Annotated in this window: 47 protein-coding genes (1 of these 47 running past the window's edge); 21 read left to right on the top strand and 26 right to left on the bottom strand. The window is 71.8% G+C overall.

All coding sequences use genetic code 11. The features are described 5' to 3' along the window. From NLX94_RS09845 to NLX94_RS09810, 8 genes are all read left to right on the top strand, one after another. Window positions 1–891, top strand: the 3' portion of a protein-coding gene (locus NLX94_RS09845; RefSeq protein WP_254382233.1) for a class I adenylate-forming enzyme family protein. The gene continues 702 nt to the left of window position 1, outside the view; the window shows 891 of its 1593 coding nt (coding positions 703–1593); the start codon falls outside the window, past its left edge; its stop codon occupies window positions 889–891. After that, window positions 891–2105, top strand: a complete 1215-nt coding sequence (locus tag NLX94_RS09840; RefSeq protein WP_254382232.1) for an FAD-dependent monooxygenase — start codon at window positions 891–893, stop codon at window positions 2103–2105. Before NLX94_RS09845 ends, NLX94_RS09840 begins: the two co-directional genes overlap by 1 nt. Beyond that, the gene (locus tag NLX94_RS09835) at window positions 2102–4099 is read left to right on the top strand and encodes an FAD/NAD(P)-binding domain-containing protein (protein ID WP_254382231.1); all 1998 of its coding nucleotides are present in this window, start codon (window positions 2102–2104) and stop codon (window positions 4097–4099) included. Before NLX94_RS09840 ends, NLX94_RS09835 begins: the two co-directional genes overlap by 4 nt. After that, on the top strand, window positions 4096–5520 hold the full coding sequence (gene pcaB / locus NLX94_RS09830) for a 3-carboxy-cis,cis-muconate cycloisomerase (RefSeq protein WP_254382230.1): 1425 nt from the start codon (window positions 4096–4098) through the stop codon (window positions 5518–5520). The genes NLX94_RS09835 and pcaB overlap by 4 nt, the downstream gene beginning before the upstream one ends. A 162-nt stretch (window positions 5521–5682) precedes the next feature. Continuing rightward, entirely contained in the window at window positions 5683–7077 is a 1395-nt protein-coding gene (locus NLX94_RS09825) for an MFS transporter (RefSeq protein ID WP_254382229.1), read from the top strand. Next, a complete protein-coding gene (locus NLX94_RS09820; protein ID WP_254382228.1) occupies window positions 7070–9184 on the top strand; it encodes a molybdopterin oxidoreductase family protein in 2115 nt (704 codons plus the stop codon). The genes NLX94_RS09825 and NLX94_RS09820 overlap by 8 nt, the downstream gene beginning before the upstream one ends. Next, entirely contained in the window at window positions 9181–10590 is a 1410-nt protein-coding gene (locus tag NLX94_RS09815; RefSeq protein ID WP_254382227.1) for an FAD-dependent oxidoreductase, read from the top strand. Before NLX94_RS09820 ends, NLX94_RS09815 begins: the two co-directional genes overlap by 4 nt. Next, window positions 10587–11798 carry an NAD(P)/FAD-dependent oxidoreductase gene (locus NLX94_RS09810; RefSeq protein WP_254382226.1) on the top strand — a complete coding sequence of 404 codons (1212 nt, stop codon included), beginning with the start codon at window positions 10587–10589 and terminating at the stop codon, window positions 11796–11798. The genes NLX94_RS09815 and NLX94_RS09810 overlap by 4 nt, the downstream gene beginning before the upstream one ends. A 58-nt stretch (window positions 11799–11856) precedes the next feature. Here NLX94_RS09810 and NLX94_RS09805 read toward each other — a convergent pair whose 3' ends face one another. Continuing rightward, window positions 11857–13230, bottom strand: a complete 1374-nt coding sequence (locus tag NLX94_RS09805; protein ID WP_254382225.1) for an aldehyde dehydrogenase family protein — start codon at window positions 13228–13230, stop codon at window positions 11857–11859. A gap of 1 nt (window position 13231) precedes the next feature. After that, window positions 13232–14317: a phenazine antibiotic biosynthesis protein gene (locus NLX94_RS09800; RefSeq protein WP_254382224.1), complete on the bottom strand. Its 1086-nt coding sequence runs from the start codon at window positions 14315–14317 to the stop codon at window positions 13232–13234. Between the two features lie 265 nt (window positions 14318–14582). Between NLX94_RS09800 and NLX94_RS09795 the strand changes: the two genes are divergently transcribed. The 6 genes from NLX94_RS09795 to NLX94_RS09770 all read left to right on the top strand — a co-directional run bounded on the left by NLX94_RS09795 (window position 14583) and on the right by NLX94_RS09770 (window position 19694). After that, complete coding sequence (locus NLX94_RS09795) at window positions 14583–15206, top strand: flavodoxin family protein (protein WP_254382223.1); 624 nt, start codon at window positions 14583–14585, stop codon at window positions 15204–15206. Window positions 15207–15362: 156 nt separating this feature from the next. Continuing rightward, window positions 15363–16379, top strand: coding sequence for a 3-oxoacyl-ACP synthase III family protein (locus tag NLX94_RS09790; RefSeq protein WP_254382222.1), 1017 nt, complete (start codon window positions 15363–15365; stop codon window positions 16377–16379). 117 nt (window positions 16380–16496) lie between these two features. After that, the gene (locus NLX94_RS09785) at window positions 16497–17309 is read left to right on the top strand and encodes an arylamine N-acetyltransferase (RefSeq protein WP_254382221.1); all 813 of its coding nucleotides are present in this window, start codon (window positions 16497–16499) and stop codon (window positions 17307–17309) included. A gap of 7 nt (window positions 17310–17316) precedes the next feature. Continuing rightward, window positions 17317–17718 carry a DUF4440 domain-containing protein gene (locus tag NLX94_RS09780; protein ID WP_254382220.1) on the top strand — a complete coding sequence of 134 codons (402 nt, stop codon included), beginning with the start codon at window positions 17317–17319 and terminating at the stop codon, window positions 17716–17718. A 192-nt stretch (window positions 17719–17910) separates the two neighbouring features. Then, the gene (locus tag NLX94_RS09775) at window positions 17911–18324 is read left to right on the top strand and encodes a VOC family protein (RefSeq protein ID WP_254382219.1); all 414 of its coding nucleotides are present in this window, start codon (window positions 17911–17913) and stop codon (window positions 18322–18324) included. Between the two features lie 8 nt (window positions 18325–18332). Beyond that, window positions 18333–19694, top strand: coding sequence for an FAD-binding oxidoreductase (locus NLX94_RS09770; protein ID WP_254382218.1), 1362 nt, complete (start codon window positions 18333–18335; stop codon window positions 19692–19694). Between the two features lie 71 nt (window positions 19695–19765). Here the strand turns inward: NLX94_RS09770 and NLX94_RS09765 are convergent, their stop codons facing one another. Continuing rightward, window positions 19766–20620 carry an NAD(P)H-binding protein gene (locus tag NLX94_RS09765; protein ID WP_254382217.1) on the bottom strand — a complete coding sequence of 285 codons (855 nt, stop codon included), beginning with the start codon at window positions 20618–20620 and terminating at the stop codon, window positions 19766–19768. A 25-nt stretch (window positions 20621–20645) separates the two neighbouring features. Beyond that, on the bottom strand, window positions 20646–21881 hold the full coding sequence (locus NLX94_RS09760) for an acyltransferase (RefSeq protein ID WP_254382216.1): 1236 nt from the start codon (window positions 21879–21881) through the stop codon (window positions 20646–20648). A 262-nt stretch (window positions 21882–22143) separates the two neighbouring features. On the opposite strand from NLX94_RS09760, the gene NLX94_RS09755 reads away from it, so the two are divergent. Both NLX94_RS09755 and NLX94_RS09750 read left to right on the top strand, forming a co-directional pair. After that, the gene (locus NLX94_RS09755; RefSeq protein ID WP_254382215.1) at window positions 22144–22923 is read left to right on the top strand and encodes an alpha/beta fold hydrolase; all 780 of its coding nucleotides are present in this window, start codon (window positions 22144–22146) and stop codon (window positions 22921–22923) included. Window positions 22924–23065: 142 nt separating this feature from the next. After that, window positions 23066–24517, top strand: coding sequence for an MFS transporter (locus NLX94_RS09750; RefSeq protein WP_254382214.1), 1452 nt, complete (start codon window positions 23066–23068; stop codon window positions 24515–24517). A gap of 154 nt (window positions 24518–24671) precedes the next feature. On the opposite strand, the gene aroC is transcribed toward NLX94_RS09750, so the two are convergent. Genes aroC through NLX94_RS09725 form a run of 5 tightly spaced genes read right to left on the bottom strand, consistent with a single transcriptional unit; the run spans window position 24672 to window position 31250 of the window. Continuing rightward, complete coding sequence (gene aroC / locus NLX94_RS09745) at window positions 24672–25856, bottom strand: chorismate synthase (protein WP_254382213.1); 1185 nt, start codon at window positions 25854–25856, stop codon at window positions 24672–24674. Next, window positions 25853–27043 (bottom strand): 3-hydroxybenzoate 6-monooxygenase, encoded by a 1191-nt coding sequence (locus tag NLX94_RS09740; RefSeq protein WP_254382212.1) that lies wholly within the window; start codon window positions 27041–27043, stop codon window positions 25853–25855. Before NLX94_RS09740 ends, aroC begins: the two co-directional genes overlap by 4 nt. Before the next feature lie 42 nt (window positions 27044–27085). Beyond that, the gene (aroA, locus tag NLX94_RS09735) at window positions 27086–28369 is read right to left on the bottom strand and encodes a 3-phosphoshikimate 1-carboxyvinyltransferase (protein WP_254382211.1); all 1284 of its coding nucleotides are present in this window, start codon (window positions 28367–28369) and stop codon (window positions 27086–27088) included. Continuing rightward, window positions 28366–30495: a transketolase gene (gene tkt, locus NLX94_RS09730; protein WP_254382210.1), complete on the bottom strand. Its 2130-nt coding sequence runs from the start codon at window positions 30493–30495 to the stop codon at window positions 28366–28368. Before tkt ends, aroA begins: the two co-directional genes overlap by 4 nt. 53 nt (window positions 30496–30548) lie before the next feature. Then, entirely contained in the window at window positions 30549–31250 is a 702-nt protein-coding gene (locus NLX94_RS09725; protein WP_254382209.1) for an SDR family NAD(P)-dependent oxidoreductase, read from the bottom strand. A 222-nt stretch (window positions 31251–31472) separates the two neighbouring features. Between NLX94_RS09725 and NLX94_RS09720 the strand changes: the two genes are divergently transcribed. After that, window positions 31473–31970 carry an AtaL-like protein gene (locus tag NLX94_RS09720; RefSeq protein ID WP_254382208.1) on the top strand — a complete coding sequence of 166 codons (498 nt, stop codon included), beginning with the start codon at window positions 31473–31475 and terminating at the stop codon, window positions 31968–31970. A gap of 62 nt (window positions 31971–32032) precedes the next feature. Here NLX94_RS09720 and NLX94_RS09715 read toward each other — a convergent pair whose 3' ends face one another. The 5 genes from NLX94_RS09715 to NLX94_RS09695 are packed head-to-tail and all read right to left on the bottom strand — an operon-like array spanning window position 32033 to window position 36925. Continuing rightward, complete coding sequence (locus NLX94_RS09715; RefSeq protein ID WP_254382207.1) at window positions 32033–32356, bottom strand: hypothetical protein; 324 nt, start codon at window positions 32354–32356, stop codon at window positions 32033–32035. Beyond that, on the bottom strand, window positions 32353–34236 hold the full coding sequence (locus tag NLX94_RS09710; protein ID WP_254382206.1) for an anthranilate synthase family protein: 1884 nt from the start codon (window positions 34234–34236) through the stop codon (window positions 32353–32355). Before NLX94_RS09710 ends, NLX94_RS09715 begins: the two co-directional genes overlap by 4 nt. Further along, window positions 34233–34907, bottom strand: coding sequence for an isochorismatase family protein (locus NLX94_RS09705; protein WP_254382205.1), 675 nt, complete (start codon window positions 34905–34907; stop codon window positions 34233–34235). Before NLX94_RS09705 ends, NLX94_RS09710 begins: the two co-directional genes overlap by 4 nt. A gap of 52 nt (window positions 34908–34959) precedes the next feature. Continuing rightward, window positions 34960–35730: a 2,3-dihydro-2,3-dihydroxybenzoate dehydrogenase gene (locus tag NLX94_RS09700; RefSeq protein ID WP_254382204.1), complete on the bottom strand. Its 771-nt coding sequence runs from the start codon at window positions 35728–35730 to the stop codon at window positions 34960–34962. 28 nt (window positions 35731–35758) lie between these two features. Beyond that, window positions 35759–36925, bottom strand: coding sequence for a 3-deoxy-7-phosphoheptulonate synthase (locus NLX94_RS09695; protein WP_254382203.1), 1167 nt, complete (start codon window positions 36923–36925; stop codon window positions 35759–35761). 204 nt (window positions 36926–37129) lie between these two features. Between NLX94_RS09695 and NLX94_RS09690 the strand changes: the two genes are divergently transcribed. Then, entirely contained in the window at window positions 37130–38155 is a 1026-nt protein-coding gene (locus tag NLX94_RS09690) for a transaldolase family protein (protein WP_254382202.1), read from the top strand. On the opposite strand, the gene pabB is transcribed toward NLX94_RS09690, so the two are convergent. Further along, entirely contained in the window at window positions 38082–40229 is a 2148-nt protein-coding gene (pabB, locus tag NLX94_RS09685; protein ID WP_254382201.1) for an aminodeoxychorismate synthase component I, read from the bottom strand. The two genes, NLX94_RS09690 and pabB, sit on opposite strands and share 74 nt — an antisense overlap. A 23-nt stretch (window positions 40230–40252) precedes the next feature. Then, window positions 40253–40993, bottom strand: a complete 741-nt coding sequence (locus tag NLX94_RS09680; protein ID WP_254382200.1) for a class I SAM-dependent methyltransferase — start codon at window positions 40991–40993, stop codon at window positions 40253–40255. Window positions 40994–41286: 293 nt separating this feature from the next. Between NLX94_RS09680 and NLX94_RS09675 the strand changes: the two genes are divergently transcribed. Further along, a complete protein-coding gene (locus NLX94_RS09675) occupies window positions 41287–43212 on the top strand; it encodes a helix-turn-helix domain-containing protein (protein ID WP_254382199.1) in 1926 nt (641 codons plus the stop codon). A 9-nt stretch (window positions 43213–43221) separates the two neighbouring features. On the opposite strand, the gene NLX94_RS09670 is transcribed toward NLX94_RS09675, so the two are convergent. The 10 genes from NLX94_RS09670 to pdhA all read right to left on the bottom strand — a co-directional run bounded on the left by NLX94_RS09670 (window position 43222) and on the right by pdhA (window position 55993). Then, a complete protein-coding gene (locus NLX94_RS09670; protein WP_254382198.1) occupies window positions 43222–44376 on the bottom strand; it encodes a transposase in 1155 nt (384 codons plus the stop codon). Window positions 44377–44664: 288 nt separating this feature from the next. Continuing rightward, window positions 44665–45051: a hypothetical protein gene (locus tag NLX94_RS09665; RefSeq protein ID WP_254382197.1), complete on the bottom strand. Its 387-nt coding sequence runs from the start codon at window positions 45049–45051 to the stop codon at window positions 44665–44667. Window positions 45052–45074: 23 nt separating this feature from the next. Then, on the bottom strand, window positions 45075–45485 hold the full coding sequence (locus NLX94_RS09660; protein ID WP_254382196.1) for a hypothetical protein: 411 nt from the start codon (window positions 45483–45485) through the stop codon (window positions 45075–45077). Continuing rightward, a complete protein-coding gene (locus tag NLX94_RS09655; RefSeq protein ID WP_302169059.1) occupies window positions 45482–50236 on the bottom strand; it encodes a putative T7SS-secreted protein in 4755 nt (1584 codons plus the stop codon). The genes NLX94_RS09660 and NLX94_RS09655 overlap by 4 nt, the downstream gene beginning before the upstream one ends. Further along, on the bottom strand, window positions 50236–50802 hold the full coding sequence (locus NLX94_RS09650; protein WP_254382195.1) for a hypothetical protein: 567 nt from the start codon (window positions 50800–50802) through the stop codon (window positions 50236–50238). The genes NLX94_RS09655 and NLX94_RS09650 overlap by 1 nt, the downstream gene beginning before the upstream one ends. Then, window positions 50802–51209, bottom strand: a complete 408-nt coding sequence (locus tag NLX94_RS09645; RefSeq protein ID WP_254382194.1) for a hypothetical protein — start codon at window positions 51207–51209, stop codon at window positions 50802–50804. Before NLX94_RS09645 ends, NLX94_RS09650 begins: the two co-directional genes overlap by 1 nt. A gap of 70 nt (window positions 51210–51279) precedes the next feature. Then, complete coding sequence (locus NLX94_RS09640; protein WP_254382193.1) at window positions 51280–52221, bottom strand: GNAT family N-acetyltransferase; 942 nt, start codon at window positions 52219–52221, stop codon at window positions 51280–51282. 115 nt (window positions 52222–52336) lie between these two features. After that, on the bottom strand, window positions 52337–53788 hold the full coding sequence (locus NLX94_RS09635) for a dihydrolipoamide acetyltransferase family protein (RefSeq protein ID WP_254382192.1): 1452 nt from the start codon (window positions 53786–53788) through the stop codon (window positions 52337–52339). Window positions 53789–53801: 13 nt separating this feature from the next. After that, window positions 53802–54782, bottom strand: coding sequence for an alpha-ketoacid dehydrogenase subunit beta (locus tag NLX94_RS09630; protein WP_254382191.1), 981 nt, complete (start codon window positions 54780–54782; stop codon window positions 53802–53804). Between the two features lie 5 nt (window positions 54783–54787). Beyond that, window positions 54788–55993: a pyruvate dehydrogenase (acetyl-transferring) E1 component subunit alpha gene (gene pdhA / locus NLX94_RS09625; RefSeq protein WP_254382190.1), complete on the bottom strand. Its 1206-nt coding sequence runs from the start codon at window positions 55991–55993 to the stop codon at window positions 54788–54790. 325 nt (window positions 55994–56318) lie between these two features. Here pdhA and NLX94_RS09620 point away from each other — a divergent pair, with 325 nt between their 5' ends. After that, a complete protein-coding gene (locus NLX94_RS09620; protein ID WP_254382189.1) occupies window positions 56319–56981 on the top strand; it encodes a response regulator transcription factor in 663 nt (220 codons plus the stop codon). A 180-nt stretch (window positions 56982–57161) separates the two neighbouring features. Beyond that, window positions 57162–57578 (top strand): pyridoxamine 5'-phosphate oxidase family protein, encoded by a 417-nt coding sequence (locus NLX94_RS09615; protein ID WP_254382188.1) that lies wholly within the window; start codon window positions 57162–57164, stop codon window positions 57576–57578. Window positions 57579–57671: the final 93 nt, after the last annotated feature.

Below are 57671 nucleotides of genomic sequence, written 5' to 3'. Positions count from 1 at the left end.
ATCTCCCTCTTCCGCGGCTTCCCCATCGTGGTGCTCGCCGACGGCGACCCCAAGCGGGCCGCCGACCTCTTCTCCCAGCTCCGCCCCGGCATCCTGGAAGCCCACCCCAACTCCTTCATGGAGTGGGAAGAGCTCGCCGACGACCCGCGCGGCCCGCTGGCGAACGTGAAGCTCTTCAGCAGCACCTTCGACGCCATCCACCCGCGGACCGTGCAGCGGCTCCTGGCCGCCACCCGCCGCAAGGCCCCGGTCTTCGGCCAGCTGTACGGACAGAGCGAGATCGGCCCCGCCGTGGCCCGCTCCTTCTCCAAGCGCCGCGGCCTCGACGCGGACGGCCGCTGCGTGGGCATGCCCTTCCCCGGCATGACCGACGTCCGCGTCGTCAGCCGCAACGGCCTGCCGCCGTCCGAGACGAACCCGGGCTTCATCGAGGTCAAGAGCGACGGCCGGATCGTCACCTACCTCGGCGAGCAGGAGCGCTACGACAAGCAGGTCAACGACGGCTGGTGGCGCATGGGCGACGTCGGCTACCGCACCAAGTGGGGCTGCGTGCACCTGCTCGACCGCGAGGTCGACCTGATCGAGGGCTTCGGCTCCACCCTCGCCGCCGAGGACACCCTCTTCACCCGGCTCGACGAGCTCGCCGAAGTCATCATCATCCCCGACGAGAACGGCCGCGCCATCCCCGTCGTATGCACCAAGGACGACAAGCCGCTGGACATGGACGCCTGGCAGTCCGCCGTCTCGGGCCTCCCGCAGATGGGCGAGCCCGTGCAGTGGCGCCAGTCCGACCTTCCGCAGACGGCCACCACCAAGATCAAGCGCCTGGAACTCGCCCGGCTGCTCACCTCCGGCGCCCCCGCCGCCCGATCCCTTCAGGAGCAGGTCTGATGTCGAAGCTCATCATCGTCGGTGGCGGAATCGGCGGACTGGCCACGGCCCTCGCCGTCACCCGGCAGGGACACACCGCACTCGTCCTGGAACGCGCCCCCGAGTTCGCCGAGATCGGAGCGGGCATCCAGCTCGCCCCCAACGGAATCCACGCCCTCGACCGCCTCGGCCTCGGAGAGACCGTCCGCTCCACCGCCGTCCTCATGGACGAGCTGCGCTTCATGGACGGGGTCACCGGCGAACACGTCGTGAGCATGGACCTGACCGACACCTACCGGGAGCGCTTCGGGAACCCGTACGCGGTCGTCCACCGCGCCGAACTCCACACCAAGCTGCTGGAGGCCTGCCTGGCCTCGGAGAACATCGAACTGCGCGGCTCCGCACCCGCCGCCGGCTACGAGCAGGACGCCTACGGCGCCTCGGTCCTCCTGGAGAGCGGCGAGCGCATCACCGGCGACGCCGTCATCGGCGCCGACGGCATCCACTCCGCCATCCGCGGCCAGCTCGTCGGGGACGGCGCGCCCCGCAACTCCGGGATCACCGTCTACCGGGCGATCATCCCGATGGAGCAGATCCCCGAGGACCTGCGCCACCTCACCTCCGTGACCTGGTGGACCGGCCCCGGCTGCCACTTCGTGCACTACCCGATCGCCGGCGGCAAGTACCTCAACCTCGCGGCGAGCAGCCACAACAACGCCACCGAGACGGTCGCCGGAGTGCCCGCCTCGGCCGGCGACATCCGCCGCGAGTTCGGCTCGCTCGGCGCCGACGCACAGCGGCTGCTCGCCCTCGGCGAAGGGTGGAAGTCCTGGGTCCTCGTCGACCGGGACCCGGTCGAGGACTGGACCGACGGACGGGTCGTCCTGCTCGGCGACGCGGCCCACCCGATGCTCCACTACGTGGCACAGGGCGCCTGCCAGGGCCTGGAGGACGCCGTGATCCTCGGCGACCTGCTCGACTGCGACACCTCCGAACTCCCCCTGCGCTTCGAGAAGTTCAACGCCGAGCGGCGCGAGCGCACCGGGAAGATCCAGCTCCTCGCCCGGGAGAGCATCAAGCTCTGGCACACCGAGGGCCCCGCCGCCTCGGCCCGCAACGCCCAGCTCTCCGCCTTCACCGCCGACCAGCTCCACGACTACGTGGCCTGGATGCACGGCGCCCGCACCGACGACACCGACACCACCACGACCTCCCGGAACGGAAACCAGCGATGAGCACCAACGGACACAGCCAGATCGCGATCATCGGCGCCGGCCCGCGCGGGCTCTCCGTACTGGAACGGCTGGCCGCCAACGAGCGCCGCAGCCCCTCGCACAGCGCGGTCACCGTCCACGTCGTCGACCCCTCGGCGCCCGGCGCCGGCCAGGTGTGGCGCCCGGACCAGTCGCAGCACCTGCTGATGAACACGGTGGCCTCGCAGATCACCATCTACACCGACGACAGCGTGCAGACCGAGGGCCCGATCGAGCCGGGTCCCACCCTCTTCGAGTGGGCGCGGAGCATCGCCGAGGGCGGCGCGGCCGCCGCCGGACTCCCCGAGTCCACCGTCGACGAGGCCCGCCGGCTCGGCCCGAACACCTACCCCACCCGCGCCTTCTACGGCAGCTACCTGCGCGCCACCTTCGAGCGCGTCGTGGCGAACGCCCCCGCCCACGTCACCGTCGAGGTGCACGCCTCCCGCGCCGTGGCCATGGCCGACACGCACGGCGTGCCGGGCGGACCGCAGGGCGTACGGCTGGAGAACGGCGTCCGCCTCAACAACCTGGACGCCATCGTGATGGCACAGGGCCACGTACCGGCCCGGCTCACCCCCCGCGAGGCGAAGACGGCGAGCCTCGCCCGCATCCACCACCTCACCTACGTGACGCCCGCCAACCCCGCGGACCTCAACCTGCACGTCGTCAAGCCCGGCCAGAACGTCCTGCTGCGCGGCCTGGGCCTGAACTTCTTCGACCACATGGCGCTCTTCACCGCCGGCCGCGGCGGCAGCTACGTCCGCGGCGAGGACGGCCGCCTGACCTACCAGCCCTCCGGCGACGAGCCCAAGCTGTACGCCTTCTCCCGGCGCGGGATCCCGTACCACGCCCGCGGCGAGAACGAGAAGGGCGCCTACGGCCGCTACCTGCCGCGCCTGCTCACCCCCGAGGCGATCGCCGACATGCGCCGGCGCTCCGCGGACGGCGACGGCATCAGCTTCTCCGAGGACCTGTGGCCGCTCATCTCCCGCGAGACGGAGAGCGTCTACTACGGCGCCCTGCTGAAGAACAAGGGCCGCGGCAGCGAAAGCGAAGGGTTCACCGCGCGCTTCCTGTCGCTGGAGCAGGAGCAGGACCGCGAAGCGCTGCTGGACGCCTACGGCATCGAGGCGGCGGAGCGCTGGAGCTGGAACCGGCTCTCCCGCCCCTACGGCGACCGGGAGTTCACCAGCCGCTCGGACTTCAGCACCTGGCTCGTCGCGTACCTGGAGCAGGACGTGAAGGAGGCCAAGGCCGGCAACCTCAGCGGCCCGCTCAAGGCGGCCCTGGACACGATGCGGGACCTGCGCAACGAGATCCGCCTCGCCGTCGACCACGGCGGCCTGACCGCCGACTCGCACCGCGACGACCTGGAGGGCTGGTACACCCCGCTCAACGCCTTCCTCTCCATCGGCCCGCCGGCCTCCCGCATCGAGGAGATGATCGCCCTCATCGAGGCCGGAGTGCTCGAACTGACCGGTCCCGGTACGGAGATCCGCGTCGACACCGCCGCCGGAGACCAGGCGACCTTCATCCTCCAGAACCGGCAGGTGCCCGGACCCGCGGTCCGCGCCACCGTCCTCATCGAGGCCCGGCTGCCCGAGCCCGACCTGCGACGCACCGACGACCCGCTGCTGCGCCACCTGCTCGACACCGAGCAGTGCACCACGTACCGGATCTCCGGCGGCGAGGGCTCCGGCTACGAGTCCGGCGGCCTGGCGGTCACCGAGCGCCCCTACCGGCTGCTCGACGCGCGCGGCCGCGCCCACCCGCGCCGGTTCGCGTACGGGGTGCCCACCGAGTCCGTGCACTGGGTGACGGCCGCCGGCATCCGCCCGGGCGTCGACTCGGTCACCCTCGGCGACTCCGACGCGATCGCCCGGTCCGTGCTCGCCCTGACGGTCTCCGCCCCGGTCCCGGCGGACGTCGCACCGCTGCCGGCCGAGACCGACCTGACCGGAGTCCTGGTATGAGCGCCCCCGCTACTCCCGCCGGCCGGCAGGACGTGCTCACCGACGCGGGGCTGCTGTCCCCGGTGCGCGCCGGCACCCCGGTCGAGGAAGCCGTCTGCGATCTGGCCTGGCTGCAGGCCATGCTCGACGCGGAATCCGCCCTGGCCCGCGCCCAGGCGGAACTCGGCACCCTCCCGAAGTCCGCAGCCGACGTCATCACCGCGGCCGCCCGGGCCGGGAACCTCGACCTGCGGGCCCTCGCCCTCGCCGCCCGGGAGACCGCCAACCCCGTGGTCGGCATGGTGCGGGCGCTGACCGGGGTGGTCGCCGCCGAGGACGCCGAAGCCGCCGAGTACGTCCACCGCGGCTCGACCAGCCAGGACATCTTCGACACCGGCGCCATGCTGGTGGCCTCCCGGGCCCTGGAGCTGATCCGGGCCGACCTGGCCCGTACCGCCGCCGCCCTGGCCGTGCTCGCCGGGGAGCACCGGGACACCGGGATGGCCGGGCGCACCCTCGCCCTGCAGGCCGTACCCACCACCTTCGGGCTGAAGGCGGCCGGCTGGCGGTCGCTGGTCCTGGACGCCGACGAGCGGCTGGCCCGGGTCCAGGACGGCGGACTGCCGGTATCGCTCGGCGGAGCCGCCGGAACGCTCGCCGGATACCTGGAGTACGCCCGGATCGACGGCGCGGGCCGGTGGCCGGAGCCGGGCGAGTACCTGGACCGGCTCGTCGACGCCTACGCCGCACAGACCGGCCTCGCCCGGCCCGTACTGCCCTGGCACTCCCTGCGCACCCCGATCGCCGACCTCGCCGCCGCGCTCGCCTTCGCCTCGGGCGCCCTCGGCAAGATCGCCCTCGACGTGCAGACCCTGGCCAGGACCGAGATCGCCGAGGTCGCCGAGCCCGCCGTGGCCGGCCGCGGCAGCTCCTCGGCCATGCCCCACAAGCGCAACCCGGTCCTGAGCACGCTGCTGCGCAGTGCCTCCCTCCAGGTCCCCGCCCTCTCCGCCGCGCTGGTGCAGTGCCTGGTGTCGGAGGACGAGCGGTCGGGCGGCGTGTGGCACGCCGAGTGGCAGCTGCTGCGCGAATGCCTGCGACTGGTCGGCGGCGCGGCCGCGACGGCCGCCGAACTCGCCGAGGGCCTCGTCCCCAGGCCGGAGCGGATGCGGGCCAATCTCCAACTGACCGGCAGCCAGGTGGTGTCCGAGCGGATCGCGGCCGTACTGGCCCCGCTGCTGGGCAAGGTGGCGGCGAAGGAACTGCTGACCCGGGTCTCGGCCGCGGCCGAGGAGAGCGGCCGGCCCCTGCACGAACTGCTCGCCGAGGAGCCTGCCTTGCACGGCCGCTGGACGGCGGACGAACGCGCGCGGCTGTGCGATCCCGCGACCTACACCGGGGGCGCCGGTCCGCTGGTGGACCGGGCGCTGGCGCGGCCGTAGACCCGACCGCATCCTCAGCCTCACTGAACCTCTCCTCCCCTGCTCCTCCCCCTCCTCCGGATTCGCCATTGAATTCAACTGAACTGAACTGTATGGTTCAGTCAGTGGGGAGAAAGTCCCCCGCCAGGACGGACAACGCCCCGAGCAGGAAGCTGAGATGCCATGAAGCCCGCACGGCCCGAGACCGGACGCTGGATCGAGGACTGGGACCCCGAGAACGAGGAGTTCTGGCAGCGGTCCGGCCGGAAGACCGCCCGCCGCAACCTGATCCTCTCGGTCCTCTCCGAACACATCGGCTTCTCCGTGTGGAGCATGTGGTCGGTCCTGGTGCTCTTCATGTCGCCCGAGATAGGCCTCGGCTTCACCCCGGCCGAGAAGTTCCTGCTCGTCATCGTCCCGACCCTGGTCGGCGCCCTGCTGCGGCTCCCCTACAGCTACGCGGTCACCCGCTTCGGCGGCCGCAACTGGACCGTCTTCTCCACCGCCGTCCTGCTCGTCCCCACGCTCGCCGCGCTCTGGTTCGTCCAGCAACCGGGCACCCCGCTCTGGGTGTTCCTGCTGATCGGCGCCGCCGGAGGGGTGGGCGGCGGCAACTTCGCCTCCTCCATGACGAACATCGCCGTCCTCTTCCCGCGGCACCTCCAGGGCCGGGCCCTCGGCGCCAACGCGGGCGGCGGGAACCTCGGCGTCGCGGCGATCCAGCTGATCGGCCTGCTCGTCATCGCCACCGCCGGCAGCTCCCACCCCGCCTACGTCATCGCCGTCTACCTCCCCCTGATCGTGCTGGCCTCGCTCCTCGCCGCACTGAAGATGGACAACGTGGCAGCGGTGCGCGCCGCACCCGGCACCCAGCTCGAAGCCCTCCGCGACCCGCACACCTGGTGGATCTCCCTCCTCTACGTCGGCACCTTCGGCTCCTTCATCGGCTACGGGTTCGCCTTCGGGCTGGTGCTCCAGAGCCAGTTCGGCGCCACCCCGCTGGAGTCGGCCTCGTACACCTTCCTCGGACCGCTGCTCGGCTCCCTGGCCCGGCCGGTGGGCGGGCTGCTCTCCGACCGGTGGGGCGGCGCCCTGATCACCCTCTGCACCTTCTGCGCGATGGCCATGGGCACCGGGGTCCTGCTGCTGGCCTCCGCCCGGGGATCCTTCGCACTCTTCGTCCTCGGATTCACCACCCTGTTCGTACTGACCGGCATCGGCAACGGCTCGACGTACAAGCTGATCCCGGTGGCCTTCGCCAAGAGGGCCGAGGTGGCCGTCACCTCCGGCCACGACGCGACGGAGGCCTTCGCCCAGGCCCGCAGGCTCTCGGGCGCGGTGATCGGCATCGCCGGTGCGGTCGGCGCCCTCGGCGGAGTCGGGGTCAACCTGGTCCTGCGCGAGGCCTACGGCGGCCCCGCGAAGTCCGGCGAACCCGCCTTCCTCGCCTTCCTCGGCTTCTACCTGGTGTGCGTCCTGGTGACCTGGGCGGTCTACCTCCGCAAGCGCCCCGACGCCGAGCCCGCCGTCCAGCGCGTCCCCGCCGGAACCCGCCGTGCCGGAGCCCCCCGTGGCTGAGGTCAGCGCTGAGGTCACAGCTGAGGTCAAGACCCACTGCCCGTACTGCGCGCTCCAGTGCGGCACCGTCCTGGGCAGCGGCGAAGCCGGCCGCCCGGCCGTCAGGCCCGACGAGGAGTTCCCGGTGAACCAGGGCGGGCTGTGCCAGAAGGGCTGGACCGCTCCCGCCCTGCTGGGCACGCCCGACCGGCTGACCCGGCCGCTGGTGCGCGGGGCGGACGGCCGGCTCGCCCCCGCCACCTGGGAGGCCGCCCTCGACACGATCGCCGCCCGGCTGCGGGACATCCGCGAGGAGCACGGCCCCGACGCGGTGGGCGTGTTCGGCGGGGGCGGGCTCACCAACGAAAAGGCCTACCAGCTGGGCAAGTTCGCCCGGGTCGCGCTCGGCACCAGCCAGATCGACTACAACGGCCGGTTCTGCATGTCCTCGGCCGCCGCAGCGGGCACCACCGCCTTCGGGCTCGACCGCGGCCTGCCGTTCCCCGTCACCGACCTCGCCGGCGCCGAGGTGATCCTGCTCGCCGGCGCCAACCCGGCCGAGACGATGCCGCCGCTGATGCGCCACCTGAACAAGGCCCGGCTGATCGTCATCGACCCCCGGCGCACCCCCACCGCCGAGGCCGCCGCCCTGCACCTGCAGCCGGCCCCCGGCACGGACCTCGCCCTGGCCCTGGGACTGCTGCACCTCGCGGTCGTCGAGGGGCACGCGGACCAGCCCTACCTGAACAAGCGCACCACCGGTTTCGACGCCGCCTGGCGGCGGGCGGCCGCCTGGTGGCCCGAGCGCGTGGAGCGGGTCACCGGGGTTCCGGTCGCCGAACAGCGCGAGGCGGTCCGGATGCTGGCCGAAGCGGAGCGGGCGTACGTACTGACCGGACGCGGCGCGGAACAGCACAGCAAGGGCACCGACACGGTCTCGGCCTTCATCAACCTCGCCCTCACCCTCGGCCTGCCCGGCCGCGAAGGCAGCGGCTACGGCTGCCTGACCGGCCAGGGCAACGGCCAGGGCGGGCGCGAGCACGGCCAGAAGGCCGACCAGCTGCCCGGCTACCGCATGCTGACCGACCCCGCCGCCCGCGCCCACGTCGCCTCGGTGTGGGGGGTCGATCCCGACTCCCTGCCGGGCCCCGGCCGCAGCGCCTACGAACTCCTCGACGCGCTCGGCACGGAAGGCGGTCCGCGCGCCCTGCTCGTCTTCGGCTCGAACCCGGCGGTGTCCGCACCGCACGCGGCCCGGATCGGCGAACGGCTCGCCTCGCTCGACCTGCTGGTCGTGGCCGACTTCGTGCCCTCCGAGACGGCGCTCATGGCCGACGTCGTCCTCCCCGTGACCCAGTGGGCCGAGGAGGAGGGCACCATGACCAACCTGGAAGGGCGGGTACTGCGCCGCCGCCGGCTGCTGACCCCGCCCGGCGAGGCCCGCAGCGACCTGGACGTGCTGCACGGCCTCGCGGTCCGGCTCGGGCGGCCCGCCGCGCAGTTCCCCACCGAGCCGCGGGAGGTCTTCGACGAGCTGCGCCGCGCCTCGCGCGGGGGCCGCGCCGACTACTCCGGCATCAGCTACGAACGCCTCGACGCCGGCGAGGCCCTGCACTGGCCCTGCCCCGAGGCCCCGGCGAGTGAGGGTTCACAACACCCCGGTACGCCCCGCCTGTTCCTCGACGCGTTCGCCCACCCGGACGGGCTGGCCCGGTTCGCCGAGGTCGAGCACCGCGACAGCGCCGAGAGCCCCGACGCGGAGTTCCCGCTGTACGCCACGACGGGGCGGGTGCTCGCCCAGTACCAGTCCGGTGCGCAGACCCGCCGGATCCCCGAACTGGCCGCCGCAGCACCGGAGATGTTCGTCGAGGTGCACCCCGACACCGCCCGGCGCCACGGGCTGGCCGAGGGCGCCGAGGCCCGGGTGAGCTCGGCGCGCGGCAGCACCGTGGCACGGGTCCGGCTGGTCGGGAGCCTGCGTACGGACACGGTCTTCCTCCCCTTCCACTTCGCCGGGGCCGGCCGGGCCAACCTGATCACCAGCCCCGCGCTCGACCCGCGCAGCCGGATGCCCGAGTTCAAGGTGTGCGCCGTGCGCATCGGGCCCGTCGCCGGAGCCCGGCCGTGAGCGCGGGCGAGGTGCTGGTGGTGGGCAACGGGCCCGCCGCGAACCGGTTCGTGGAGCGGCTGCACCACCACGGCCACCGGGGCGGCGTCACCGTCCTCGGCGCCGAGCCGGGAGCCGCGTACAACCGGGTGCTCCTGACCTCCGTCCTGGACGGCACCCTGCCGCCCGACGCGCTCGCGCTGCCCGCGCCGCCCCCCGGCACCCGGCTGCACACCGGGGTCACCGTGACCCGGATCGACCGCGGACGCCGCCTCGTGCACACACGGGACGGGGCCGCGCACCCCTACGACACCCTGGTCCTGGCGACCGGAGCCCGGCCCGTCCTCCCGGAGATCCCCGGAGTTCCGGCGGGCGGCGCCTCCCCCGAGCGCGGTGTCCTGGCGCTCCGCACCCTCGCCGACGCCGAACGGCTCGGCCGGACACCCCCGCTGAACGCGGTCGTCCTGGGCGCCGGACCGCTCGGGGTGGAGGCGGCCGCGGCCCTGCGCCGTGCGGGCCACGAGGTGGCCCTCGTGCACCGCGGGCCGCATCCGCTGGACCGGCGGCTGGACTCCGTCGCGGGCACCCTGCTCACCCGGCGGCTCGAAGGCATGGGCGTGGAGGTCCACTGCGGCCGGCAGGCGGCCGAGCACCACCACGGGAAGCTGGTCCTCGACGACGGCCGGGTGCTGGCGGCCGACGTCGTGCTGCTGTGCACCGGAGCCGCGCCCGAGACCGGGCTCGCCCGCCGGGCCGGGCTCACGGTCCGCTCGGGCGTCGTGGTCGACGACCTGCTGCGCACCGACGACCCGCGCATCCACGCCATCGGCGACTGCGCGGAGCACCCGGGCGACGCCGCGGGGCACCTCGAACCCGCCTGGGAACAGGCGGAGACCCTCGCCCGGCACCTCACCGGAGCCGACGTACGGCACCGGGGCACCCGCCAGGTCACCCGGCTGCGGGTGCCCGGCCTCGACCTCGTGCAGCTGGGCCGGGGCGGACCGGGCACCACCGACGGTGCCGACGGCACCGAACTGTTCACCTTCACCGACCCGGCGCGCGGCCGGTACGCCCGGCTGCGGATGCAGGGCGAGCGGATCACCGACGCGGTCCTGATGGGGCTGCCGCGGGCCATCGCCGCGGTGAGCCGGCTCTACGAGCTCGGTCTGCCGGTGCCCTCGGGGCGCCTGGAACTCCTGCTCGGCGTGGCACCGGCGGAGGAGGGCGAACTGCCCGACGACGCGGTGATCTGCCGCTGCAACAACGTCACGAAGCACACCCTCGCCGAGGCCTGCCGGGCCGGAGCCCACGACCTGCCCGCCATCGCCGCGGCGACCCGGGCCACCACCGGCTGCGGCGGCTGCACGGACGCGGTACGCGCCCTGTGCGGCACGTTCCGTCCATCTGAAGGGACCGACACCCCATGAACCGCACGCTCATCGTGGCCGGACACGGCATGGCGGGGCACCGCCTCGTGGAGGAGCTGCGGTCCCTCGACCCGGCCGGCCGCTGGCGGATCGTGATCCTGGCCGAGGAACCGCACCCCGCCTACGACCGGGTCGCGCTCTCCTCGTACCTCGACGGCCGCAGCGCCTCGGACCTCGCGCTGGCCGCACCGGGCTTCCTCGACGACCCGCTGCTGGAACTCCGGCTGAGCACCGGCGTGGACCGCGTGGACCGCGCCGCCCGGACCGTGACCACCACCACCGGCGAGGTCATCGGCTACGACGCCCTGGTGCTGGCCACCGGATCCCGGCCGTTCATCCCGCCCGTACCGGGCCACGACCTGCCCGGCTGCTACGGCTACCGCTCGCTCGGGGACCTCGACGCGATCCGCGAGGCTGCGGTACCGGGCCGCCCCGGGGTGGTGATCGGCGGCGGCCTGCTCGGCCTGGAGGCGGCGAACGCGCTGCGGCTGCTCGGGATGGAGCCGCACGTGGTGGAGCTCGCCCCGCGCCTCATGCCCCTCCAGGTGGACCCGGACGGCGGCGAGATGCTCGCCCGGCACGTCCGGGACAAGGGGTTGCGGATCCACTGCGGTGTCGCGACGGCCTCGATCCAGGCGGGACCCGACGGCCGGGCCAACGGCGTCGCGCTGGCGGACGGCTCCACCCTCGAAGCGGACATCGTGGTGTTCTCGGCGGGTGTGCGTCCCCGGGACGAGCTCGCCGGACCGGCGGGTCTGGCCACCGGCGAACGCGGCGGGATCCTGGTCGACGAGTACTGCCGTACCCAGGACGAACACGTCTGGGCGATCGGCGAGTGCGCGGCGGTGGCCGGGCGCTGCTACGGGCTGGCCGCACCCGGCTACCGGATGGCCGCCTCCGTGGCCCGCCAGCTGATGGGCCAGGAAGGGGAGCCGTTCGGGGAGGCGGACATGTCCACGCGGCTGAAGCTGCTCGGAGTGGAGGTGGCGAGCTTCGGGGACGCCCACGGGAGCACCGCGGGATCGCTGGAACTCAGCCGGCGGGACGGGGCGGCCGGGACGTACGCGAAGCTCGTCCTGGACGGGGACGGCCGGACCCTGCTGGGCGGGGTCCTCGTCGGAGACGCCGCCGCCTACGGCGAACTGCGGCCCTTCCTCGGCCGGGGGGTGCCGGCGGCGGGCCACCGGCTGCTGGCCGGAGCGCACTGAACGCCGAAGACCCCTCCCGGCCACGGGGCCGGGAGGGGTGGAGGTCGAGCGGGACGACTCAGTCGCGGATGACGGTCTTGGTCCGCATCAGGAACTCGCCGAGGTAGCCGTCGTGGGGGACGCCCGGCCGGATCCAGTACGTCGGGTGGTCGCCGAGGTAGACGTTGCTGATCGTGGGCTCCGCGAGCAGCTCGTCGATCAGCGCCTCGTCGTCGGTGAACGCCGTCAGCACCAGGGAGTTGCGCAGCGGCCCGACACCGTCGGCGGGCGACCACGGAGCCACCCACACGCAGGGGAAGGGCAGCTCGATGCCGGCCTGCTCCGCGTCCGGACGGTCCAGCTGGTGCACGGCCGGGCGCAGGACCGCGCTCCCGTCGCCGAGCTCCTCCACGATGCCGTCACCGCCCAGGTGCGCCTTCGTACCGGCCGCCTTGGCGAGCAGGAAGGCCTCGATCGCCCGCGCCCCCTCCACCGGCTGCACCGCCAGGACGGCCTTGTCGTCCTCCGGGGGCAGGCTCGGGATCAGGGCGAGACGCTCGGCGATGGCCTCGGCGAGCGGCGCCGGGTCCCCGTCGATCAGCACGGTGGTGGCGTTGATGCAGGCCACACCGCCCTGGTGGCTGATGGAGTCCACGATGGTGTCAATGTGGTCGCGCCAGTCGACGCCGGCCGGAACCAGCATCTTCGAGCGGCCCGGCCCCTGCGGCAGCACGCGGGTGCCCGCGTACTTGCGGACGACGTCGTCGCCGCCGTACACGAGGCCGTAGTCGGCGCTGCGCAGGATCTCGTCCGCCGCCTCGTAGTCCGTGGGCAGCAGGACGACCTGGTCGTCGCCGAAGCCCGCGGCCCGCAGGGCCGAGATCAGCCGGTGCGGGGTGAAGGGCTCGCGGCGCGAGGGCCGCACGGCGACCCGGTAGCCGAGGGCCAGGGCCTCCACCCACAGCGAGTGCGGGCCCGGGTGGTTGCCCGCCGCGTGCACCGCAAACACGTCGCCGCGCCGCGTCCACACGGCGCTGCCGTTGCGGGTCGCATCGGCGCGCCAGTCGTCCACGGCGCCGACCGGCCGCGCCTGGAAGGCGGCGTACCGGGACTGCTCGGTGGCTTCGACGATGGCGGCCGTCGCGGCCCGGACGACCCCGATGGGCACGCCGGAGACGCGGCTGACGGTGTGCTCGTAGTCGAGGAAGGACAGGCCGTCGATGACCTCCTCGGCGAAGATCCGCCCTGCCCGCTCCAGGGCCGCCATCCGCTCGGCGGCGGGCAGCGAGGAGGCCTTCCGCAGCGCGGTCATGGCGCGCGTCACGAACAGCTTGGGAACCAGGCTGAGTTCGGCGACCGGCGCACCCGTCACGTCGGTGACCGTCGTCCGCTTGCGTGCGCGGAAGGGGCCGGAGGGCCCGAGTGCGTCCAGCGTGATCAGGGCGGAACTCATTTTAATAGACCCCTTCGATGACGGTCTCGTTGTCGAACTCCTGGACGGGCGCGATGTCCGCCACGGAGTCGCCGAGCTGCCAGACGCCCTCGGGGCCGGGCACGCGGGTCGCGTAGTCGCGTTCCAGGTTGTTGGGCATGAACAGGCTCTTGCTGACGTGGTGCATGACCACCTGGCCGCGCTCGCCGTAGCCGACGGTCTCGCGCGTCTTCGGGTCGACCACGTCGAAGACCATGTGCGGGGAGAACGGGTCGTAGATGCACGGGTCGTCGTCCGAGAGCCCGGGGCGCTCGGAGGCGTTGCCGAGGATCATCGTGGAGCCGTAGCCGCTGTAGAGGTGCGCCTTGGGGAAGACCTCGGTGCGGTACAGGTAGCGGGTGTCGGCGTCCATCTGGGTGCCGACCCAGTTGATCGCCTTGACCTTCTCGTCGATGAGCTTGGCGAGGTCGTCGCGGCGGGCGAGGCGCTCCAGGATCGGCGGGGTGCACATCAGGACGCCGATGTCCTGGGTCTGGAGCAGGAACGCCACCTGGTCGACGATGTGCTCGGCGTAGGCGCCGGCCTCCGCGCTCTTGCCCTCGGAGATGAGCTTCTTGACCCAGCGCGGGTCCAGGTCGACGGTGAAGGCGAGGCCGCCGCGGAAGGCGGTCTGGCGCTTGATGACGTCGCCCACCATGTGGGGACCGGTCGGGGCGACGACCAGCCAGTTCACGTTCTGCGGTACGCCGTGCCGGTCCAGCTGGGCGCTGCTCCAGGTGAGCAGGCGGTCCAGCCACTCCTGGAGCAGGACGATGCGCTTGGGGGCGCCGGTGGTGCCGCCGCTCTCGTAGACGCCGACGACCTCGGGCTGCGGGCCGTAGCCGCGGGGGATGAGGTCCTCGGCGCGTACGTCGCGCAGCTCGTTGGCGAGGTTCGGGAAGCGGGAGAGGTCCGCGAAGCTCTTGATGTCGGTCAGCGGGTCGAACCCGAGGGTTTCCGCGCGCTCCAGCCAGAACGGCGAGCCCGTTTCCGGGGAGAAATGCCACCGCAGAGCGGCGCGCAGGAATGCGTCGGGGTCCGGCTGGGTGTCGAGGGGAAATTCCAGCATGGGATCAACGGATGACACGATGCTCCTTCCGGTGGGCTGTTTGTCGCCGTAGCTTCCGCATCGTGAGCCGTTCTTCCGGGACGGGTCCACGCCGTCGCGGCGAGTCCGTCAACTGCCCCTCCGCACTTGACGGATTTCGGCTGCGGCCCTTGCCGGATTCTCCTGCGCTCACCAGCATCCGATGGTCCGGGGTCGAAGTACGCGCGGCATTGCCGGCAGGAATCACGCCCCACACCAGTCGATCCCGCCAGGAGTTGATTCAGACATGGTCAATATCGCCGTCGTCTACTACTCGTCCACCGGAAACGTGCACAAGCTCGCCGAAGCGGCCGCCGCGGCCGCCGGAAAGGCCGGGGCGGAGGTACGCCTCCTGCGCATTCCGCGGCTGCACACCGAGACCGTCGTTCCCGGCACCGAGGACGCGGTGACCGCGCACGCGCAGACCGACGGCGGGATCCCCGAGGTCGGGCTCGACGACCTGCTCTGGGCCGACGGCATCCTCATCGGCACCCCCGTCCGCTTCGGACTGCCCGCCGCCCCGGTCGGCGCCTTCATCGACTCCACCGCTCCCGTGTCGATCCCGGGCAAGCTCGCCAACAAGGTGGTGTCCGCCTTCACCTCGGGTTCCGCACCGCACGGCGGCCACGAGACCACCCTGCTCGCCGTCCACAACGCCGTCTGCCACTGGGGCTCGCTCATCGTCGCCAACGGCTCCACCGGCGAGGTCCTCTTCCGCCCGGAGAACGGCAACCCCTACGGCAGCTCCAGCGTCACCCGCAACCGTCCCGGAAACGTCCACGAGGACAATCTCGCCGCCGTGGAATTCCAGGCGCGCCGGGTCACCGAAGTCGCGGGAATCGTCGTCCGCGGTCTCGCCACCGCCCAGTAAGGCCGGAAGACGCGCCCGGCAGGCCCACCGGCCGGCAGAAAGGCCGGGCGCGCATCCGATGTTTTTCCCATCACCTGACAGAGAGCGGGACATGACATGGCGCCGCGCGTCACGCGGCGAAACCATGGGCGCCCGAGCACACCGAGGGGACGAGAATTGATCACCACCGGCCGCCGTTTCGAAGAGGGACCGTCCGCGCCCGCCGTCGGAATTCTGGGAACCGGATCCTGCCTGCCGTCCTACGTCGTCACCAATGACGAAGTCGGCGCCCCCGCGGGAGTCGACGACGCGTGGATCTTCGGCAAGACCGGCATACGCAACCGCCGCTGGGCCAAGCCGGACGAGGCCACTTCCGACCTGGCCATCGCCGCCGGCCGGGCCGCCCTGGAAGCGGCCGGCATCCGCGGCTCCGAGCTCTCCCTGATCATCACCGCCACCTCCACCCCCGACTCCCCGCAGCCGGCGACCGCCGCGCTCGTGGCCGAAGGGCTCGGCGCCGGCAGCGGCACCCCCGCCTTCGACCTCAACGCGGTGTGCAGCGGCTTCAACTTCGCCCTCACCACCGCGGAGCGGATCATCCGCGGAACGGGCGGCTACGCCCTGGTCGTCGGCGCCGACATCTACTCCCGCATCCTCGACCCGCGCGACCGCCGTACGACCATCCTCTTCGGCGACGGCGCCGGCGCGGTCGTCCTCGGCCCGTCCCGGGGCCGCACCGTGATCAGCGCCCGGCTGGCCGGCTTCAGCGACGACCACGAGCTGATCCGGGTCCCGGCCGGCGGCAGCCGCCTCCCGGCCACCGAGGACACCCTCCGCGACGGGCTGCACTACTTCACGATGAACGGCCGCGCGGTCCGCGACTTCGTCGCCGACAACGTGGCCCCGGCCATCTCCGCGTTCCTGGCCGACAACGGCGTGGCCCCGGCGGACATCGCGCACTTCGTCCCGCACCAGGCCAACGGCCGCATGATCGACGACCTCGCCGACCGGATCGGGATCCCGCGGGACCGGACCCGTTCGACCTACGAGGAGTACGGCAACACCGGCTCGGCCTCCGTGCCGGTCACCCTCGACCACGCCGTGCGCACGGCGGACATGAAGGACGGGGACCTCGTCCTGCTCGCCGCGTTCGGCGGCGGGATGGCCATGGGGCTCGTCCTGCTCCAGTGGTGACCGCCGTGACCGCAGCCGGTTGACGGCCCCCTTCTCCGGGCCTGCCCCCTCCAGGCCCCTTCCCCCAGGCTCCCGCCCTCAGGCTCCTGACCTCCCACCCTGCCCAAGGAGACAGACATGCTGAATGACGCCCAGGTTGACGCGTATCTGGACCGCATCGGCGCGACGCGGCCCGAGCGGGCCGACCTCGCCGCGCTGCGCCTGCTGCAGGAGCGGCACTGCCTGACCGTGCCGTTCGAGAACCTCGACTACCACTTCCCCGGCACCGCCGTCCACATGGACGAGCAGGTCCTCGAGAAGCTGGTCGACCGCCGCCGCGGCGGCGGCTGCTACGAGGTCAACCCCGCCTTCGGGTACCTGCTGAGCGCCCTCGGCTACCAGGTGGAGATCCTGCCCGGCCAGGTCTACCGCCCCGACGGCCCGGGCCCGTTCATGGGCCACCTGGCGCTCCGCGTCCTGCTGGACGGCGAGGCCTGGCTGGTCGACGTCGGCTTCGGCCGCAACAGCCGTACGCCCCTGCGCTTCGCCACCGACGAGCCGCAGCAGGACGTACACGGCAGCTACCGGGTCGTGGCCTCCGAGGGCGAGGGCGCCTGGGGCTTCGACGTCCTCCTGAACGACCGCCCGCTCTACCGGATCGACGACCGCCCGGTGCGGGTCGCCGACTTCGTCCCGACCCTGTGGTGGTGGCGGACCGCCCCCGAATCGCCGTTCCTGGCGGACGTGTTCTGCTCCCTGCCGACCGAGGACGGCGGCCGCATCACTCTCAAGGGCAACCGCCTCACCCAGATCACGGGCTCGGAGCGCATCGTCGAGGACCTGGAGGGCGACGAAGCCGTGCTCGCGGCCTACCGCAAGTACTTCGGCTTCGACCTGGACGCGCTCCCGGCCACCCCCGAGCCCGGTCGCGCCGGCATCCAGACGGGCTGAGGCCGGCATGACCGACCTCCTCTCCACCCTGCTGCCCCCGACCGACCCCGCCGAGCTTCCCGCGGTCTTCGAGCAGGCCTTCAACTCGGGTGAACTCAGCGCGGTCGACCGGCTCTTCGCCCCCGGCGCCGTCTTCGTCACCGGTCCCGGCAAGGCCGTCACGGAGGACGCCCGGCGCGCGGCCAACGCCGAGTTCCTGGCCCTGGGCGTCCCGATCTCGCTCACCCTGCGGCACACCTACGTCTGCGAGGACATCGCCCTGCTCATCGGGGACTTCGTGATCGCGGGCACCGCCCCCGACGGCACCCTCGTGCACCAGGAGGGCTCCGCCACCGACGTGGCCCGCCGCGGCCCCGACGGCCGCTGGCGCTACGTGATCGACAACCCGTCCGGCACCGACCGCGGCTAGACCTGTCCGCCCGGGCCCCCCTCAGGCCCCGGACGCGGACCAGGACGGTCATCCGGGGCCGACCCTCACGCTCCACGCGACCCCGAGCCCGTCCGTCCCTGACCCCGCGCCCCCGGCGCGGGGTCAGGGCGTTTCCCGCTCCCGACCCCCTCTGCGCCTTACCCCCTACCCCCGACCGAAGGCAGCTCCACCGTGGCCATCCGGCTCAACCACACCATCCTCACCGCCCACGACCGCGACGCCACCGCCGCGTTCCTGATCGACATCCTGGGACTCCAACCGAGCCGCCGCTACGGGCCGTTCCTGGTGCTCCAGCTCTCGAACGACATTTCCCTCGACGTCCTCGGCAGCGAGCACGCGATCGGGGGCGCCGGCCTCGGCGCCGACGGCACGGTCACCCCGCAGCACTACGCCTTCCTCGTGGACGACCCCGAGTTCGACGCGATCCTCGCCCGGATCAAGGACCGCGGGCTGCCCTTCTGGGGCGACCCCTTCCACCGCCACGCCGGGGTCACCAACACCTGGTACGGAGGCCGCGGCGTCTACATCGACGACCCGAACGGCCACAGCATCGAAGTCATGACCGCCCCTTACGAACTGGACTGACCATGCCCATGCAGACAGCACCCACCTCACTCGCAGCACCGGTCTTCCTCCCGGGGGACGAGGGCTACGACGAGGAGCGGCTCGGCTACAACCTGGCCCTCGACCACCGGCCCGCCCTCATCGTCCGCGCCCGGGACACCGCCGACGTCCAGGAAGCGGTCCGGTACGCGGCCGGGGCGGGGCTGGGCGTCGCCGTACAGGCCACCGGCCACGGCATCTCCCGTTCCGCCGAAGGCCAGTTGATGATCAGCACCCGGCGGATGACGGGAGTACGGGTCGACCCCGAGCGCCGCACCGCGACCGTCGCGGCCGGCACCGTGTGGCAGGACGTCCTCGCCGCGACGGCCCCGCACGGCCTGGCGCCCCTGAACGGCTCCAACCCCGGTGTCGGCGCGGTCGGTTACACCGTCGGCGGCGGCATGGGACTGCTCGGCCGCCGCTACGGATACGCGGCCGACCACGTCCGCAGCCTGGACGTGGTCACCGCCGACGGCCGGCTCCGTACGGCCACCCCCGAGCTGGAGCCGGACCTGTTCTGGGCCCTGCGGGGCGGCAAGGGCAACTTCGGCGTGGTCGTCTCCATGGAGATCGACCTCTTCCCCGTTTCCGAGCTCTACGGCGGCGGCCTCTACTTCGGGGCGGACCACGCCGCCGCGGCCCTGCGCACCTGGGCCGAGTGGACACGGACGGTCCCCGAGGAGATGTCCTCCTCCATGCAGCTGATCCGCTACCCCGACCTGCCGGTGCTCCCCGAGGCGATGCGCGGCCAGTACGTCGCCCACATCCGGATCGCCTGGTCCGGGGAGCTCGCCGAGGGCGAGCGCCTGGTGCAGCCGCTGCGCGAGGTCGGCCCGGTCCTCCAGGACACCGTCACCAAGATGCCCTACCTGGAAGTCGGCTCCATCCACCACGAGCCGCCGTTCCCGGTGGCGGCGTACGACCGCAACACGGCGCTGCGCGAGCTGCCGCCCGTGGCCGTCGAGACCCTGCTCGAGCTGGCGGGTCCGCAGGCGGACGCCCCGTACTTCGTCGAGATCCGCCACCACGGAGGCGCCTACGCCCGCCCGCCGCGCACCGAGAACGCGGTCGCGGGCCGGGACGCCGGCTTCATGCTCTTCTCCACCTCGATCATGGAGCCCGGCCGGCTGCCGGCCATCCGCACGGCCCACGACCTGCTGCACGGCACCATGGAGCCGTGGAGCACGGGCGGGGCGTTCGTGAACTTCTTCGGCATCGACGACACCGTCGCCGACCGGGTCCGCTCCGCCTACACCGCCTCCGGCCACACCCGGCTGGCCGCGCTCAAGGCCGCGTACGACCCGGCGAACCTGTTCCGGGTGAACTACAACATCGAGCCGACCGCGCACTGAGCACGGAAAAGGCGGAGGGGGGACGGACCATCCGGTCCGTCCCCCCTCCGCCGTTCCCCCGCCGCTCAGCCTCAGGCGGTGAACTCCTTGGCGTGGTCGGCCGCCCACTCGGCGAACGTCAGCGCCGGGCGGCCGGTGATCTTCTCCACGTTGTCCGACAGGTGCGTCGGGACGCCGTCGGAGGCGGACCAGTAGCCGAAGACCGCGTCGGCGACCCAGGCCGGGACGATCTCGCCGAGGTCCACGCGCGCCTGCTCCTCGGTGCGCTCCTCGAACTCCAGCTCCTTGCCGACGACCTCGGCGATGATCTCCAGCTGACGGCGCTGCGTCACCGACTCGGGGCCGCTGAGGAAGTAGGCCTGGCCCTCGTGGCCCGGCTCGGTCAGGGCCTTCACGGCGACCGCCGCGATGTCCTTCTCGTGGATCGCGTCACTGTGCGACTCGGGGTACGGGAAGCGCACCTTCTGCTCGCCCCGGATGCTCTCGGGCCAGCCCCACATCAGGATGTTGGAGGCGAAGTTGTGCGGGCGCAGGAAGGTGTACGCGATGCCGGACTCGACGATCGCCGCCTCCACCGCGCGGTGCATCTCGGTGATCGGCTCCTGGCCGGGGAAGGCCTCGGTGACCGTCTGGGACGACAGCAGCACGATGTGCTTGACCCCGGCCTGCTGGGCGGCCGCCAGGAACTCGCCGACACCCTGCGGAACGGCGTACAGGAAGACCTTCTCCACGCCTTCGAGGGCGGCGGGCAGCGTCTCGGGCCGGCCGAGGTCGGCCTCGACGACCTCTACGTGCTCCGGGGCGCCGATCTTCGCGGGGTTGCGGGCGCCGCCACGGACCGGGATGCCCGCCCCGATCAGCTGCGACAGGACCTCACGGCCCACCCGGCCGGTGGCCCCGGTGACCAGAATCTGCGTGCTGGACATGTTGCTCCTTGATGTCGGGGGGTGCTCAGGCACCGGTGGAAACTCGGTCGGAGGTCTGGCGGGCGCGCTTCGACTTGGCGAACTTGCGGGTCAGCGGCCGCTCCACCCCGGCGTAGAGGGCCCAGGAGAGGACGACGGTGATGCCCGCGGCGGCGGCGAGCAGCAGGCTCGTGGTCAGCGCCGAGTAGGTCTCGGTGCCGAGCAGCTTGCGCCCGTAGGCCAGCACCACGAAGTGCAGCAGGTAGAAGGCGAAGGAGATCTCGCCGAGCCAGAGCATGGTGCGGTTGCGGAAGATGCTGAACCGGTTCTCCACGTCCGCGGTGGCGGCGGCGGCGATCAGCAGGACCACGGGGATGATGCAGGTGGCGCGCTGCCCGTACAGGTACGGGACGTACGCGGTCAGGACGTAGCCGGCGACGAGCAGCAGCCCCGACCAGACCATGCCGATGTTCTTCCAGCGGCCGCGCTGCACGGCGTGTGCGACGAGCATGCCGAGCGCGAAGTCGACCATGCGGACCGGCGGCAGCACGTAGGTGACCCAGTACTGGATCACGGAGCTGGCCTCGCCGCCGGGGATGCCGGGGGCGTCGGACAGGAGCGCGTAGGCGAGCGCCGGGGTGGCGATGACCAGCGCGATGGCGCCGGCGATCCAGTACTTGAGGTGGCTGTCGCGGATCTTCTTGAAGAAGTTGTTCAGCATCGGGAAGGCGGCGTAGAAGACCGCCTCCGCACCGAGCGACCAGCTGGGCGGGTTGACGCTGAAGTAGGTGTTGAACTCCGGCGACCACACCTGGACCATCAGCAGGTTGGCGATCGAGGTGCCGACCGGGGTGTAGGCGGAGGCGAAGAGCACCATGCCCAGCACCCAGGCGACCACGTAGTTCGGGTAGATCTTCACGAACCGGCGGCGCCAGAACGCCCGCGCGGTGTCCTTCTGACGGGCGGACCAGCTCAGCACGAAACCGCTGAGCACGAAGAAGAAGGTGACGCCGAGGCCGCCCATCTGCCCGGCGGTCTTGTAGAAGTCCATGACGTCCGCGTCTTCGCCGAGGAACCGCAGGGCGGGGATCGGCAGGGCCGCGTGGTAGAGGAACACCAGCAGTGCGGCGGGGAATCGGAGTCCGGTCAGTGAGGGAAGCCTGCTCTGGCCGCGCTCCGGGTTCGTGTCCCGGTCGGGACGCGTGCCCCGGTCGTTCCGCGCGGTGGGAGCCTCGACGGTGCCGTCCGTCGGTCCTTCCGCGATCATCTGGCCGTGAGCCATGAAATAACCGTCCTTGGAAATGGATTAGTCGCGGTTTCCTTTATCGATCAGTCGCTGATTAGACTGCCTGCGACGGACTCCCGGCACGGCCGGTGCCATAATCTGTCAGCTGCGGGCACCGTCTGCGGCGACCTGACAGATTGACCGGACGAAACTCCCGTCCCCCCTTTCCCTCCCCTTAGATTCCCGAAGGCGTTGCCCATCTCTTGGCGATGGCGGAGCGCATCGTGAAACTGGCAATGACGCTGCAAAGGGGAGAAACATGCCCATCGTGTCCGCAGGTGACGCCCGCGTGGACTACCAGGTCCGCGGATCCGGCACCGGTCTGCTCTTCGTCCACGGCACCGGCTTCGGCGCCCAGGGAACCTGGGGCCACCTCGCCGACGAGTTCGCCGCGAGCCGCACCGTGCTCCTGCCGGACCTCTCCGGCTGCGGTGCCACCGAGGACGACGGCACCGAGCTGACCGTGGAGCAGCTCGCCGCCCAGGTGATCGGCGTGATCGAGGAGGCCGGTAACGGCCCGGTCGACCTGGTCGGCTTCTCCCTCGGCGCGGTCATCTCCGCGACCGTCGCCGCCACCCGCCCGGACCTGGTCCGCCGCCTGGTCCTCACGGCCGGCTGGGCCGCCCCCGAGGACGAGTACATGCGCAACCTGATGAGCGTGTGGCGTTCGCTGGAGGACAAGCCGGACACGTTCGGCCGCTTCGGCACCCTGACCGCCTTCAGCCGCTCCTTCCTCAACGGCATCGGCCGGGAGCAGCTCGAGGGCATCATCGCCGGCAACCAGCCGAGCGAGGGCGCGCTGCGCCACATCGACCTCAACCTGACCGTGGACATCCGGCCCCTGCTGCCGAAGATCGAGGCCGAGACCCTGGTCATCGGCTGCACCCTGGACGCCACGGTCCCCGTGGAGAACTCCCGGGAACTGCACGCCGCCATCAAGAACAGCTCGTACGCCGAGCTGGAGAGCGGCCACGTGGTGGTCTACGAGAAGCCCGCCGAATTCGTCAAGCTGGTTCAGGACTTCATCCACCAGTCCTGAAAAGCGCTCGAACCCCTTTTACCCCTGAATTCTTCACCCCCTGATTCCCACTCGACCAAATGGCGGGGCCGGTCACGACCGACCCCGCCCTTTGCATGGGCCCACCAGCCCATTCAGCCGATGGAAACGAAAGGATCCCCCCATGTCACCGGGCACTTCTTCGGGAACTTCCCGTCGCCCCGCTCTCGTCCTGGCGCTCCTCGCGCTGGCCCAGCTCATCACCTCGCTCGACTACAACATCGTCTACGTCGCCCTGCCCGAGATCGGCGAGAGCCTCGAGTTCTCCGCCCAGACGCTCCAGTGGGTCGTCAGCGCCTACGCCGTGATCTACGGCGGCTTCCTGCTGCTCGGCGGCCGCGCCTCCGACCTCCTCGGCCGCCGCCGCATGTTCGTCTTCGGCCTCTCCCTCTACGGCATCGGCTCGCTCCTCGGCGGCCTCGCCGGCACCTCGGAACTCCTGGTCGCCGCCCGTGCGGTGCAGGGTCTGGGCGGCGCCTTCCTCTTCCCCGCCACCCTCTCCCTGGTCATCACCTCGTTCAGCGAGGGCCGCGACCGCAACCGGGCCCTGGCGGTCTGGGCGGGCGCCGGGGCCAGCGGCATGGTCCTCGGCTCCCTGCTCGGCGGGGTCCTGACCCAGGCCTTCGGCTGGGAGTCGGTCTTCTACGTCAACGTCCCGCTGGCGCTCGTCGCCATCGCCGGGGCCTACGTGCTGATCGCCCCGGACGGCAAGCGCGCCGCCGGCCGCTCCTTCGACGTACCGGGCGCGCTGACCGGCACCGCCGGCGCCACCCTCGTGGTCTTCGCCCTGGTCCAGGGACCGGAGTCCGGCTGGGCCTCGGCCCCCGTGCTCGGTGCGGCCGCGGCCGCCCTGGTGCTGCTCACCGTCTTCGTGCGGGTCGAGTCGCGCAGCGCCGAACCGCTGCTGCCGCTGCGGCTGTTCCGCAACCGCAACCTCTCCGCGGGTGTGGCCACCACCTTCATGTTCATGGCGACCTTCGGCTCGCTGCTGTACTTCCAGACCATCTACTTCCAGGGCGTGCACGGCTACAGCGCGCTCCAGACCGGTCTGGCCTTCCTGGTCCCGATGGTCGCGGGTCTGGTCGGCTCCACCGTCGGCGGCAAGCTCGCCACCCGCTTCGGCACCCGCAACACCATCCTGGGCTCCCTGGCCGTGGGCGCCGTGGGCACCCTGCTGCTCGCGCTCGCGATGGACCCGTCGGCCTCGTACCTCGCCCTGGTGCCCGGCCTGATCGTGCTCAGCCTCGGCCAGGGCGCGCTCTACACCAGCATGTTCGCCGCGTCCTCGTCCGGCGTGGACCCGATGGAGCAGGGCATCGCCTCCGGCATCGTCTCCACCGGCCAGCAGGTCGGCGGCGCCGTGGGCCTGGCGCTCCTGGTCGCCGTCGCCAACGCGACCACCGGCGAGGAGGTCACCGCTGCGGCGACGACGGACGGTCTGCGCACCGCCGTGCTGATCGCGGCCGCCGCCATGGCCGTCTCGATCCTGATCGCGCTCAACTTCCGTCGCGCCGACCAGGATGCGACGGGTACGCCGGCCGGGGACGAGAAGCCCCTGCAGTCGGTCTCCGCCTGAGCCCCGGGGCGCTCAGCCCCTGTCCGTACGACCGTGGCCGGTCCTCCTTCGGGTGGACCGGCCACGGGCGTACGGCAGTCACAGCAGTCACAGCAACGGGCGGTGGGGGCACGGATTTCCGTGCCCCCACCGCCCGTTGCCGTTTCGGTCCGGCTCAGCCGATCTGCAGGTTCTCGAGGTAGGAGCGGACGTTGCGGCGGGTCTCCGTGACGGAGTCGCCGCCGAACTTCTCGACCACGGCGTCGGCCAGCACCAGGGCCACCATCGCCTCCGCGACGATGCCCGCGGCGGGCACCGCACAGACGTCGGAGCGCTGGTGGTGCGCGACAGCGGCCTCGCCGGTGGCGACGTCCACGGTGGCGAGGGCCTTCGGGACGGTCGCGATCGGCTTCATCGCGGCCCGTACGCGCAGGAGTTCGCCGGTGGTCAGGCCGCCCTCGGTGCCGCCGGAGCGGCCGGAGGTCCGCTTGAGGCCCTCGGGGGTGGAGACGATCTCGTCGTGGGCCTGCGAGCCCGGCACACGGGCCAGGTCGAAGCCGTCGCCGACCTCGACGCCCTTGATCGCCTGGATGCCCATCAGCGCCGCCGCGAGGCGCGCGTCCAGACGCCGGTCCCAGTGCACGTGCGAGCCGAGACCGACCGGCACCCCGTACGCCAGGACCTCCACGACACCACCGAGGGTGTCGCCGTCCTTGTGGGCCTGATCGATCTCCGCGACCATCTGCTTCGACGCGTCCGCATCCAGGCAGCGCACCGGATCGGCGTCCAGCTTCTCCACATCGGCCGGGGTCGGGTACACCCCGTACGGGGCCTTGGCCGCCGCCAGCTCCACCACGTGGGAAACGATCTCGATCCCGGCGACCTCCTTGATGAAGGACCGGGCCACAGCACCGAGCGCCACACGCGCAGCCGTCTCACGCGCGCTCGCGCGCTCCAGGATCGGCCGGGCCTCCGAGAAGCCGTACTTCTGCATCCCCGCCAGGTCCGCGTGACCCGGGCGGGGCCGGGTCAGGGCGGCATTGCGGCCCGTCTCCTTGAGGAGGGAGGGGTCCACCGGGTCGGCCGACATCACGGTCTCCCACTTGGGCCACTCACTGTTGCCGATCATCACGGCGACCGGGCCGCCCTGGGACAGGCCGTGGCGGACACCGCCGAGGAAGGTGATCTCGTCCTGCTCGAACTTCATCCGGGCACCGCGGCCGTAGCCGAGCCGGCGCCGGGCCAGGTGGTCGGCCACCAGCGCGGTGGTGACCGGGACGCCGGCGGGAAGGCCCTCCAGCGTCGCCACCAGAGCCGGGCCGTGCGATTCCCCGGCCGTCAGCCAACGCAACCTGCTCAATTTCCGTCTCCCCATGCGAAGTCGTAGGCGCCGTGCAACCAGGCCGCCTTGTCGTACATGTCCTCGTCGGACAGCGCGGCCAGCATCGCGTTGCGCTCCACCCGCGCCTCCCCGGCCGCGTGGTACAGCACGCGGCCCATCTCCCGCGCCACCAGCTGCACCCGGGCCGTACGCTCCCGGCGGGCCGCGCTGTACTTCTCCAGACGCTGGACGAAGTCCTCCTCGGGCCCGTCCAGCAGGACCGCCAGCAGGACCGCGTCCTCGAGGGCCTGGCAGGCACCCTGCGCCGCGTACTGCAGCATCGGGTGCGCGGCGTCGCCGAGGAGCGCGACCCGGCCCTCGGTCCAGCGGTCCACGGGGTCGCGGTCGCACAGCACCCAGGACTTCCAGTCCCGCCCCAGTTCCAGCACCCGGCGGGCCGGGCCGGGCAGTCCGGGGAAGCGGCTCAGCACGTCGTCGTGCTCGGCCGGTACCCCGGCGAGGGCCTCCGCGGCGCCGTCGTCCTGGGTCACGGCCAGATTGAAGTGGCTGCCCCCGGTGATCGGATAGTGCACGAGGTGCCACTTCGGGCCCGCCCACAGGACCACGGAGTTCCCCCGCAGCTCCTCGGGGACCTCCTCCATGGGGATCACCGAGCGGTAGATGGTGTGGCCGGACAGGCGCGGGGGCCCGTCCGCGACCAGCTGCCGGCGGACCGCGGAGTGCAGGCCGTCGGCGCCGATGAGCGCGGAGCCGGTGACCCGCCCGCCATCGGCGAGGACCGCCGTCACCCCGCCCGCCCACTGCTCGTACGCGACGACGTGGCGCCGGCCGAGCAGGCGGATGCCGGGGTGCCGGCGGGCGGCCTCCAGGAGCGGCAGGTAGAGGTCCACCCGGTGCACCACAGCGTACGGGTTGCCGAAGCGGGCCCGGTACTTCTCCGTCACCGGAAGGGCGGTCACCTGCTCGCCGGTGGTGCCGTCCATGAACCGCAGGGCGTCGATGACGACGGCCCGTTCGCGGACCTCGCGGCCCACTCCGAGCAGGTCGAGCGCGTGGAAGGCGTTCGGGCCGAGCTGGATGCCGGCGCCGACCTCCGTGAAGACGTCCCTGCGCTCCAGGACCGTGACCTGGTGGCCGCGTTTCGCGAGTCCGAGTGCCGCAGCGAGTCCACCGATGCCACCACCGGCGATGAGTATGTCGGCCATGGGTGTCTCACCTTCCCTTTCCTGAATCAGTGACCGGAGGAATCAGTGACGGGCGGCGCTCGTCGCAGGCGCACCGCGCGTGCCGGCCGGGAAGAGCCGCTCCAGCTCGGCGTGGAAGCCGGGGAAGGTCTTGCCGACGCAGGACGGGTCGTCCAGCGTGATGCCGGGGACGCGCAGTCCGAGCACCGAGAACGCCATCGCGATCCGGTGGTCGCGGCGGCAGGCGATCCGGGCGCCCGTGGGGCGGCCCGGATGGACGGTGAGCCGGTCCGGACCGGATTCGGTGCGGATCCCGCAGGCCCGCAGGTTCTCCTCGACCGCGGCGATCCGGTCGGACTCCTTGAGCCGCGCGTGCCCGATCCCGCGCACCGTGATGGGCGCGTCGGCGAGCGGGGCCACCGCGGCCAGGGTCATGAAGGTGTCGGAGATGTCGCCCATGTCGATGTCGAAGCCGCCGCGCAGCCGGCCGGTGCCGGTGACGGTCGTCGCCCGGTCGGTGATCTCCACGCGGGCGCCCGCCCGGGCCAGGACCCGGACGAAGTCCAGGTCGCCCTGGACGCTGCCCGTGCCGAGGCCCGGCACGGTGATGCTGCGCCCCGTGACGGCGGCCGCGGCGAAGACGTACGAAGCGGTGGAGGCGTCGGGCTCGATGTCCAGCTCCGCGGCCCGGTAGCCGCCGGGCAGCACCTGGATCGTCCCGTCGCCGAACTCGTCGGCGTACGCGCCGAAGTGCCGCATCAGTGCCTGGGTCATGGTGATGTAGGGCCGGCTGACCAGCCCCGCACCCCGTACGACCAGCGGCTGCCGCATCAGCGGACCGGCCATCAGCAGGCCGGTGAGGTACTGGCTGCTGAGCGAGGCGTCCACGGTCAGCTCGCCGCCGGCCAGACCCCGGGCGGCGACCGTCAGCGGCAGTCCGCCGACCGGTTCGGTCACCCGGGCGTCCGCGCCGAGCAGGGCCAGCGCGTCGGCCAGCGGCCGCAGCGGCCGGGCCCGCAGCTGCTCGGTCCCGTCGAAGCCGAACTCGCCCTCGCCGGCCGCCGCGAAGGGCGGCAGGAACCGGGCCGCCGTACCCGCGTCCTCGCACCACACGGCGGCGGTGCCGTGCGGGGCGCCGCCCGTTCCGGTCACCTTCCAGACGCCGTCCTCGGCGGTGTCGATGCGCACTCCGAGCCCGGTCAGGGCCTCCCGGAAGGCGACCGTGTCCTCGCTGACCAGCGGAGCGCGCAGCAGCGAGACCCCGTCGGCTGCGGCGGCCAGCAGCAGCGCCCGGTTGGTGATGCTCTTGGAGCCCGGGATCCGGGCGGTCCGTACCGGCTCGCTCACCGCGTGCCCCGCTGCGTCGCGACGCGGGCCAGGCTGGCCCGGGCGGTGGCGGCCACGTTGCCGGCGGTGAAGCCGTGGCGCTCGTACAGCGCGGTGTACGGGGCGCTGGCGCCGAACTGGTCGAGTCCCACCGGGATCCCGGCGTCGCCGAGGAGCTGGTACCAGCCGAGGGCGGAGCCCGCCTCGACCGAGACCCGGGCCCGCACGGAGCTCGGCAGCACCTGCTCGCGGTACTCGGGGGTCTGCTCCTGGAACCATTCCAGGCACGGCATCGACACGACCCGGGTGGCGATGCCCTCGCCCTCCAGGAGGGCGCGGGCGTCCAGCGCGATGTGCACCTCGCTGCCCGTGGCGATCAGCACCACCTGGGGGGCTCCGCCGGAGGCCTCGGCCAGGACGTAGCCGCCCCGTGCGGTGCCCTCGGCCGATTCCACACCGGAGGCGGCGGAGCGGTCGAGGACCGGCAGGTTCTGCCGGGACAGGCACAGGCCCGCCGGGCGGTCGTCCTTCTCCAGTACGGTGCGCCAGGCGACGGCCGTCTCGTTGGCGTCGGCCGGGCGTACGACGTCGAGGCCCGGGATGCCGCGCAGCCCCCACAGGTGCTCGACGGGCTGGTGGGTGGGGCCGTCCTCGCCGAGCCCGATGGAGTCGTGGGTCCAGACGTAGGTCACGGGCAGCTTCATCATCGCGGCGAGGCGGACGGCGGGGCGCATGTAGTCGGAGAAGACCAGGAAGGTGCCGCCGTAGGGCCGGGTCCCGCCGTGCAGGGCGATCCCGTTGAGGACGGCGCCCATGGCGTGCTCGCGGATCCCGAAGTGCAGGGTCCGGCCGTACTCGTGGCCGGGGAAGGCCTCGGTCGCCCGGTCGGCGGGCACGAAGGAGGGCTCGCCCTTCATGGTGGTGAGGTTGGATTCGGCGAGGTCGGCGGAGCCGCCCCACAGCTCGGGCAGGGTCGCGGCGAGCGCGCTCAGCACCTCGCCCGAAGCCTTGCGGGTGGCGACCTGGGCGCCCGCCTCGAAGACGGGCAGCGCCTGCGTCCACCCCGCGGGCAGTTCGCGCACGCTGATCCGGTCGTACGCGGCCGCCCGCTCGGGGGCGGCGGCGCGCCAGTCCGCGTACTGCTTGGCCCAGGCCTCCACGTCGGCGCGGGCCCGCAGGCCGACCTGCCGGGCGTGCGCGAGCACCTCGGCCGGTACGTCGAAGGAGCGCAGCGGGTCCAGGCCCATGGCCTCCTTGGTGGCCGCGGCCTCGGCCGCGCCGAGCGCCGAGCCGTGGATCTTTCCGCTGTTCTGCTTGCCCGGCGAGGGCCAGCCGATGATGGTGCGCAGCGCGACGAGCGAGGGCCGTCCGGTCTCCTCACGGGCGGCCGACAGGGCGTCGTGCAGGGCCTCCATGTCTTCCACGTAGGACCCGGTCACGGTCCAGTCGACCTGCTGGACGTGCCAGCCGTAGCTGCGGAAGCGCGCGGGCACGTCCTCGGAGACCGCGATCTGTGTGTCGTCCTCGATGGAGATGCGGTTGTCGTCCCAGAGCGCGACCAGGTTGCCGAGGCGCTGATGGCCCGCGAGGGAACCGGCCTCGTGGCTGATGCCCTCCTCCAGGTCGCCGTCGGAGACGAACGCCCAGACGGTGTGGTCGAAGACGCTCTCGCCCGGGGCGGCGTCCGGATCGAACAGGCCGCGCTCGCGGCGGGCCGCCATCGCCATCCCGACCGCGTTGCCCAGGCCCTGGCCGAGCGGGCCGGTGGTGGTCTCGACGCCGGGGGTGTGCCCGTACTCGGGGTGGGCCGGGGTCAGACTGCCCTCGGTGCGCAGCGCCTTGAGGTCGTCGAGCTCCAGGCCGTAGCCGGACAGGTAGAGCTGCGTGTACAGGGTCAGGCTGGAGTGCCCGCAGGAGAGTACGAAGCGGTCGCGGCCGGCCCACTGGGGGTCGGCCGGGTTGTGCCGCAGCAGCTTCTGGAACAGCAGGTAGGCGGCCGGCGCCAGGCTCATCGCGGTGCCCGGGTGGCCGTGGCCCGCCGCCTCCACGGCATCGATCGCCAGGGCGCGGGCGGTGTCGACCGCGCGCCGGTCCAGGTCGCTCCACTCGAAGGTACGGAGGGATCTGTGCGCGGGGCTGCTCGTCACGGTGCTCGGGACTCCTCTGCTCGGCCGGGCCGCGGGGCTCGACTGGGTACTGGTCACACGCTGGTCTTGCGGTCGAGTACGAGGTCGTGCCCGACGATGTACGCGGCCGAGTCGGAGGCCAGCCAGACGACGGTCTCGGCGATCTCCTCGGCGCTGCCCCCCCGGCCGAGCGGGCAGGGGCTGATGGCGTTGATGCGGATGGCCTTGGGGAAGTACTCCTTGGCCGCGGTCCGGGTGAGGGCGCTGACCGCGGCCGTCGACGCGGCGTACGCGCCGAGGCCCGGGAGCATGCCCTGGGCTCCGATGTTGCTGGCCGTGTTGACGATGACCCCGCCGCCGGACCGCTCCATGTGGGCGATCTCGTGCTTCATGGACAGCCAGACGCCGGTCAGGTTGGCCGTCAGGCTCTGCGCCCAGGTGGCCTCGCTGATGTCGGCGACGCTCTGGTGCGGGCCCAGTTCCGTGGTGTTGTTGAAGGCCACGTGCAGTGCCCCGTGGCGGCGCACGGTCTCGGAGACGATGTGGGCGGCGCCGACGTCGGCGCCCTCCGTGGGGTCCGAGACCTCGGCGACCACGCTGTCGGCCTGCCCGCCCTCGTCGCGGATCAGCTTGACCGTGGCGTCGAGGGTCTCCGGGTGGCGGCCGGCGACCACGACCAGGGCGCCGAGCCGGGCGAAGGCCACCGCCGCTGCCCGGCCGATGCCTTCGCCACCTCCGGTCACGAGGACGACCCGGCCGTCGAACCGTTCAGACATCAGTGTTCTCCTGATTCTCCGCAGGGACTCCGAGAAAGCGCCGAATCGCGCCGCGCGCATTCGACCAGCGGCCACCTTGCAAGGAAATGGGCCTCGCTGGGCAGTGCGTTCCGGGCACTTCGTCAGGTCCTGGATCCATCTGACGGACTGCCCCGACGCCCTTTGACACCCCCGCCCGGCCAGCGGAGGCTGCACGCCGGTAAGCGGAGGAAAGGAAGATCAATGCTGACGCTTTCGTGGACCCGTCCGGTCGTGGACACGGCTCAGGAGGGTCGTGGCTCTCCCACCCGGGAGAACCTGTGGCAGGCCCTGCTGCACAAGGCGGAGCATCCGATGGACTACGTGCCCGCCATCGTGGAGTGCCGGATCCACGAGCGGTACCCGGACGGACTCCTCCGGGAGATCCGGCGCGGGGAGCACACGTTCCTCCAGCGGGTCACCGCCCACAAGAGCGCCGGGCTCATCGTCTACCGGCACCTGGACCACACCGACATCGCGGAGATACGCAACGAGATCGGCCGGGACGAAGAGGGCCGGCTCACCCTCACGCTGAGCATCACCCTGAGCGGGGCCAGGACGGACGTGGTCCTCGACCAGAACCCGTACCTGCGGGACCTGGACAGCGATTTCCACGGCACGCTGGACGCCATGACGGCCGTGCTGCGCCAGGTCTCGACGGAGGCCTCGACAGCTGTGGGGGCCGTGACCGCGCTGACGTGAACGGCCCCTCACGTCCCGGACGGGTCGTGAGGGGCCGCTCCGTGCCCGGATCAGGTCCGTGCTCAGATCAGGCCGGGGCCCGGCAGTGCGGGCAGCGTGTGGACGCCCTCGACCGTGGCCTCGACGTCGAACACCGCGTACTGCACCGGCGCCCGCCCGATGAGCTCCGCGGCCCGCGGGGCGAGCGGCCGGGCCGCCGCCTCCGCGGACTCCCACAGCAGCACCGCTCCCCAGCGCTCGGTCTGCGGATCCGCGATCCAGAACTTCAGCCGCAGGCCCTCGACCGATGCGAACCGGTCGACCGCCTCGTCCCGCAGGTACGACCTCAGCGACTCGATGCTGTGCCCCGAGCCGGCCAGGTCCCACCAGGCCACCGTCGCCTTCATACGAGCTGCTCCTGCAGCAGGCCCGCCAGGGCCTCGGCGACGATGCGGACACCGTCCTCCGTGAGCACGGACTCGGCGTGGAACTGCATCGACCGGAAGCCGGGCCCGCGCAGCGCGTGCACCTCGCCGGTCTCCGCCTCCCGGCACACCTGCACCGTGCCGACGCCGGACACCTCGACGGTGTCCGAGGCGCTCTGCGCCGCGAAGGTGTTGTAGAAGCCGACGCGCTCGCGCCGCCCGAACAGGTCGATCTCCCGCTGCACCCCCTGGTTGGGCTGCTCCCTGCGCCGCAGGCCGAAGCCGAGCTTCGTGCTGAGCACCTGGTGGCTGAGGCAGACGGCGAGGAACGGCCGCCGCTCCGCGAGGAGGGTGTCGACCGCCCCCCGCAGGTGCGCGATCTTCGGGTGGTCCACCTCCCGCGGGTCGCCCGGTCCCGGGCCCATGACGACGAGGTCGTACGGGGCGAAGTCGTAGGGCTCGTCGAAGCGGCAGACCGTGACCTGCGCGTCGATGGCGCGCAGCTGGTGCGCGATCATCGCGGTGAAGGTGTCCTCCGCGTCGACCACCAGCACCTTGCGGCCCGCGAGCAGCGGAACCGGCCGGGCGCGGTCGGCCTCGTCGTCCAGCCAGAAGCCGGCGATGGTGTCGTTGCGTCGGCTGAGCGCCGCCCGCACCTCGGGGTGGTCGCCGAAGCGGCTCGGTCCGGGCTCCTCGAAGACGGCCAGCAGACCGGAGGCCTTGGCGCGGGTCTCGGCGACCTCGGACAGCGGGTCGGAGTGCCGGACGAGGGTGGCACCGACGCCGATCCGCATCCGCCCGCCGTCCTCGATGTCGGCGGTCCGGATGAGGATCGCCGAGTCCAGGGTGCGCTCGCTGTTCCCGTCCTGGCCGATGAGGGCGAGGACGCCGCTGTAGTAACCGCGGCCCTGCGGCTCGTACTTCTTGATGACCCGGCCCGCGCTCTCCAGCGGGGACCCGGTGACCGTCGGCGCGAACAGGGTCTCGTGGAGGATCTCGCGCGGGTCGCGGGAGGTACGGCCCTCGATGAAGTACTCGGTGTGCGCGAGCCGGGCCATCTCCTTCAGGTAGGGCCCGACGACCCGGCCGCCCGCATCGCAGATCCGGGCCATCATCTTGAGTTCCTCGTCGACGACCATGTACAGCTCGTCGGCCTCCTTGCGGTCGGCGAGGAAGTCCATGACGCCGCGGAGATCGGGGCCCGAGTCGGGGAAGCGGTAGGTGCCGCTGATGGGGTTCATCACGGCCAGGCCGCCCGCCACGCTCATGTGGCGCTCGGGAGAGGCGCCGACGAGCGTGCGGTCGCCGGTGTGCACGACGAACGTCCAGTACGCGCCGGTCTCCTGCTCCAGCAGCCGGCGGAAGATCCGCAGGGCCGCGCCGACGGAGTACTCGCTGATGTCGGCCACGAAGGAGCGCTTCAGCACGAAGTTGGCGCCCTCGCCGGTGCCGATCTCGTCCGCGATGACACGGCGCACCGTTTCGGCGTACGTGTCGTCGTCGATGTCGAAGTCGCCGCCGGGCACGAGGCGGACCGGTGCGTCGGGGATCTGCCGCAGCACGGCGTCGAGCGGCACCTGCGTCTGCTCGTCGATCACCATGGCGAGCAGCGGGGTGCCGTCGTCCGGCGCCTCGAACCCGCGCTCGGCGAGCTGCCGGTACGGGATCAGGGTGAGCACGTCCTGACGCGCGCCACCCCCCTCCACGACCTCGCCGAGCGGTACGTCGGCCAGTGTCGCGGCCTCGGTGAACGAGCCGAGGAACAGGTCGAGCCGGTCGCCGGGCGTGGTCTCCGGGCGGCGGATCAGTGCGAAGGCCGGCGGCCGCTCGCCCAGGATCCGGCCCAGCTGGTCCGCGGTCATGCCGGAACCCCTTCCGCGTACGCGCCCACCCGGTCCGGGAGGGCCGTGAGGAGCTCCTTCGTGGTGGTCAGGGCGGCGCACCGGCCGGCCGCGTACTCCAGCGTCATCCGGTGCTCCTCCCAGCTGAAGTCGGCGATGGCATCGGCGACCAGGAAGGGCTGGATGTCGTGGGTGAACGCGTCCACCGCCGTCATCAGGACGCCCACGTGGGCGTAGACGCCGCAGATGATCAGCTGGTCGCGGCCTTCGGCGCGCATCCGCTCCAGCAGATCGGTCTTGAAGAATGCGCTGTAGCGCCACTTGGTGAGCATCCAGTCCCCGGGGGCCGGCGCCACCTGGTCCACGACCTGGCGGTGTTCGGGGCTCGGGCGCATGCCCGGGCCCCAGAAGTCGGCGAGCAGGCCGCGCTCGGCGGGCGTCATGCCGCCGGGCTGCGCCGTGTAGGCGACCGGAATGCCGAGCTGCGCCGCGCGTTCGCGCAGCTCCCCGGCGTTGCGGGACAGGTCCACGACGGGCTGTTCGCCGGCGGGGAAGGCGGTCAGGAAGTACTTCTGCAGGTCGTGCACGAGCAGCACGGCACGGTCCGGGTCGACCTCCCAGTCCACGGTGGTGGCGGGCAGGTCGGCTGCCGAGGGCATCGGATAGGGGCTGATAGCAGGGATCCCTGCCATGCGTTTCTCCCTCTCGTTCTCGTTGACGTTCGGATGACTGGTCGCAGCGGTCTCAGACACCCAGCGCCGCACCGCCGTCCACGGTGAGGTCGTGCATCGTGATGTGCGCGGCCTTGTCGGAGAGCAGGAAGACGACCGCCTCGGCGACGTCCTCGGGGCGGGCGATCTTGCCCAGCGGGATGCCCACGCGGTACGAGCCGGGCACCCCGTCGATGGAGGCCTTCGAGCTGCTCTCGTCCTGCCACATCGAGGTGAGCATCGGCGTGTCCGTGGATCCCGGCGCCACGATGTTCGCGCGGATCCCGAACTTGGCGACTTCCAGGCCCAGACACTTGGTGAACATGGTCGCGGCCGCCTTCGAAGCGGCGTACGCGGCCATCTCCGTACGGGCGGTGCCCGCGGAGTTGGAGGCGATCGTGACGATCGCACCGCATCCGCGCGGCACCATGCGGTTGACGACGGCGCGCGAGACGAGGAACACGCCCGTGGTGTTGACCGCGAACGTCAGGCTCCACTCCTCGTCGGTGAGGGCGCGGGCCTCGGCGAGCCGCAGTACTCCGGCGGCGTTGACGAGGAAGTCGAGCGGCCCCACGAGCGCCTCCACGTCGTCCACCAGCGCCTCGACCTCAGCGCTGGAGGTGACGTCGACGGGGAACGTCTCGACGCGGCCTCCTTCCTCGATGACCGACTTCGCCAGGTCGCGCAGCCGGGTCGCATCCATGTCGACCGCGGCCACCCGGACACCCTGGGCGGCCAGCGTGCGGACGATGGCCGCGCCTATGCCGCCGGCCGCTCCGGTGACGAGAGCGATTTTTCCTTCCATGGCGGGAACGCCCCTCTGTATTTCAGCCTCAGCCGCGCCAGGCGGACACGACTTCGACGGCCTGGTCGGAATTGAGGCGCGGGTCGCAGAACGAGGTGTACTTCTCGCCCAGCTCACTGACGTGGTATTCGTCCCGGACGCATTCGCGCACGGCGTCGGGAGTGGTCTCCAGGTGAAGTCCGGCCGCCACTCCGCCGTTGTCGACGACGGCCGCCTGGAATTCCTCGACCTCGCGCACGACGGACGTGAGGAAACGGGTCTTGTAGCCGCCGGCGCTGACGGTGTTCCCGTGCATCGGGTCGCACATCCAGAGCACGGGGTGCCCGGCCTCGCGGACCGCGCGGACCAGGGCCGGCAGCTTCTCGGCGGCCGTGCCCACACCCATCCGGGAGATCAGCGTCAGCCGGCCCGGCTCGCGCAGCGGGTCGAGGCGGCCGCACAGTTCGACCAGCTCGGCGGGGGTCATCTTCGGGCCGACCTTGGTGGCGACCGGGTTGGAGATGGACGCGAACAGCTCGACGTGGGCGCCGTCCAGCTCGCGCGTGCGCTCGCCCATCCAGGGCCAGTGCGTCGAGGTGAGCAGCACCGAGCCGTCGGGCTGGGTGCGCAGCATCGGGATCTCGTAGTCCAGCAGCAGGGCCTCGTGGCTGGTCCACACCGGGGCCTCGGCCGCGGACGGCCGCTGCTCACCGTGCCAGCCCAGGTACCGCATGGCGTTCGCGGCCGCGCGGTAGCCGGAGACCAGCCGCCGCGGGTCGGGCCGGCGCAGTTCGGGGTCGGGCTCCGGGCTGTTGACCATGTGGCCGCGGTACACGGCGAGTTCGACGCCCTGGACGGTCTCGGTGTTGTTGGACCGGGGCTTGCCGAACTGGCCCGCGAGCCGGCCCACGCGCAGGACGGGCTTGAGCGAGCGCGTCTTCATGACGCCGGCCAGCACGTCGAGGAGCGCGGCCTTGCGCGCCACGTATCCGGGGGTGCACTCGGCGAAGTCCTCCGCGCAGTCCCCGCTCTGGACGATCTGCACTTCGCCCCGCGAGGCGGCGGCCAGCAGTGTCCGGAGGGCCTCGACGTCCTCCGCGCGCACCAGTGCCGCCGAGTCCTCTATTTCGGCCCTCGCATTCACCAGGGCGTCTTCGTCGGGCCAAACGGGCTGCTGGCCCGCCGGCGATGATTTCAAGCGCGCGACACCGTACATGTGGCACCTCCCGGTACTGAACCTGCCGTGACATCGGATGCAGCGAGAAGACTGCAAAGAAAAAATTGCGCCAACCACCACGGGTTCACCGATTCGTCAGGTGGAGGCACATTCGGTCACGTCGGGAAGCCGGTGTTCCGCTCCACCTGACACAGAGCCAGCTGGTCGCCGGTGGCACATGACGTGCACACCTAAGCTCGGAACGTGGTGAGCCAAGAAGCGCAAGACCTGCTGAAACAACTGGTGTCCGAAGGCGTCTCGCCCTGGCTGAGTGCGCGCGGCCCCGAAGAATTCGAGACGAGCGTCCGGCATCCGGTCCTGGGCACCCACTTCCACAACGCCCTGGCTCCCGCGGGCAGTTCCCTCACACTGCTCCGACGGGGCTGCGACCTGCTGCGGCCCGTGTTCGAGGCGACCGAAGGCGCCGTCGGACACGTCTCCGTGCCGGTGTCCCCCCTGAGGGCCCATGACGCACACGCGTTCCGGTCGGCGGCCCGGGCACTGCACCGTCAACTGGCGCGCCCCAACCTGCTCGTACGGATTCCCGCGACCCCGGCGGGACTGGAGGCGCTGGCCGACTGCCTGGCCGAGGGCATCGGGGTGCACGCCTCGCTGGTCTTCTCGGCCGAGCGGTACGCCGAGGTGCTCGACGCCTACGTCGACGGGCTGGAGCGCTCGCTCGCGGACGGCCGGTCGCTGGGCGAGGTCTCGATGGTGGCCTCGTTCCCGGTGGGGCTGTTCGACGCGGAGATCGAGTCCCGGCTGGACGGGCTGGGGGTCGACCCGGGCGACGAGGTCCGGGGCGCGGCGGGTCTGGCCGTCGCCCGCGCGATGTACCGGCTCCGCGAGCAGCGGCTGTCCGGGGACTGGTGGCGGGTGCTGCGGGCCAACGGCGCCCCGCAGCCAAGGCTGTTGTGGACCGCAGGGGGCACCGACGTGGGCGCGCTCATCGGATGGAACACGGCGCTCGCGCTGTCGGTGGACACCCTGGAGGCGGCCGCGCGCAGGCCGGCCCTGAGCGGGGACACCCTGCTCGGGAGGGAGGGCGAGGCGAGCGCTCCGCTGGCCGCCCTGGAGCGGATCGGCATCCCCTCGGCCCGGGTCGCGGCCGTGCTGGAGACGGCGGAACTCACCCGTCTCCAGCACGACTGGAACCTCAGGACGAGATCGTCTGCCGCTGCCTCTCCGGGAAGCGGGCCTGCGTCATCGCCAGAAACGGAGCAGCCTTGACCGCCGTCTCCTCGTACTCCGCGTCCGGGTCGGACAGGGCCACCACGGCCCCGCCGACTCCGTACCGGACCCGGTCCGGGGTCACCGTCGCGGTACGGATCACGATGCTCAGGTCCGCGGCTCCGGAGAGCGAGAAGTAGCCGATGGCTCCGGAGTACACCCCGCGCGGGCCCGCCTCCAGGCGGTCGATGATCTGCATCGTGCGGATCTTGGGAGCCCCGGTCATCGAGCCGCCGGGGAAGGCGGCGCGCACGCAGTCCACCGCCGTCAGCTCGGGCCGCATCTGCGCCCGTACGGTGCTCACCAGCTGATGGACCGTGGCATAGCGCTCGACCCGGAAGAGGTCCTCGGCCTCGACCGATCCCGGTACCGCGCAGCGGCCGAGGTCGTTGCGGACCAGGTCGACGATCATCAGGTTCTCCGAGCGGTCCTTCTCGTCGCTCAGCAGGTCCGCCCGCAGGGCGGCGTCCTCCTCGGGGGTGGCACCGCGCGGGCGGGTGCCCTTGATGGGCGAGGACTCCATCAGCCCGTCACGGGAGACCCGCAGGAACCGCTCGGGCGAGCTGCTGAGCACGGACAGCTCACCGAACTGGAGCAGGGCCGCGAAGGGCGCCGGGCTGGTGCGCCGCATCGAGCGGTACGCGGCCCAGGGGTCGACGGTGGTGTCGGACTCCGCCATGTTGGTCAGGCAGACCTCGTAGCTCTCCCCGGCGGTGATCTCCTCCAGGCAGGAGTCGATCAGCCCGAGGTAGGCGCGGCGGTCGTGGCGCAGCCGGATCTCCCCGCCCTGGCCGGCCGGGCGGGGCGCCGGCAGCCGCAGGCCCGAGAGGTGCGAGAGGCGCTGCGCGGTCCCGGTCAGCCAGCGCTGGGCCTCGGTGTCGTCCCCCTCGGCGAGCGCGAGGAGGTGGGTGGTGTTCGTGACGTGGTCGAAGACCAGGGCCCGGTCGGCGAAGACCATGGTGGCGTCGGCCACGGGCGAGCGGTGCACGAGGTCGCCGCCGCACTCGGCCTTCAGCTCGTAGCCGAGGTAGCCGACCCAGCCGAGGGCGAAGTCGAAGGGCAGCTCTTCGGCTCCGGTGGGCAGCTCGGTGCGGATCGAGCGCAGGTCCCGGTTGATCCACTCCATGAAGGGGCCCGCGACGAGTCCGCCGTCGCCGCCCCGCGACTCCACGCGGACGACCCTGCTCCACACGTCGGCGGTGGCCACGCGGGCGAGCGGTCCGGTGGCGTCGCCCATGACGGAGAACCGGCCGCGCTCGGCTCCGGGCAGGCTGCTGTCCAGCCAGTAGGCGTGGTCGTTGCCCCGGAAGAGCCGGTCGTAGACGGCCTCGGGGTCCCAGGCCGTGGGCACGCGGCGGGTGAGGAGCCTGAGTTCACGCGTCGGCACGGGCTCGGACGGCGGAGCCGGTGCGGGCGCGGGCTCGGGCTCGGGTGCGGGCTCGGGCTCGGGCTCGGGTGCGCGTACGGGCGAGGGCGCGGCCGGCACGCGGTGGATGGCGTGCGCCCTGCTCAACCGGGCGAAGTTCGCGAGCAGTTCGGTGCCGTACTCACTGCAGATCGATTCGGGGTGGAACTGCACCCCCCACATCGGGCGCGTACGGTGCCGCAGCCCCATCAGGATGCCGTCCGGAGTCCATGCGGTCGCCTCCAGCTCGCCGGGGAGGTCAGTCACGGCGAGGGAGTGGTACCGCACCACTTCCATGGGCGAGGGCAGCCCGGCGAACAGGTCCGTTCCGTCGTGCAGGACGGGCGAGGTGCGCCCGTGCCGCGGCTGCGGCGCGCGGTCCACGTGGGCGCCGTGCATCAGGCCGATCCCCTGGTGGCCGAGGCAGATCCCCAGAAGCGGAAGGTCGGTCCGCTCGATGATCCCGGCGCAGATACCGAAGTCGGCGGCCCGCCCCGGGGTCCCCGGACCCGGCGAGACGACGATGTTGTCGAAGGAGGCGAGGTGCGCCGCCTTCCAGTGCGGGTCGTCATTGCGGACGACTTCCGGCTCCCTGCCATTCACCTCGGTCAGTAGGTGGAACAGGTTGTACGTAAAAGAGTCGTAGTTGTCGATAAGCAGCGTACGCACGATGACACTCCCCCGGTATTGATTCAGACTCCGAACGGAACGATCTCGAGGAGCATGTGCTCGACCATGTCCTCGCCGTACTCGCCCTCACGGACGCGCTGGCCGGCCACCAGCCGCAGCTCGCGACCGCAGTCGGCGGCGATCTCGTGCAGTGCGGGCAGGTCGCCGCGGTCGCTGAAGTGCAGCAGTACGGAACCGCCCGGGGTGGTCCAGTGCACCGACTGCTCGAGGAACCGGCGGTGCGTCTGGTAGCCGGTGTCCACGTAGGCCCGCTCGTGCACCGACTTGTACTCGTAGCTCTCCGGGCCCATCACGTAGTTGGAGCTCCAGAAGATGACGTCGAAGCGCTCGTCCTCGCCCAGCCCCGAGAACAGGTCGCTGTGCACGGCCCGCAGACGGTCGGCCACCCCGTGCCGGTCCGCGTTGACGTGTGCGTTCTCCACGGCGGAGGGGCTGATATCGGACGCCACCACACGGTCGTAACCGGCCAGCGCGCTCATCACGGCCACGACACCGGTGCCGCAGCCGATCTCCAGGAACGAGCCCGTGCGCGGGGTCTCCTGGGGGTGGGCCAGTCCCAGGAACTCCAGGGCCACCCCGGTGGAGGGGGAGTAGATAGGGGCGAAGACCTCGTCGAACAGGTCCCAGTTCCGACCGGCCAGGGTGAACTCCTGGGGACGGTCCTCCCTGGTCAAGGACAGGTGGCTGCGCAGCAGGGACCGCTCAAAACTCTTGAGCCGGCCCGCGTCTTGGATCTCGGACACCTGAAGCATGGGAGTTCTCCAACATCGGCAGTGATGGTCGCGCTGGTGACGGCACCGCGGCGCTCGGTGATCACCCTGCCGTTGCTGCGCCATCCGCCAGAAGGTGTCCAGGTGACAGCGTCTGTCATGAACAGTGGTGGCCCGATCACCCTCCGCGTCCCTGACCTCGGTCAACGCCCTACGCGTTTCTTGACCATAACTTGCCACAAGGGCTACGTTCATGCAGGCCAGAGATCGATTGGACCGTCAAAAGGTGCGGTTGTGAAGGGTTTGTTAACCGGGGGGCGAAAGACATGGTCGACCATGCCTACGAGATGCTGGAACTGCTGAACAGAGAGGCACCTGCGGCCGCCTTCGAGGAAGTCGTGCGCAAGGCTCGCGAATCCGGCATGTCCGGGGCCGCACTCGCCCAGTTGACCAGGGCGAGGGACCAAAGCCTTGGAGTACGGGCACTCTTCGTCCGGCGCCAGCAGCGCGAGGCCGGCCTGGCCGCCCTCGTGGACACCGCGCGCGACCTGACGCTTCCGTACGACGTGGACGCCCTGCTCAAGGTGATCACGCGACGGGCCCGGCTGCTGCTCGGGCTGGACATGGCCTGGGTGGCCCTCGACGACCCCGAGAGCGGCTGCTCCCTGGTGCGTTCGGCCGACGGCCACGCCTCGGCGCTGACCATCGGCTTCGCCGTGCCGCTGGACGGCGGCGTCGGCAAGCGGGCCGTCGACGGGGCCTCGCCGTTCTGGTCGGCCGATTACATGAACGACCAGAGCTTCCGGCACAGCAAGGTCATCGACGAAGTGGTCATGGCCGAGGGCCTGCACGCCGTCATGGCCATCCCGCTCCGGCACCAGGGCACGACGTGGGGCGCCCTGTACGTCGCGGACCGCAACGTCCGGCACTTCACACCCGACGAGACCTCCCTCATGAGCTCCCTCGCCGACCTCGCGACGGTTGCGATCGAGAAGGCCCGGCTGCTGGAGCAGACCCGGTACGAGGTGGTCTCGCTGGAACAGGACACCTCCCGCGCCCTGGACTCCTCCATGACCGCCCGCCGCCTCCGGGAGGCGCACGGCCGCCTGCTCGACCTCGTGCTGGGCGGCGGCGGCCTCGGCAACCTCGCCTCCGAGGCGGTCAAGGACCTCGGCGGCACCCTCCTCGTCCGGGACGCGGCCGGCCGCACCCTCGCCTGCCCGGGCGCCGGCCTCCCGGAACTCGACGAGGCCAAGGTCCGTACGGCCCTGCTGGACGCGCACACCGACCGGCAGCCCCGCAGCGCGGGCGACGGGGTGTGGGTGGCCTCGGTCGCCGCGGGCGACGAGATGCTGGGCACCCTCGTCCTCGCCACCGACGCACCGGTCACCGACCACCGCCTGCAGCTCCTGGCACTCACCGCCCAGGTGACGGCCGTCGTGCTGCTGATGACCCAGGGCATGGCCGCCACCGAAGGCCTCCTGCGCGACGAGTTCTTCCACGACCTGCTGCGCGGCCCGTCGCTGTCCCCGACGCTCATCGCGGAGCAGAGCCGCCGCCTCGGGCTCAACCTGGACGAACCCCACGTCGTCGTGATCGCCCGCCCCGAGGGCGGCATCCAGGGCCGCGTGGCCGCCTGGGCCGCCTCGTACGCCAACCGCCACCACGGCCTCAAGAGCGTGGACGGCGACCTCGTGGTGCTGCTGCTCCCCGGCACCGCGGCGGGCGACATCGCCCGGACGGCGTCCAAGGAGCTCTCCGAGGTGCTCGGCAAGCCGGTGACCGCCGGTTCGGCCGGACCCACCGACAGCCCGGCGGGCATCGTCCACCTGTACCAGGAGGCCCGTCGCTGCCTGGACGCGGTGGCCGCACTCACCGGCCCCGGCAGCAGCGCCTCCCCGGAAGAGCTCGGCTTCCTCGGTGTCCTGCTCTCCGAGAAGCCGAACATAGCCGGGTTCATCAACGACACCATCGGTCCGGTGCTCGACTACGACGACCAGCAGTACACCGAGCTGATCCGCACCATGGAGGCGTACTTCGCCTCGGCCAACAGCCCCTCCCGGGCTGCGGAGTCACTGCACGTCCACCCCAACACCGTCTCCCGACGACTGGAGCGGATCACCGAGATACTCGGCGAGGACTGGCAGAAGCCGACCCAGGCCCTCCAGGTACAGCTCGCCCTCCAGCTCCAGCGCACCCGGCGGGCCCTCAACCAGGAGCGGCGGCGCCAGAACAAGCAGCCCATCAGCTGAGGCGCACCGTCACTGGTCCGCCGCGCGCGGGGTGAGCACCCGGACCGCGTGCGCGGCGGAGGCCAGGGTGGTGTGCCGGTGCCAGCCCTCGAAGGAGCGCCCGCCGAAGTCGGTGAGCCCCACCGGCTGGGCGATGTTGGCGAAGTCGGCCTCGACCTGCAGCGCCTGCTTCGCCAGGCGCAGCAGCGCGCTCGGGGGCGCCTGCGTCATGTCGGTGACCCAGCACTGGTCGGGCCAGCCGCGCGGATCGCTCCACTCGCCGAACAGCAGCTGCGGCCGGGGGGCGTTCGGCAGCTCCACGCGTACGGCGACCACCAGGCTGACCCGGGGCCGGCCGGTCGCCGGGTCCCGCCAGGTCACCGGCCGGCGCAGGGTGCGTGCCATCAGGAGCAGCTGGTGCGCGGCGAGTTCGCGGTTGGCCGCGCCCGGCAGGACCGCGTCCACGCACCGGACCCGCAGGGAGCCGCGGGCCGGGGCCACGAAGTGCGTTCCGCCCGGCTCGAGGCGCCGTGCGACCGCCGCGGGGTCGAGGTCGGGAAGGTCGAGCACCACGGGCCGGCGGGTCTGACCCGTCCACCCCCGCAGCTCCTCCACCGCTCCGGCGATCAACTCCAGCGGGGTGGCCGCCAGTTCCGAGACCTCGGTGTTCGACGTGCCCGGGCCGAGGCTGTCGCGCCACTTCTGGGAGAGGGTGAGGCGCCAGTTCACCGGGCAGCTCTGTCCGTCCCCCACGGACCAGATGCCGTACGCAGCCTGGCTGTTGACCACCTGGCCGAGTTCGGGCACGAACCGGCGGTCGACGCCCACCGACTCCGTGCCGGCCTTCGAGATCACCATGGGCTGCACCACCCATGCCTGGGGCCGCAGGGCCCGCTCCAGGTAACGGGCGAGCGCGGCCCGCACCCGCCCCCAGTCCCAGGTGGACGAGACCACGAAGTGGTGCAGGCTCTGCTCGGCCGCCCGGTCCCCCACGTACGCGGCGATGTTCCGGATCGACTTGCGTCCCTCGGCCTGCAGCAGCCCGCGCAGGTACAGCTCCCCCTTGCGCCGCTGGTCGCTCCGCGGCAGCGAGGCGAACAGTTCGGCGCACAGCTCGCCCACGACCAGGTCCGGTACGAAGCGGCTGCTCAGGGAGTCCAGGCGTTCAAGACTCGCGACGGTCATTACGGATCCATCCCTTCCCCCGTGTTCTCTCCAGCTCCTCAACCCTGCGGTCGGGAGCGGTCCGAGAACCAGGTGGACCCGTCACACACATTCGCCCCTGCGTGCAGGGCGGACCATCAGACCGGCATATCCCACGGCCCCCGGCGGTCCACGGGGCGGAGCCCGGCCCGCCGCACCGGGCCAGAACCGTCCATCGGCACCATCCGATGGTGACCGGACCACACCCACACCGCCGGGAAGGTCGCGGCGGTGGTGACCCGGCCACCTCTCTCGGGACCTACCAGCGGCTCAGCGCCAGCGGTTGGTCTCGACGATCTCGCCCGTGGCGGGATCGATCCGACCCTGGAAATCACCCGCGCCCGTGGCCATGATCATGAGAGGCCGCCCTTTCGACAGGAAGGCGGGGAAGAACCCGTCCACGTCCTTCAGGCCCGGCATCAGGTCACCCGGCGGGCACAGCCGGAACCGCTCCGAGCCGTCGGGCCGGTAGACCACCGCGTTGTCCTTCGGCGAGTCCGGCGTGAAGTCCAGGGCCTCCACCACCAGCACGAGCGTCTCGCCGTCCTCGTGCCACGCCAGGACCGACGTGGGCGCAAGCGCGTGCGTCTTCTCGACGGACCCGTCCGGCCCGCTCCACCGGACCGTGGTATCACCCTCGGTCCAGTCGATCACCACGTCGGGACCCTCACCGCCCTGGTTCATCGCCACTGGTTGGTGTCGACGATCTCGCCGGTTTCCAGGTCGATCCTGCCCTGGAAATCGCCCGCGTTGCGCGTGACCATGATCATGAGCGGGCGCCCGTCCTGCGGCACCGCAAGGTAGAAGCCGTGCACGTCGCTCGGCGTGTACACCAGGCCGCGCGGCGGGTGCAGCCGGAACCGCTCCGAGCCATCGGCCCGGTAGACCACCGCGTTGTCCGACGGGGTGAACGGTGCGGTGTTGATGGCTTCCACCACGACGACCAGCGTCTCGTCGTACTCCCGCCACGCCATGACATCCTGCGGCGGACGCTCGTACGACTTCTCGACGCTCCCCTCCGGACCGCTCCAGCGGACCGTGGTGTCGCCCGGGGCCCAGGTGACCACGACACCGGGATCTGCTTCTGTCATTTGGGGATCTCCGTGGGTGGGCCGACCGGAATCAGTCGGGATCGGTCATCGAATTCCATGATCTCAATCTGGGTCCCGCCACCGGGCAGCCGACCCAGCTTCGGGTCCATCTGGGGCCCGATGATGCTCTCCTGGACGAGGATCGGGTCACCGTCGGAAATGCGGTAACGCTGCAGGAGAGAGACGTCGGATTTCCAGTCGGTGCGGACGGCCATCTGATCGCGGACGTACTGCTGGTTGGGCACGTCGTCGAAGGTGCCGAATCCTCCCGGGCCTCGCTGACCGGGTGCGATCACCATGTTGAACTCCTCGCCCGGCTGGGCGAAGCGCGCGACGATCGTCGACCCCTCCAGGTGTGGCTGGGTCTCCTCGCGTTCGGGCCGGGCCCGGGGCAGTGCCTTCTGCTCCTCCTTCGGGCAAGGGCTCAGCCCCAGCGGGTCCGCCCACACGTGCGGGTTGGAGACGTAGGCGACCGGGTTCGGGGACGGGGCGAGGCCCAGGGGGTCGCCCGTGAGGTAGCGGGCCGTCTCCGGGTCGTAGGTGCGGAAGTAGTTGTGGTGGAGGCCGGTTTCCGGGTCGTGGTACTGGCCCGGGAAGCGCAGCGGGGTGTAGGCGGAGGCGTCCCGGTTCCAGCTCGTCGTGCCCCAGACCGTCGCGCGGGTGCGCCAGGCGACCTCGCCCCGCTCGTCGATCAGCTCGGTCGGCGTGCCGACCAGGTCCGTGACGATGGCGAAGAACCGGGAGTCGATCTCCTCCTGGGACGCCCCGCGGATGGACTCCACCTGGGTGAGCGGGTGCAGCCCGGAGTGCGTCCAGCTCAGCGTGACCTCGTGCGGGCTGTCCGCCGAGCGCGTCGTCTGCTCGATCAGGGTGGGGCCGTCCCAGGTGAAGACGGTCTCCTCCACGACCACCGCGACCGCCTCCGCCGGAGCGGGGGCCGACGTTGTTTCACGTGAAACATCGGCGGTGCCCGGCGCGAGCCGCTGCTTCGCGGCACGCCGGCCCAGCGCGTCGTAGCGGTAGCGCCACCGCGTCCCGTCCGGGGTGGTGACCTCGGTGAGGCGGTCGTCCGCGTCCCAGGTGTAGTGCCAGGTGTCCGGCTTCCTGGAGAGCCGGGACTTCTGCCGCAGGATCACGCGGCCCTGGGCGTCGTGCTCGTAGCGGACCCGGCCGGCGCGGTGGATCCGCGTGCCGGTGTAGGCGCGCTCGCCGGTGGCCTCCGAGCCCAGCTGCTCCGGCCAGGCCGCCGAGGTCTGGTTGCCCGCCTCGTCGTAGGCGTACCGCTCCGACCAGGAGGCGGCGTCCACGGCGGTGATCCGGGAGGCGGGGTCCAGGGTGAAGGTCCGCGGACCCGTCTGCGCGTCGTCGATCCCCAGCAGGTTGCCGTCGGCCCGGTAGCTGTAGCCGCGGCGCAGCAGGGTGCGCTGGTCGGAGCCGGTGACGTGGCGGGTCGTGAGCCGGCCCGCCGGGTCGTAGGTGTGGTGGAGCTCCGTGGTGGTGCCGATGCGCCGCGTCAGTTCGTGGCCGGCCGCGTCCCGCTCGAAGGTCAGCCGGCGGCCCGAGGCGGTGAGCGCGGTGCGGTGACCGCCCGCGTCGTAGGTCCAGCGGGCTTCCGCGCCGGTGGGGGTGGTCAGGCCCAGCGGGCGGCTCAGCTCGTCGTACGCGTAGCGGACCGTACGGCCGTCGACCTGCTCCTCGACCAGTCGCCCGTGCCGGTCGCGGATGCGGACCAGCCTGGTGCCGTCGGAGGAGACCGCCGCCGCCGGCAGGTCGAAGACGTCGAACTCGAAGGTCGCGGTGCCGGTGGGGGAGGTCTTGCGGATGATCCGGCCGAGCACGTCCCGCTCGTAGGCGATCTCCTCGCCCAGCCCGTTCACGCGCGAGCGCAGCCGCCCGGTCGGGTCGTAGGAGTAGCTCAGCGTCAGGCCGTCGAAGTCGGTCTCCGAGATCAGCCGGCCCGCCGGGTCGTAGACGTACTCCCAGGTCAGGCCCTGGGGGTTGCGTACACCCGTCAGCCGCAGCAGCGCATCGTAGGTGTACTCGTACCGGACGCCGTCGGGTCCGGTCCGGGCCGCGAGCAGGTCGAAGTGGGTGTACTCGAAGCGGGTCGTCCCGCCCGCCGGGTCGGTGAAGGAGGTGCAGTTGCCCTCGCCGTCGTACGTCCACAGCGATACGGCGCCGTCCGGGTCCACCCGGCGGGCGGGCCGGCCCTCCGGGGTCCACTCCATGGTCGTCACGCCGCCGACCGGGTCGGTCACGCGCACCGGGCGCCCGAAGGCGTCGCGCTCGAACCGGGAGGTGGCTCCGAGCGGGTCCGAGACGGTGAGCGGCAGACCGGCCGCGTCGGTGGTGTAGCGGCTGACGTCGCCCAGCGGGTTCGTCACGGTGGTGACGTGACCGCGCTCGTCGTAGCCGAAGGTGGTGACCGCACCCGTCGAGGTGGTGAGCGAGGTGCGGTTGCCGCGCGCGTCGAAGCTCTGGCGGATGACCGTGCCGTCCGCGTTGGCCACCCGTACCGGCAGGCCGAGTCCGTCGTACTCGGTGCCGGCGGTGCGGCCGTCGGGACGGATCGAGCGGGTGATCCGCCCCTCCCCGTCGTACTCCTGGAGCGAGGTGGCGCCGAGGGCGTCGGTGCGGCTGATCACGCGTCCGGCGCTGTCGTACCGGTAGTGGGTGACGTTGCCGAGCGGGTCGGCCTCGGCGACGATCCGGCACCGCCCGTCGATCACGTAGCGCCGGGTGTGCCCGTCGGCGGTGGTGACGGCGGTGACGCGGTGGCCGGTCTCCGGGTCGCGCCCGTCGTAGTCGAGGGTGAGGGCGAGGTGGCCGGCCTCCCCGCCTTCGGCGACGCAGCGGTCCTGGTCGTCGTAGGCGTAGGTGTAGCGGCTGCCGTTGGTGTCGGTCCAGGACGTGATGCGGCCGCGGTCGTCGTAGACCAGGCTCAGCGGCCGGCCCGAGGAATTGACGATCTCCGTCAGGTTCCCGTCGGTGTAGCCGTACGCGAGGACGCGCGGGCCGCCGGTCAGGTGCAGGCCGGTGATCCGGCCCCCGGCGGTCTCGAAGCGGAGGTGGTAGCCGCCGGAGTGGGCCATGCCCAGCGGCACGCCCTCGGTGTCGTACTCGAAGAGGATGTGGTTGCCGTTGCGGTCGTCCAGCTGGACGATCGGCGCGATGCCGTCCTCCGCGGCCTCGCCCGCACCGTCCGCGGGCCTGCCGAACCGGCGCACCTGCCCCGACGCGGGGTCCGTCACCGTCCAGTCGCCGTCCGGTGTCCGCTCCAGCGGACGGAGCGGACCGGTGGCGGGCAGCACGGGCAGGCCGGGCGCCGGGTGCGGATAGGCGACCACGAGCCCGTCCTCGGCGACGAGGACGACGCCCTCCGCGTCGATCTCCAGGTGCTGGTCGATGGTGGAGGACCACGACGGGCCGAACCAGCGGCCCGCCGTGTAACCGGACTCCGCACGCCGGGTGAAGACCAGCGGCAGGGTGCCCGGCAGGACGATGTCGGTCTGCGGCAGGAACATCCGGCCGGTGGCCAGGTCCACCGGGTCGGTGTGCCCCGTGGCCTTCTCCCCGTCCGGGGTCTTGTGCAGGTCCGGACCGTCGCCCTCGAGCGCCTGGCGGCCCGGGCCCTTGAGGTCGTCGAGGTGCGAGGCGGCCGAGCCGACCTTCTTCAGCGAGCCCAGGCCCTTGGTGCCGATCAGTTCCGGGATCAGCTTGCCGATGCCCTCGGAGGGGTCCTTCATGAACTCGTCGAGCATCTTCTTGCCCGCGCCCAGCGGGTCGTTGGCCATCACGACCAGACCCGCCGCCGTCGAGTTCAGGTTCGTCACGTACTCGGCCGGATGCGTCAGGTTGTACGGATCCATCGGGTTCAGCGCCCGCGCGAAGTTGACGATCCCCGCCGCGCCCTTGAACACACCGCCCGCCAGGTGCGTCTTGGCGAGGTCCATGTAGTCCATGCCGTCGCCGAGCTGCTTCGCGTACGAGGGCTTCGGCGGAGCCGCGTCCCGCGCCGCCCGCACCGCCGTACGGACCGTCTCCGCGACCTCGTTGCGCTGCTTGCGGGCACTGTCGAGCTTGTCCTGCGCGGCCGCCGCGATCGAGGTGCCCGGGTCGGTGAAGTTCTCCGACGGGCGGGGCGGCAGCGGGTCCTGCTTCGCCTTCAGCGCGTCGTTGTAGGTGTCGACCAGCTTGTTGTGCGCGGTGCGGGCCTCCGAGGACACCTTCTTCGCCCGGTTGTACTCCTCCAGCGCCTCCCTGGCCTGGCCCTGGGCCCACTCCACGGTCTCCGCGAACCGGCCCATCGCGTCGGCGGCCTTCCCGAAGGCCTCCGCCGCCTTGAACCAGCGCGGCGGCTCCTTCGCCACCGCCTCCCGGAAGGAATCGGCCGTCTTGCCCTTCAGACCCTCCGGCTCCCCCATCCCCTTCAGGCCGTTGCCGACCTTGTCGAAGGAGGCCTTGAAGTCGTTCAGATGCGAGACCTGCGCGCGGATCTTCGACACGCTGCCGTAGACCAGCTTGTTCGGCTCCTCCGTCTGGCCGAGCTCCAACTCGGCGACATCGGCACCCAGTTGGTTGGCGGCCGAGCGGCTCTTGTCGCGGATCCAGTCGCCCGCATCGTCCAGGCCGACGTTCTCGGCGAGACCGGCCGTCTTGTCACCGGCCCACTCGACCGCGTCGCCGACCGCCTCCGCACCCTTCTCGATGCCGTCCTCGATGACGTCCGGAACGAAATCCTGCCAGCCCATCAGCGACCGCCCCCGTCACGCTTCGCCTGCTCCAGCAGATCGTTCAGCGAACCGATCTTCCCGTTGGACTTCAGCTCCTCGCCGGTGTCCGACCAGGTCTGCCCCATGTCCTTCCGGCCCTTCTCGAAGGACTCCGCGCTGTAGTCGGGCTTGTAGACGTCCGCGGAGAAGATGTCCCCCCAGGACTTCTTCTCGATCTCGTCCTCGGACGCGTGCGGATTGCCGTACGCCGCGTTCGCCACGACCCGGAACGTGCCGTGCAGGTACTGCTCCTCCTCCCACACCGTGCCCGCCGCGATCCCCAGCGACTGGGCGAGGGTGCTCGCGTTCTGCACGAGGGCGCGCACGCCCCACTCCCAGCGCTCGCAGAAGTCCTCGAAGTCGGTGGCGAGACCGGCGTGCCCGGCCTCCATCCCCGTCATCGACAGATCCCCGAACCCGGCCCCCAGCGAGGCACCCGCCGCGTCCGCACCGGACTCGCGCAGCTCCCCGATCGCCGCCCGCAGACCGTCCTGGATGTTCTTGACCGCCGCCGGCGAGACCTCCAGATCCCCGTTCCCGGCCATCAGGCGGCCTCCCCCCGGCCCAGGTCCACGGCATTCGCATCCGGGACGATCCCCGCGACCGGCGGGAAGAACATCGACCCGTCCTCGTCCGCCACGTTCACGACCACGCCCGCCGGACCGCCCGCCACCGGAACCACCGCGTCCACCAGCCGTGCGCCCAGCACCGAGAGGAACTCCCACTCCCGGCCGGCGCCCGCCTCGCCGCGCGCCGCCGCGAACCGGGTCAACGCCTCCTCGTCCGTGAACGCGTAGATCCACCGGATCCCGCCCGACACCGCCGACATCAGACCGCCGTCGGGGCCGTCCGCGAGCGGAACCAGCAGGACGGCCCGCCGGAACTCCCCCAGCAGGCGTGCGGGATCACCCAGCCCGCCCCGTATCGCGGCGATTTCTTCCGTCAGTTGCATGGATCGTTCCCCTCCAGCGCCGGTAGGCGTTTGCAGGAGACAACGCTATAGGGGAGCCCGGCGGTTCCGGTCAGGCCCCCTGGCCCGCCTCCATGACCAGGCGGATCTCCGTGACCTCGTACCCGGCCCGGGTGAAGGCGGCGGCCATCGGGGTGTTCACGGCGTCCGTGGTGGCGGTGATGCGGTCGGCGGCCTCGGAGGCGTGGAAGCGGGTGATCTCGGCGAGGATCTCGTCGATCAGGCCCTTGCCGCGCTGCCCGGGGACCACGCCGAGGTAGCCGACGTTGCGGTGGTACGGGGTCGCGGAGGGGATCGCCAGGCCCGCGAGGGTGCCGTCCGGGAGGTGGGCCAGGCGCCACCAGGAGCGCTCGCCGGGGCAGTCGGTGTAGAACTCGATGTCGTCGCGCGCCAGTTCCTCGGCGTCGATCGTGCGGAGCTCGTTCTGCGTGTGCAGGTCCAGGCTGCCCTGCGAGAGCAGGACGAAGGCCTCGAGGAACTCCTCGTCGGTGCCCTCGCGGAAGACGAGGCGGCCGGTGGGCGCCGCGGTCCCGGCGGCCGGGGTCCACTCGAAGCGCAGCCGCTCGATCTCGCGGGTCAGGCCGGCCCCGGACGCGGCCTTCTGCCGCCAGGCGACCGCGTCGGCCAGGCCGCCGGGGGCGGTGCGCCAGTCGCGGGGCAGGGAGAGGTTGTAGTCGGGGAGCTTGCCGAAGGCCTCGTGCCCGGCGGCGAGCAGGCCCGCGGCGACGGCGGCCGGGTCGGCGACGTGTTCGCGTACGTGGAGGCAGTCGAGCGCGATGGGCCGCTCGCTGTCGGCCCGGCCCCACCACAGGGCGCGGGCCAGGATCTCGCCGTCCTCGTCCTCGGCGAACCAGGTCCACTCGGGGCGCATCTGCTGCGCGGCGAGCTCCTCGCGGATCTTCTCGGGGGTGAGGGCGGGGACGGGGCCGTCGGCCGGGTAGGCGAGGGCGCGGTCCAGGTCGGTGGGGTCTGCGGTGGCAGAGCGGAAGTGCATGGGCCGATGATCACACCGGACGGAGCCGCACCCCAAGGGGTTTGTGCACGTCACGGGCGGTTCACTACGAGATCCCGGCCTCCGGGTGGAACACCCGGAGGCCGGAACGGGGCCGTCAGGACCAGGTGATCAGACGGCGGGGGTGCTCCAGGACGGCGGCGATGTCCGCGAGGAAGCGGGAGCCGAGTTCGCCGTCGATGAGGCGGTGGTCGAAGGACAGCGCCAGGGTGGTGACGTGGCGGGCCTTGACCTTGCCCTTGTGGACCCACGGCTGGAGCTTGATCGCGCCGACCGCGAGGATCGCGGACTCTCCGGGGTTCAGGATGGGCGTGCCGGTGTCGACGCCGAAGACGCCGACGTTGGTGATGGTGATGGTGCCCTGCTGCATGTCGGCCGGGGAGGTCTTGCCCTCGCGGGCCGTGGCGACCAGCCCGGACAGCGCCTCGGACAGCTCGGGGAGCGTCTTGGCGTGGGCGTCCTTGATGTTCGGGACGATCAGCCCGCGGGGGGTGGCCGCCGCGATGCCCAGGTTGACGTAGTGCTTGAGCACGATCTCCTGGGCCGCCTCGTCCCAGGACGCGTTCACGTCCGGGTTGCGGCGGATCGCCACGAGGACGGCCTTGGCGATCAGGAGCAGCGGGTTGATCCGCAGACCGGCGAGGTCCGGGTCCTCCTTGAGCTCCTGGACCAGCTTCATCGTGCGGGTCACGTCGAAGGTGATGAACTCGGTGACGTGCGGCGCGGTGAAGGCGGAGCCGACCATGGCCTGGGCGGTGACCTTGCGGACCCCCTTGACCGGGATACGGGTCTCCCGGGCGGTCGCGGACACGGGTGCGGGCACCTCGGCCGGGGCCTGTACGGGAGCCTGCGCCGGAGCCGGGGCCGCTGCGGGAGCCGGAGCCACGGCCACGGTCTGCGGGGCGATGGCCGCCGCGGCCGCTGCGTGCACGTCCTCGCGGGTCACGACCCCGCCGTCGCCGGTGGGGACCACCGAGGCCAGGTCGATGCCGAGGTCCTTGGCGAGCTTGCGCACCGGCGGCTTCGCCAGCACCTTGCCCGCGCCGCCCTGGGCGGGGACCACGGCCGGAGCCACCGGAGCAGGAGCGGCCGGAGCCGCCGCCTGCGCCACGCCCGTGCCGTTCTGCGCGGCGACCGCCGGCTGCGGCGCAGCCTTGCGCGGGCGGCGCTTCGTAGAGGCGGTGGAGACGCCGTAGCCGACCAGGACGGGCTGGCGGGCCGCGGGGGCCTCCGGCTCCGCCGCGGCGGCGACGGGCGCGGCCACGGGTGCGGCCACGGCTTCGGCCGCGGCCGGAGCCTCGTCCGCCGGACCCGTCTGGACGGAGATGATGACCTGGCCGACGTCGACCGTGACGCCCTCCTCGAAGAGGAGCGCGTGCACCACCCCGTCGAAGGGGATCGGCAGCTCGACGGCCGCCTTCGCCGTCTCCACCTCGCAGACGACCTGGCCGTCGGTGACGGTGTCACCCGGCTGGACGTACCACTTGAGGATCTCGGCCTCGGTGAGGCCCTCGCCCACATCGGGCATCTTGAATTCGCGGATCGTCATCGCAGGGCTCTCCTCAGTACGCCAGCGAGCGGTCGACTGCGTCGAGCACCCTGTCCAGGCCCGGCAGGTACTCGTCCTCCAGGCGGGCCGGCGGGTACGGGGCGTGGTAGCCGCCCACGCGCAGCACGGGCGCCTCCAGGTGGTAGAAGCACCGCTCCGTGATGCGGGCGGCGATCTCCGAACCCACACCGAGGAACACCGGCGCCTCGTGGACCACCACGAGCCGGCGGGTCTTCTCCACCGACGCCTGGATCCCGTCGAAGTCGACCGGGGACATCGAGCGCAGGTCGACGACCTCCACCGACTTGCCCTCCTCGGCGGCGGCCGCGGCAGCCTCCAGGCAGACCTTCACCATGGGCCCGTAGGCCGCCAGGGTGATGTCGGTGCCGCTGCGGGCGACCCGGGAGCCGTGCAGGGCGTCGGGGATGGCCTCGACGTCGACCTCGCCCTTGTCCCAGTAGCGGCGCTTCGGCTCGAAGAAGATGACCGGGTCGTCGCTGAGGATCGCCTGCTGGAGCATCCAGTAGGCGTCGCTCGCGTTGGACGGCGAGACCACCTTCAGGCCCGGGACGTGCGCGAACAGCGTCTCCGGGGACTCCGAGTGGTGCTCGACCGCGCCGATGCCGCCCGCGTAGGGGATGCGGATGACGACCGGCATCTTGATGGTGCCGAGCGAGCGCGCGTGCATCTTGGCGAGCTGCGTGACGATCTGGTCGTAGGCGGGGAAGACGAACCCGTCGAACTGGATCTCCACGACCGGCCGGTACCCGCGCAGGGCCAGGCCGATCGCGGTGCCGACGATGCCGGACTCGGCGAGCGGGGTGTCGATGACCCGCTCCTCGCCGAAGTCCTTCTGGAGTCCGTCGGTGATGCGGAAGACGCCGCCGAGCTTGCCGACGTCCTCGCCCATGATCAGGACCTTCGGGTCCGTCTCCAGGGCCTTGCGGAGCGAGTCGTTGAGCGCCTTCGCGATGGTGAGCTTCTGTACGGCCATGACGGTCACTCCCCGCCTTCGAAGGACGCGAGGTAGGCGGCGAACTGCGCGCGCTCCTCGTCGACGAGCGCGTGCCCGTCCGCGTAGACGTTCTCGAAGATCGCCATGGTGTCGGGGTCGGGCATCGAGCGCACGACCTCGCGGACCCGCTTGCCGAGGGCCTCGCTCTCGGTCTCCAGCTCCTGGAACCACGCCTCGTCGGCGCCCCCGGTGGCCAGCAGGTGGGCCTTCAGGCGCAGGATCGGGTCCTTGGCCTCCCAGGCCGCCGTCTCCTCGTCGCGCCGGTACTTCGTCGGGTCGTCGGAGGTGGTGTGCGCGCCCATCCGGTACGTGAAGGCCTCCACCAGGGTGGGCCCCTCTCCCCGGCGGGCCCGCTCCAGTGCCCAGCGGGTCACCGCGAGGCAGGCCAGTACGTCGTTGCCGTCCACCCGGACGCCCGGGAAGCCGAAGCCCTGCGCGCGCTGGTAGAGCGGGACGCGCATCTGGCGCTCGGTGGGCTCGGAGATCGCCCACTGGTTGTTCTGGCAGAAGAACACCACGGGCGAGTTGTAGACCGCCGAGAAGGTGAAGGCCTCCGCCACGTCGCCCTGGCTGGACGCGCCGTCGCCGAAGTAAGCGATGACGGCCGAGTCGGCGCCGTCCTTGGCCACGCCCATCGCGTACCCGGTCGCGTGCAGCGTCTGGGAGCCGATGACGATCGTGTACAGGTGGAAGTTGTTGGTGGTCGGGTCCCAGCCACCGTGGTTCACACCGCGGAACATGCCGAGGAGGTTGGTCGGGTCGACCCCGCGGCACCAGGCCACACCGTGTTCGCGGTAGGTCGGGAAGACGTAGTCGTCGTCGCGCAGGGCCCGGCCGGAGCCGATCTGGGCGGCCTCCTGGCCGAGCAGCGAGGCCCACAGGCCCAGCTCGCCCTGGCGCTGGAGGGCGGTCGCCTCGCCGTCGAAGCGGCGGGTCATGACCATGTCGCGGTAGAGACCGCGCAGGTCGTCGGTGGTGATGTCGGCGACGAAGGGTGCGAACTCGGCGACGTCGGGATGCTCCGCGACCTCGACGCGCACCCCCTCGGGCGTCAGCAGCTGTACGAGCTGGGGCTCGGCGTCATGCGTCTTCGCGGTGGCAGCGGCGGGCTTGGCGGCGCTTGCCGCGCCGGCCGGCCGCTTGGTGCCGCTGCGGCGCGGCTTGCGCGCGGCAGTGCTCTCCACGGTCACGATTGCTCCTCCGTCGGTCCGGCACCCGGGTTCTCCGGGGACCAGTGCGGCTCACCTGGATCTCTGCCCGCGCACGGGGTGGGTGCGCTTCGGGTCTGGGATTCAGGCGTGACAGGTGCCCCGGCGAGTGCCCTGCGCAATGCACGTTACCCAGTGCGTCGCATAACTGCGAAACCCCGTTTGACCTGCGATTTTGCTTGGATTTCCAAGTAAATCCGCGGAACCGGGAACAACCACTGGTCACAGCCTTGCAGGGGGCCGGAACAACGGCACGTTATCCCGGTCGCCACCGGCAGGGAAGGGGTGAGTGTGTGAAACTGAGTTCGTGCGCGAAAACGGAAAAATCAAGGTATTCCTCCTGGACGACCACGAAGTGGTACGCCGGGGTGTTCACGAGCTGCTCTCGATGGAAGACGACATCGACGTCGTGGGTGAGGCCGGTACGGCCGCCGACGCGCTGGTCCGGATTCCCGCCACCCGCCCCGACGTGGCCGTCCTCGACGTCCGGCTGCCCGACGGCAGCGGTGTCGAGGTCTGCCGCGAGGTGCGGTCCCAGAACGAGGACATCAAGTGCCTGATGCTCACCTCGTTCGCCGATGACGAGGCGCTGTTCGACGCGATCATGGCCGGCGCCTCGGGCTACGTACTGAAGGCGATCCGCGGGAACGAGCTGCTCAACGCGGTGCGTGACGTGGCGGCCGGCAAGTCCCTGCTGGACCCCGTCGCCACGGCCCGGGTGCTGGAGCGGCTGCGCGACGGCAAGAACGGCAAGGGCGACGACCGCCTGTCGAACCTGACCGAGCAGGAGCGCAAGATCCTCGACCTGATCGGCGAGGGCCTGACGAACCGCGTGATCGGCGAGAGGCTGCACCTGGCCGAGAAGACGATCAAGAACTACGTCTCCAGCCTGCTGTCGAAGCTGGGCATGGAGCGCCGCTCCCAGGCCGCCGCCTACGTGGCCCGCCTGCAGGCGGAGAAGGGGCGCTAGCCTCCTCCCCGCGGAAGGGGCCCCGCCCCCTTCCGGCCTCCCCCGGATTCGCTACACAGCGTGACGCCCCGTGGTCGCACGATTCCACGGGGCGCACTGTTTAATTCGGGACCAACGTCCTCGATGTGCGGGGCGGGCTCCTCTTTTCCGGCAGGGTGTCGGTACAGGACAGTGGATGACATGTCCCCTGAGGAGCTCCACGCCATCGAACTGCTGCGCCGCGTGCCGTACGGCCGAGCCGCCACCAGCATGCGCGCGCTGCCCTTTCTCGCCGTCGCGCGCCACATCGTCGTCAACGGCAAGGTCATCCTGAGAATGCACTCCGGTTTCGGATACCACCACGCCTGCAATGGCAGCGTGGTCTCCTACGGAGCCGACAACTTCAATTCCGGCGAGTCCCAGCTGTGGTCGGTGCAGTTCACCGGCACCGCGAACATCGTCGAACCCACGACCGCCGAACTGGAACTGTTCGGACCCGGTCCGCACTTCGTGGACGGCGCGGTCTTCGATCCCGTCTACATGCGGATCGACCCCCAGCTCATCACCGTCCACACCCTCGCGGGCAACCTGGACCGGCAGTACCAGCACGCCCTCTGAGCACACCCCCTCCGGGACCTTGGTCCCGAACGCGAAGGCCCGGCGGCTCCTCTCACCGAGAGGGGCGGCCGGGCCTTCGCGCAGGACGCGGGG

The organism is Streptomyces sp. TBY4 (assembly GCF_024213195.1).
In the GTDB taxonomy this organism is placed as follows: Bacteria; Actinomycetota; Actinomycetes; order Streptomycetales; family Streptomycetaceae; genus Streptomyces.
Note: the sequence above shows the minus strand (reverse complement) of the source record. Positions and strands in the feature narration are given on the sequence as shown.

Bases quoted from the DNA above. Each gene is read 5' to 3' on its own strand.
- NLX94_RS09725 (WP_254382209.1), bottom strand. From the start codon at position 31,250: ATGTCTGAACGGTTCGACGGCCGGGTCGTCCTCGTGACCGGAGGTGGC.
- NLX94_RS09635 (WP_254382192.1), bottom strand. From the start codon at position 53,788: ATGACGATCCGCGAATTCAAGATGCCCGATGTGGGCGAGGGCCTCACC.
- NLX94_RS09645 (WP_254382194.1), bottom strand. From the start codon at position 51,209: ATGCAACTGACGGAAGAAATCGCCGCGATACGGGGCGGGCTGGGTGAT.
- NLX94_RS09630 (WP_254382191.1), bottom strand. From the start codon at position 54,782: ATGGCCGTACAGAAGCTCACCATCGCGAAGGCGCTCAACGACTCGCTC.
- NLX94_RS09755 (WP_254382215.1), top strand. From the start codon at position 22,144: ATGCCCATCGTGTCCGCAGGTGACGCCCGCGTGGACTACCAGGTCCGC.
- NLX94_RS09670 (WP_254382198.1), bottom strand. From the start codon at position 44,376: ATGACCGTCGCGAGTCTTGAACGCCTGGACTCCCTGAGCAGCCGCTTC.
- NLX94_RS09750 (WP_254382214.1), top strand. From the start codon at position 23,066: ATGTCACCGGGCACTTCTTCGGGAACTTCCCGTCGCCCCGCTCTCGTC.
- NLX94_RS09705 (WP_254382205.1), bottom strand. From the start codon at position 34,907: ATGGCAGGGATCCCTGCTATCAGCCCCTATCCGATGCCCTCGGCAGCC.
- pcaB (WP_254382230.1), top strand. From the start codon at position 4,096: ATGAGCGCCCCCGCTACTCCCGCCGGCCGGCAGGACGTGCTCACCGAC.
- NLX94_RS09760 (WP_254382216.1), bottom strand. From the start codon at position 21,881: ATGGCTCACGGCCAGATGATCGCGGAAGGACCGACGGACGGCACCGTC.
- NLX94_RS09805 (WP_254382225.1), bottom strand. From the start codon at position 13,230: ATGAGTTCCGCCCTGATCACGCTGGACGCACTCGGGCCCTCCGGCCCC.
- NLX94_RS09765 (WP_254382217.1), bottom strand. From the start codon at position 20,620: ATGTCCAGCACGCAGATTCTGGTCACCGGGGCCACCGGCCGGGTGGGC.
- NLX94_RS09615 (WP_254382188.1), top strand. From the start codon at position 57,162: ATGTCCCCTGAGGAGCTCCACGCCATCGAACTGCTGCGCCGCGTGCCG.
- NLX94_RS09660 (WP_254382196.1), bottom strand. From the start codon at position 45,485: ATGACAGAAGCAGATCCCGGTGTCGTGGTCACCTGGGCCCCGGGCGAC.
- NLX94_RS09840 (WP_254382232.1), top strand. From the start codon at position 891: ATGTCGAAGCTCATCATCGTCGGTGGCGGAATCGGCGGACTGGCCACG.
- NLX94_RS09825 (WP_254382229.1), top strand. From the start codon at position 5,683: ATGAAGCCCGCACGGCCCGAGACCGGACGCTGGATCGAGGACTGGGAC.
- NLX94_RS09640 (WP_254382193.1), bottom strand. From the start codon at position 52,221: ATGCACTTCCGCTCTGCCACCGCAGACCCCACCGACCTGGACCGCGCC.
- NLX94_RS09770 (WP_254382218.1), top strand. From the start codon at position 18,333: ATGCAGACAGCACCCACCTCACTCGCAGCACCGGTCTTCCTCCCGGGG.
- NLX94_RS09650 (WP_254382195.1), bottom strand. From the start codon at position 50,802: ATGGCCGGGAACGGGGATCTGGAGGTCTCGCCGGCGGCGGTCAAGAAC.
- NLX94_RS09740 (WP_254382212.1), bottom strand. From the start codon at position 27,043: ATGGCCGACATACTCATCGCCGGTGGTGGCATCGGTGGACTCGCTGCG.
- NLX94_RS09720 (WP_254382208.1), top strand. From the start codon at position 31,473: ATGCTGACGCTTTCGTGGACCCGTCCGGTCGTGGACACGGCTCAGGAG.
- NLX94_RS09715 (WP_254382207.1), bottom strand. From the start codon at position 32,356: ATGAAGGCGACGGTGGCCTGGTGGGACCTGGCCGGCTCGGGGCACAGC.
- NLX94_RS09655 (WP_302169059.1), bottom strand. From the start codon at position 50,236: ATGGGCTGGCAGGATTTCGTTCCGGACGTCATCGAGGACGGCATCGAG.
- NLX94_RS09780 (WP_254382220.1), top strand. From the start codon at position 17,317: ATGACCGACCTCCTCTCCACCCTGCTGCCCCCGACCGACCCCGCCGAG.
- NLX94_RS09810 (WP_254382226.1), top strand. From the start codon at position 10,587: ATGAACCGCACGCTCATCGTGGCCGGACACGGCATGGCGGGGCACCGC.
- NLX94_RS09675 (WP_254382199.1), top strand. From the start codon at position 41,287: ATGGTCGACCATGCCTACGAGATGCTGGAACTGCTGAACAGAGAGGCA.
- NLX94_RS09710 (WP_254382206.1), bottom strand. From the start codon at position 34,236: ATGACCGCGGACCAGCTGGGCCGGATCCTGGGCGAGCGGCCGCCGGCC.
- NLX94_RS09695 (WP_254382203.1), bottom strand. From the start codon at position 36,925: ATGTACGGTGTCGCGCGCTTGAAATCATCGCCGGCGGGCCAGCAGCCC.
- NLX94_RS09795 (WP_254382223.1), top strand. From the start codon at position 14,583: ATGGTCAATATCGCCGTCGTCTACTACTCGTCCACCGGAAACGTGCAC.
- NLX94_RS09785 (WP_254382221.1), top strand. From the start codon at position 16,497: ATGCTGAATGACGCCCAGGTTGACGCGTATCTGGACCGCATCGGCGCG.
- NLX94_RS09835 (WP_254382231.1), top strand. From the start codon at position 2,102: ATGAGCACCAACGGACACAGCCAGATCGCGATCATCGGCGCCGGCCCG.
- NLX94_RS09800 (WP_254382224.1), bottom strand. From the start codon at position 14,317: ATGCTGGAATTTCCCCTCGACACCCAGCCGGACCCCGACGCATTCCTG.
- NLX94_RS09700 (WP_254382204.1), bottom strand. From the start codon at position 35,730: ATGGAAGGAAAAATCGCTCTCGTCACCGGAGCGGCCGGCGGCATAGGC.